This is a genomic window from Chryseosolibacter histidinae (assembly GCF_018598225.1).
In the GTDB taxonomy this organism is placed as follows: domain Bacteria; phylum Bacteroidota; class Bacteroidia; order Cytophagales; family Cyclobacteriaceae; genus Chryseosolibacter; species Chryseosolibacter histidini.
This window is the reverse complement of sequence record NZ_JAHESF010000020.1, coordinates 57,672-115,342: the sequence shown is the minus strand read 5'-3', so window position 1 is coordinate 115,342 and position 57,671 is coordinate 57,672. Positions and strand designations below refer to the sequence as shown.

The window sequence follows — 57,671 nt, the reverse complement described above, 5'->3', positions numbered from 1 at the left end:
GTCACCTGTATATCCCGATCGCTCCAGCAACGAAGGCAGGAACGGCGCAATGAGCACAAGGCCCGCGTTGCTGATGTAGATCTCGCTTTCGCGACGCTGTGCTGAAGATCCGGGTCGTTGATCAGCGCGGGCACGTCCCGCCAATGCATCCAGCTTTCGGTTGATGACATCAACAGTCTTCGGCTGCGGGTCGTTGGCACATTCGCGGAGCAGCGCCAGCAGCTGGTGATAGGCGCCATGATCTCCTGTGCGCAACGCCGGAAAAGAAATTTCTGTAAGGTAGTCGTTCAGATGCCGGCAGATCTCCGCCGTGTCTTTTGCTGATGCCTGTTGGGTCCATGCCGGCGAAATGGCTTCCAGCGAAGAGAGCAGTGAAAAAAGGTCCGCTTGCAAGGCCTCCATGCTTTCCGTGTGCTCGTATTGCTCATCCAGGGTACGGCGCAACTGATCGGCTAATTGCTGAAGCTGCAACACCTCGGCCCCTGCCTGTTCCTTGAGCATAAAATCCAGTTTTACTAAAAAAGCGTTCGCCTGCCCCAGCGAGGCAACCGGGTATTTTTCGATCAGCCCGCGGAGCTTGTGCTGAAGCGCCGGATCCAGTTCCAGCATTTGGATCTCCCGCATAGTCGCCTTCGCCTGCAAGAACAGCGTTTCCCGCATGCCGCTCAGCTGGCTTGTCCGTAGCTGCACATCGATGATCTGTTCCCGGAGCCGTTCCGGAAGTGAATCGATCTCCAGGTGTGAAAAAAAGATCTTCAGGTGGCGGGCCGCCTTCTGCCGCAGCCACTGACGCGATGGTTCTGCAAAACGCCACATCATCCTGATCAGTTTCAGGTGCAGGCCGATCACCTGTTTCAGCGGTTCATCTCCCCCGAGCGCTGCCAGCTGTTTGAACCCTAACACGAACTGGGCATCCAGTAGCTGCCGGTCAGGGTCTTCTTCCTGCGTGAGGCGGAAAACGGTTTGACGCAGCTCGTCATTCCGCAGTGTATCATACCCTTCTATTCTGAAATACTCCCGCAGGCACACCTTCAATTTCAGTACGTCGATTTGTGCGGTGGCAGCCCAATGTGCTAAAAATACGTTTAGCAATTGGCGAACCGAAATACTGCCGTGTGCGTGGATGAGCCTGCCAATGATATACCAGAAATCGGCCCGACTCAATTTCTTGCCAGGAACGATACAACGGTCCCACATCACCTTCAGATCGGTGACAACAGCCCGCCACGATAACGGCACCAGCAATTTATCGAAAACCCGGGTGAGCACATCGTCGGCAATGTGGTACACCAGTCGCTGAAGGCATGTGTCGTCTTTCAATCGCGTCCGGAGCATGTCACCCAGTGCAAGCGGTGTCAGCTCCAGCAAATCGTTCACCATGGCTGACGGATCGTGTTTGTGACCGTTGCGCGCAGCCCGCCATGATATCAGGCTTGTATCCAGAAAATCAATCAGCATATCCAGGTCTGTGCCACCAGCATCCGGCGTCACCAACGGTGTGGATATCTCCTGGGGCTTTCCGTTCTTCCACAGGCGAATCTCCAGCTTTTTAGCGATATCGTGCTTTAAACTTTCAGTGGAGATACGTCCCAGGTCCAGCTCCAGCTTGTCAATGTGCAATACCGCGCCGGGTTTGTCGATGGCGTCACAATACCGTTCCAGGTAGTGCGTCACGGTTTCATGGACCATCTCACGCAACGCTGCATCGAGGCTGTCTATATTTTCGCCGGAGGTGGTGTGCAGCTCGAGCACTATTTTTTGAATGATATGGTTTCTCTTCTTTTCCATCATTATCATTATGCTACCCAAAATGAAACCTTGATCCTGATGACATTACTAATGAGGCTGATACCCGTGTAAAACCGTGTAGCCCTGATCACGAATTGCGATTCGACCTGCAGCGGGGGTGTCATCAGTACCACCTCATCTATGCCGTTTACCACGAAGTCAACGCCGATTCTTCCCGCTTCAATGGGTTTGTTCTTATGGAAATGAACGGGAACACCGGCTGCCGACGCACCTGTAGGGTCAACAAGCTGATAAGTAACGCCTCGTTGTGGATTGGTGATCCGGATGGTAGCCACCTCTCCCTTTGATACTTGTGGGGGCGCATACCAGGTCACGGTCCGCGGCATTCGCAATATCACAGGCTTCTCTCTGAGCCGCAGGCTATCTGCCCCGGTACCGCGAACTTTCGTTGCTGTGATAAACACGATCTGATCATCCTGTGACGCTGGTATCGTGATATTAAGGTCGCCGCCTGTCCCCTGCACGCTGGCAATTTCAGTAAAAGGAAGATGGGCCGGGTCGCGCACGATAATCTGCCTGCGGCCCATTACACCATCGTTATAGGACAAGTTCCAGAGATCATCGCCTGTGGGCCGGTCTTCATATACAATATCGTTCTCATCAAAAGCCTTGATATATACTTTATAGGAGACGGAGCGCTGGGTGTTCTTCAGCGAGATCATCGGTTCCAGGATGGTCGTCGTCAATCCGGTACTATAAGGCGTCTCATTGGTGGTCACAACGGCGATGGCGGCATCCGGGTGCACAGTGACCGGAAGCTCTTTGATCGTGACGATCGTCGACTTCGTATCGCTGAAAGTTTTCGAGGCCTTCAGCACGAGCACCACATCCTCGCGTAACGGTGAAGAAGTAGTGAGCGATATCTTCCCCCCAGTGCCCATGATCTCCGTTGACAACCCGTTCCCCCCGGTATCAAAAAGTTTATAGCCCACCTTCTGCTGACTGTCGTTAATCACCAGGGTGGCCGTTGTGTTACAGACCAACGGTGTTTTTTCGAGCAGGACAATATCGAGCTCACGATCGATACCTACCTTGAAAAACAATTTTGTGCGAAGGGCTGTGCTTAAAAGACTGCCGGTCTTTTCGGCCATCACCGTGAATTCGGTATCTTCCTGAAGGTCTTCCGTATACAGCGTAAGAGGCCCATTATTGCCTTTTACCTTTGGTCCTTTGTAAGTGTCATTGACCAGCTGATAAGTAACATCCGGTTCGGCGTACGGAAGCAATGCTTCACCTTTGGTCCCATGACGAACAATCCTCGGGGGCGGCAATAGCAGGTCGGAAATCGGATACGTTTTGCCAAGCTCGAGGAAATCGATCAGCCAGTTGCGCAGCGCCCGGAGCTTAATGGGATCCGTCATCTCTTCCATTTCAAGCCGCCAACGGGTATACATCGATGTAAACATACTGGCGAGCGTAGCATAACTTTCCGTAAGCCAGACAACACCAGCCTGGATATGCGCAGGTGTCTCCTCCCGCAGCACAAGCTCGATCACATCTTGGGCGATCTTTACCGCAGCGGGTGACGGGAAAACATAAGTGATCTGCAGCGAGAATGGGTCGATCTCATTGGCCGCAGGCAGGTCGCCCGCTGTTGCCAGCTTCATGAACGCGGGACTCTGGAACCGGTCATTCGCGGTTGGCCGGAGTAAAATATGCTCCACTATATAAAAGTAACGCGGGCCGTCCGGAGTCAGTCCGAGCTTAAGCAGGATCCGCTTCTCGAGGCCCCCCAGGTCAACGGCCTGCATACTGTTCGACGCCCTTGCCCTGTCGCCGCTGATACCCGGGTAATCTTTCAGCAGGTTCACTTTACAGTGGTTTTCAAAATCCTTTCGCTGCCGCGTATCCTGAACCAGCATCGAAAACTGTGTAAAGTCTTCAGCGAAGCGCGCCATCAGGTGGTTGAGCGACCTGCTTCGTTGTTTGTTCTTTTCTCCATCGGCGCGGAATAATGCTGACAGCGTATCCTGATATGATCCCAGCTCCGGAATAACCGATGACAACGCAGGAACGTCGCCTGGCACCTGTTCCGCGTAAGCGTTGCCCGTGCTGAAAGCGAACAGATCGTGCAGGTGTCCCAGCTGCGAATGATAGTTGGCAAGCGCCTGGTCGAAGAACAACAGGTATGCCCGCAGTTGCGTCTGCTGGGCCTGCCGTTGCGGGCTTGCGTTAGCGGAAAGGCTTCCTTCGGCAAGCGCATAGATCTCCGGAAAATGATGCTGTATGGAATGATATAGATCGATGTGCCGGGTTGTTTTTTTACCCGGGATGATGTCACGCTGATCACGCGACAGGATCTTTTTTCTATTCCTGGCCTTGATCTCGTTGAATCGCTTTGCCACCAGATCGTTATCGAGGGGCAGCCTGACACCATTGCGAAAGAGTTCGATGTGTTGTCCTTCACCAAAATTCATGGAGAGCTTCGGTATACGGTCCGGGTCGATGTCAAGCTTCCAGTCCTTAACCTGGTTGCGCGAGATGAGCTGGAAACTTTTTACCGCCGTCAGTCCGGGCATGGAATGGAGCACACGGATCAGGTCTGAGGTAAAGATCGCCGGCTTCCGGTTTACGCCGGCATCTTCATCCTTCAAAAAACCGTGGATCAGCCTGGGCCCATTCATGATGTCTTCCGCCGCATATCCCTGCCGTAGCATTTCTTGCAGTGTGAAGAATCTCGGCGTTGGCGAGAGTGTTTCATTGATGGCGTCGTAAATGCCCGCCAGAAATCCTTCGGGATCTTCAACTTGCCCGATCTCCAGCGCAGCTTTGACGGTGATGGGTTGTTCTTTCAGGATAATGAAGTCTACAAAGTCTTCACCAATGGGCCGACAGGCTTGCGTACGCATCCTGACGAGCTCTTTGACCGACGAGCCCAGGTTCTCTTCAAAGACCTCTACGGCCACATGATAGAGACCCCTGATGTCTCTGATCATCGTATCAGGTCGTGCTGCATCCCCCAGGCTTTGATCCTCGCGCCGGTAACTGATCTTGAATGACTGAGGCTCGATCCAGGCATTCCTGACGCCGGGTACATCGAGCACAATTTTCCGCAGGTCGGCCAGCGTCACCGGATTGCCCGTGAGCACTTCGTAGGGTGTATGCAGCCCGTTCAGACCCTCCGGGCTGTTGGCAAGAATATCAGGAACATCGAAAGAGATGCGATAGCAGAGATCGGAAATGGCGTAGCACAACTGTTCCAGGATGGTGATGCCGGGATCGTGCCGATTGTGATCCGTCCATGCTTCTCCGCCCAGCGCCTGGAGTATTTTGATGCCCTCCTGCCGCAGGAAATCAAAATCCGCGTTGCCACTGTTCTGGTCTGTAGAAATGGTGATCGCCTCTTTCATGGCTTACGCTTTGCCTGCCCGAAGCTCGTTCACCTGTGCCGCGAGCTGTTTGATGCCTTCCACGAGCACGGGAATGAGGCTGTTATAGTTGATAAAGTACCGGTCATCGTTGGCTTCATATCGCACACTCTCCGGCAGCACCTGCTCCACTTCCTGCGCTACAAGGCCCAGGTTATTTTTGCGGTCATCGCCCTTAACAAACGTTTCTTTGAGATCGTACCGGTATCCTGTGAGGCGACCGATCTTGTCAAGCGCATCGTGAATGGGCGTCAGGTTTTCTTTGAGCCTTCCGTCTGATGCCTGGTATTCGTAATTGCGGTAGATGTCATGGCAGTAGATGTTGCGCCAGAGCTTTGTCGGCGATCCCAGCGACCCGTTATAGCTGGCGTGAGGTGAAAATGCATAGGTTGTGCCGATGTTGGCAATGTTGGTTTCGATCTGAAAGGTGGCACTGCCCTGTGCGCCATTATTGACATAAAAGCGCAATAGCCCGGATTGTCCCCTGGCAACAAACTCAAGATCCTGATTGGTGTTCGAGCCAACAGCAGCCATCCTGTTACCACTGATGCCTATACCTTGCGTTCCATCCTTCAAATATATCGCTACGATATCGGCCTTCGTGGAATCGTTGTGCGATGCCTGCACCCGGAATTCTCCGTCTTTAACGTGCAGTCGTGCCGAGGGATTCGTGATACCGATGCCCACATTATTACCGATCGGATTAATGGCCAGTGACTTTCCCCCATGAGACTGGATCCACGAGTACTCATCGTGGTATCCCAGCCGCAGATTGGAGGTTCCATCATAGCCGAGCACCAGCGCAGACCCGTTAGCATCCTCGCTCCTGTTGATGATGTGAAGCTTGCCCAATGGACTCGTAATACCGATCCCTACTTTACCCGTGCCATCCTGGATAAAAAAACGGTTGCTTCCCCCCGATGCAATGCTGAATCCCTTCTGAACGTTGCCATCGCCACCCTTGTCATTGAGATTAAAGGACCACGCGGGCTGCGTATCGGAAAAATCGTTGTAAAAATTGAGCAGGCCCTTTACCCCGTCTTTTTCGCCAAAACCCTTAATGCTCAGCGGGTCACCCGGTAATTTCACAAGGCCATCTTCTCCCTGGTTGATAGAGGCCTCGATGAACTCACGAAAATTCTCTTCACTGGGTATTTGATTTTTTTTGAAATAGTTCTTCAGCTGAACCCTGTCTGTGAACTTGATCTCCATATGCTTTCAGGTTTAAAATTTATCTTATTGAATTCCAAAGTCCAGTTCTATTTTCATGTAACCGATACCACGCAGGTCGTCGATATCGGTATGCTCATCCGATACGGTATCGATAACATGCGCAGGGGCAGAAACAAGAATGCATTCCGGCCGCGGAGGTTTTACAATGTTTACGTTTCCTTCTTCCAGCGGTACTGCGTGATAATCATCGCCGTTTGTGCTGGTAAAGAATCTCAGCCCCAGCACATAGTCTACATATTCGTACGCATCGATCAGGCTCACCACTGAATTGGCATAGACCGTGCCGCCGAAGCTGATCTCGCCGGCCTGCTCAAATGCCCACGGTGACAAAAACCGCTGCAGTGCTATGTCGAGTTGCTGCTGACAATAAAGCGCACTGAATCCCGGCTTGATCCTGACGGAAACACGGATCTTGACCTTCAGATATTCCGGGTTCAGCACCTGGATGATGGCATGGCCCGGGCTGTGCGCTTGCAGGTATTGTGCGATGTTGCTCCTGTAAGCCTGCGAGAACCTTGGCTCGAACGGATCCATTCCTGCTTTATTTCTCAGGTCAGGTATCACGATCAGCTTCACAACGCCGTCGCCAGTGGCTGGCAGTGCCCTGACCCGGCATACACCCGGAAATTGCTGAAGCACCAGGCGCTCGTAGTCCCACACGGTCAGAGCGCGTTGCTTATGTCTTAACCGCTCGCTGATGCGCGTATAAAACACGTTAGCCGCTTCGGTTTGTCTCCCGCCAAACGATGCATAAGGCTGCTGGATGGATTTAATGGCGGGAAGGTCTTCCACGGCAGCGGTAATGGTCTCCGCAGGCAGCTTCGCATAGTGCAGGGCACGCTCATCCATGACCACCTCAATGGCACCGGCGCAAACCTTCAGCAGGTCGCTGATCCCTTCTTCGTTTTCCATAACCGACAACCTGATCCAGTGTTTACCACGGGGAGCGATCGTTGACTCGCTAGTCGCGTCAACCGGGATCGCCAGCTGCAAGATGCCCGACTGCGAAAGATTTCCCGTGGTGTCCACGATCACACCCGCATCGTCCAGCAACGCCCAGCCGTTGACAGTGAGGTAATGGAACAATACTTTCGGCTTCGGACTTTCAGGATGCGCGCTGCCATCTTCCATCTGAAAGAGCAATGACAGTACATCGGGTGGATTAAAATTCTCTACACCCAACAGCAAAGCGCCTCTCTCTTCATACTGCGGCAAAAAGAATGATGAAGTATCTGACAAAGGCTGAACACCGAACGGATGCAGGTGAAAAATGGAATTGTATGCGATCTGCTCTCCCGATTCGTACGCCAGGGTGAAGTTTTTGAGCTTCGGCGTGTAGGGCGGGTTGACCTGATATTGTTCCGGAGAAGGTGTTGAGGTGGTGGCGGTGAGCGTTTTAGCATGCTCGCTGGATTTCTTCATTGCCACAGCAGCATAGTTGTTGTGTTGGAAATCCGGAGCCATCAGCTCCAGTGAGAAATATCTCGAGGCCAGCGAAACGTCGTTGTCCACGTCTGCTTCGGGCACAGGACGAGCGCGGTAAGAGATCGGCTGCGCTGCCAGCTTGCTGATGACGGAGATAGGTTGCGCGTCGAACAGCTTCACGTCATCAATGTCGTAGCCCCTGTTGTTTTCGAACATGAGGAGCCTGGCCATAAACGGTTTATTCGCTACCTCCGGATAATCGGCATAATACTTCCTGAGATCGGCTGGCGCACCCATCCATTGAAATGAAAGCCAGAGTGTGCCAAGCTTCTTTCCTGCGATCTCCTCATCCCAGAAAAGCAACGACGAACCTTCCATCGGCTGCGAGCCAAAGGGTTCAAAAGGTTTTTTATTGTTGATGGCGCCCGAGTCATTCTCCAGCCTGGGCTTTATGCCAACTGCTTTCACCTCCAGCGACGCGCTCATCAGTTTGAAATTCTTGAAAAGCGTATATGGCACCCGTACCTTTGAGTCTTCTGTTGTTTCGCGCAAAACCATTTTGAGCACCGGGTCTGCCACAGTCACTCCGAAAAGGGCTGGGTCCGGGGCAACGATGGCGGGGTCGCTCTCCTGGAGGGTGATGACAACGGCTATGTTCGAGGTTACCGTTCTTGCGCCTTCCTTCGATCCTTCTTTGACCGTGATGGCTACCGCTGAATTCGCCACGGTAAAAAATCCTTTGGCCGTGCTCAATGAAAAAGAGAACGGAGGATCTTTCGCCTCGAGATGGCTTTTGACCTGCTCCCACTGCGTTGCTGTGTGCCAAAAAATAAAACCGAGCCGGATGGTTCTCACGCCGGCCTTCAGCTTCAGCAACGGCGAAACGATGGCAATACCGATCCCGGCATCATTGCCTTTCACGGCGCCGCCAAAAGGTCTCCATCCCTCGCCTGTCACAGAAGCGGTATTCCCGGTGGCATCGTTGCTTTTGTAGACCTGGTACCATTCGCGCAGAAAAGGCTTTTCATCCGCCCACTGCGTTTTTGGTCGCAATACCCGTTCAAGGTACAGGAGCCCTTCCTGGCTTCCATCCATAGCGGCATTGAACTCTTCCCTGGTGAGGTAAAGCTTTTCCTTCAGGTAAGCCAGGTGTTCGGGGTGGTCAGGCTGCTTCTTCAGATCATTGAATATTTCCGTCAGCGTGTACGGGTAGAATGGCACACTGTCGCCAGGTTTGGGATAGCCCGCAACGTACCTGACTGTTGGCTCTACACCCTTTTCCAGCATCATCATGTGCAGCCTGTTTATCCGGCGGCCCGTACCCCCTCGCACAAACGCGCTCTGCAGCAACTCGCATAACAGGTCTGTCTCACGTGCTTCAGGATCCTGCCGGCTGCGCAACTTACGTCTTACTTTTAACAGGAAGTTGATCTCATCCACCGATAGCGACAAACGCTCCTCGATATTACTGGTGTTTATCTCAGCCTCGCCAAAGCCTGTAAGCTCGAACTGATTCAGCATGGCGTAAAGGTTTTCCATATATACCGGATCGGTATCCCAGAGGGATTCTCCCGGTTCCAGCGCGCAGTAGACGAGGCCCAGCACCGGGCGGAAGCCGAAGTCATGCTCAGGAGAGTCTTTGTAACGCATCAGCACATCTTTGATCGACAACGTTTCTCCATCAACGAACCATGACCGCAGCTCGGCAACGGCAGCGTTGTTCAGCAGTGTATTGCGTGTCGCCTGGAAATGAATGTCTGCCCCTGACGAGTCTTTCCCCGCCTGGAATAACGTGCCCATCTCCAGGAGGAATTGCCCGGCATCTTTCTCAAGATGAATGACGAGATGCGTCTTGTCAGCAATGAATTTTCGTGGCTCGAACCGGAGCACCTCTCTGTAATAAAAGTCGAGGTGACGACGCGTAAAGTTGTTGATCTGGTCTTTCGGAAATTGCAGGAGCCTGAGAAAAACAACCAGCAATACAAAATGAGGCCTTGAGAGCCACATCATTTTTTCGGGTGACAGGTCCGTGGCAAGGTTGCCGTTCAGATACTTCACCACCTCCTCCCACGCAAGGCCTGCACGCTGCCAGTCGAGAAACGGCTCCCATGTGCGGCCTTCCGTGTTGTACCCATCAGCAAAACGCATGAGCTTCGACAGCTCCTGCGCATACAGCAGCCAGTCTTCCGGCGCACGGTCTTCGGGCAGGAAATATGAAGGCTCCAGTGCCTTGAGCGTCCTCAGGTGCTGGCTTGCGCCATCCTTCTTCAACGTATCGTATAGTGGTTTCCGTTTTTTCATGTAACAACTGCTGCAAGCCTGTGCCTGCACAGGAACATCATGTGCCCTTCGTTTTTTGATTGGTCGATACAAAGCTCCCGGTGCCTATATATTTTTTCATTGGGTCCTGCTGCGGCGGACTCGTACCCGGAGGCTGAAATTTGGCTGGCGACTGCACTTCAAAAACAGCGATGAACTTCGCGCCCTTCAGCAGCACCTTTTTTCCGCCGGTAGCAGTCTTCATCGCTTTCTGATTCGGCGCCAGGCTGTTGATCTTGAGGGTGCCCGTGCCCGGGATGGAAAAAATAGGCGTGGTATACATACACCCTGCAACGCTGACATTTTTCTCGTCACCTTCCACACACATTTTTTTGCCATTGACCGTAGCCTCGCCTTTAGCTGACAGCTTACCGGGTTTCACCACCACGCTGCCGGGTGGGAACGCCGCATCAAAGTTCACCGTATCTCCGTCGATCAAAATGGTATCTGGCATACTATTACTGATTTACTGATTTACTGATTTACTGATTTACTGATTTACTGATTTACTGATTACTGATTACTGATCACCGATCACTGACTCACCGCTTCCCTGATGTAGAACGGGTACACCATATTGTACCGCGAGTTCACCGCCCTGATGATGTAGTGGAGCGATACGAGCAGCACCGATCCGCTGTGCTCAGACTGCAGCACCTCCACCTGCTCGAGGCTGATCCGGGGCTCGTACTGCAAGATCACGTCAGAGATCGTATCGGTGAGGCGATTCATCAGCTGCTGGTCCACTTCCTCGAAAAGGGAATGGTAGAGGTCGCTCCCGAAATCCGCCAGCATGGTACGCTCGCCGGCCTGCGTGGAGAGAATGATCTCCAGGCTCTGCCGAACATCTTCCTCGTCGCTGACCATGGTCACCTCGCGGCCACCCTCCGTAAAAGCCGGAGGAAAGCTCCATCCCCTGCCCAGAAATGTTTCAGCCATTGCCTACACGTTTGAGGTTCTGATCACTGTTGTCTTTCGATGCAGACCGTATCTGCCCGCTGGCACTCTCATGGATCTGCGCGATCAGCCGGTGCACCTGCGCAAACGGCATTTGTGCCAACGCTTCCAGGATCTTGTTCACGTCCTCGACGTTAAAAGTTAAATTGATCTTCTCGTTCATAGGGTTCTGTATTTATGTTTGTTTAAATGCATTTAACCGCAGAGGGCGCGGAGAAAAACGCAGAGGGCGCAGGGGGCGCTTCGTTTCACCGTCATCCTGAATGGGGGTTCGAGCGTTGTTATGCGCGAATGAAGGATCCCCATTTGACAACGTGCCTTCGAAAGTGCCTGCTCACGAAGTAAGTGCGCAGTAAGCGACCTGGGGATCCTTCGCCCCCACAGGCCAACACACATGCATCGCTCAGGATTACGGGTTTCAAAAGAAAGGCCCCGTTGCGTTCGCTGCGTTTTGCATTTATGCATTTTGCCTTTCATTTCACATCCACCTTTGCTCCCTTAATCGTGACGTTACCACTCGCTTCGATAGACAGGTCTTTTGCGCTTTTGATGGTGATGCCTTTGTCGCTGAGCTCGATGGTGTTCTTTTGCGCGTCAACCAGTGTTACCGTTTTCTTCTCGTCATCCATGGAGATCTTGTTCTTGCCGGGGGTTTCGATCTCGATCGTTGATTTTTTGCCGTCCTTCAGGTAGATGCGTGTGCCGTTCTTCAGCACGATGCCCTTGTCAAAATTCTCCTTGCCAGCCGCAAATCCCTTGGGGATGGTATTGGTGGTGCTGTGAAGCGATCCCAGAATGATGACCTGTCGTGGATCATCGTTCAGGAAACCCAGCACTACTTCGTCGCCTTCTTCCGGGAAAAAATAGAAGCCGCGTTCCTTGCCTGCATACGGCCCCGACAACCGCGCCCACACGACACCTTCTTTGGCCGATTTAAAAGCCGGCACTTTCACCCGCGCGCGGAAATTCTTATCGGGGTCTTCTTCAAATTTTTCGATCACGCCGATCTGCAATCCCTGAATGGCCGGAAGCAATCCCATCGCTCCCTTCTCCGGGATGTTGTCGTTTTCAGAGAACCATGCTGCGGGAAGTCCGAGCTGCAGGTCGGTGGTCCATCCCTGGTGATCTACCTGGTGGCGGATGGCGCTGATCAAGGCCTTGCCTTTGAAACGTTTGCCCAGTCCTTCGATCTCGATGGTATCACCCGCCACAAGGTCGGCACGCCCTCTCATCCGGAGCCGGCCCTGGAACATGGCTATGCGCGATTTGGCAAGCCGTGCATTCGCCCATGCCTCCACTTCCTGTTTATCGATGTCAATGGCGTTGATCATGAGGTACTCACCGGCACCGGTTTTTTTACTCACACTCCCACCCTTCAGATCACCCAACCCAGCATCAAAAGCAGCGGCTGCCTTGGGCGGGAGCAGCGCCTGGTCTTTAACGCTCCACGCGGTGGCGTTGATCGCAGGCAACTGGTCTTCTGCGCTTGCTTCGAGTTCGAAGGAATAGATTGTGTCGATCCCGAAAATCACCTTCGCTTTTTTGGGTTTCCCATCCAGCGCTTTTACTGAACCAATGGCCACGCCGTTGATTCCCGGTATCAGCACACCGCCATTGGCCTCTGCGCGCGACAAAATAAAATCCCAGGGCGTGCTGGCGTACTGAACGATCTGTTTGTGCTTGTAGGAAACATCGAGAGCGCCGTCTGCCTTTAATCCTGCTTCCCTGATCACGGCAGAAATAATTTCGTTGTCACTCTTGTCAGTGTATACTGCGCTCTTTCTTGCTGTGGTGAGCGCGAAGGCCTTATGCCGCAATTCCACTGTGAGCAGAAAACCATCTTCGTTCGCCTGGAGCGATTGTTTGAGCACCACCCCCTTAAATACAGTGACGTCACCTCCAGGTTCAGCTTCGTAGCGGAGCCTGATCTCGAGCTCGCCACCGGGCTGAAAGTACTCGGAATCCGTGAGCTCAAATTTTTGCTTCGACAGATCGCCGTCGATGAACGAGATGCGCGCATCCGGGATCCGGTTGGCCTCCTGCGTAACATCCACCAGCACCACCTGGTACATGGCGTCAATCTTTTTTCCATTGCAGAATATGGTGACGGTTACAGCAGACATGGCTATTTATCCAGTGGCGGGAAAAAAATGCGTTGACCGGGATTGAGAACCCGAAAATGGTCGAGCCGGTTTACCCGTGCCACCTCGAGGTATAAGTTCTTGTATTCGGAACCGTATACTTTTTCCGTCAGCAGCGGCAATGTATCGCCGGCCTTTACGGTGATGATGTGTGTGAGGTCGGGCGATGATTTTCCCTCGAGCTTGGCGATCTTGTCTTTGGGAATGTCCTCGATAAAGATCACGTCGAGCTCCGCCTTCCGCGCCCGGCCATCGCTTTCAAAAGAAGTGTATTTGATGTCGAGGGTTTTGAGCTTGCAGTCGAAGTTCACGTCTCCCCACTTGATGTTGAGAAAGTTGGGCTCGTGAATATCGCCGTTCATGGTATAGCAAGTGCCGATAAACTCCTTGATCTGGTCAGGAACACTTTTGCTTTCGCCGCTCAGGGCCGACAGCCCGTAGTCTTGCACACTGCCATCGACAAACAGCAGTTTCAGGTTCAGCTCTTCGCTGAGGCTATACGCGTACAGGGCCGTATTCTTGCTGCTGTTGATGCCGCGGTACCCGCCATAGCGATGCTCATGACGCCGGGAGAAACCCTGGGGATTGATGTTCACCTTGATGGTCCTGATGCCCATGCCGCTGCGTTTGGCGGTGGTGAATGCCGTAATGGTAAGCTTCTCGTCTTTCGCAAGATTGACAGGCATGGCTATCGTTGTTTCGATCGTTTTAAAATTCTCATCACCTCATTGACGCAGGCCTGCACGATCATCTCCTTGTCGTTCAGGTGTTTGTCGGGCTGCTGTGCGCCCTCCTCTGTATTGCCCGGGGAATTCAGCACAGCGCGGATAATTATTTCTCTGATCTCTACTGGCATAGCTGCGGCTTATAGGCGAATGGGTTTGAACTGTGAATAAGCAAGCTCCATAGACTCCACAACGATCTGGCTGGCGTTGGCATCAAAGTCGGAAAGGGACCATTTCACAGGATAAGCCTTTCTGAAAAGCCAGGCCGAGAACGGCAGATTCGATTCGTCGAACAGGATCACCAGCACATCAGAGGGATAGAGCTTCAGCTGCGTCATGGCCTTGTCGAGCTCGATATTGAGCGGCGAGAGCAACGTCAGTCCCCGCTCGAGGCGAAGGTTCTCGTAGGTCACTTTCTCCGGAAAGCGATAACCTGCTGAAAGGTTGGCTTTCCCCTCATCGGTAGACGATGTTTCGATAGCTGCCGAAAGTCCCGAAACTTTCTGAAACCGGATGTCGATCGGGTTGGGAATAATACCCTTGAAGAAAAAGAAGACCCCGAACCTGAACGCCATGGGTGGGTCTTGCAGCTTCAGAGCACCTTGCAGTCTTTCGAGCATATTTCGGGTTTATAAATTAAAACTCACTTTCAGGCTATGCGCCACTACCTCCAGGGTCTCTATGGCCACCTCGTTGTCGTTGGAATTGAACTCGGGCATTTCCATACGCACTGGTACAGCGCCCTTCACCAGCCACCTCACCACAGCCGCTCCTGCTTCGTCGCACAGGTCTATGATAATGTCTTTGGTCAGCGAATTGGCAAAAAGAAACTTGTCTTCGCTCTTCAGCCAACGGTACAGGAAATCTTTGTGCTTGTTGCGGATCATTCCTTTTTTCATCGTCACCTTCACGGGATTGGCCATGCCACGCACGATATTGAAGCCCGACAAAAAGCTGAGGCCATTCTTGTAGGTAACATGCTCATACTCGATGTTCAATCCCGTTACCTGCGAAAAACCGATAAAGGTTGCCTCCTTGCCCTGCGCAAAATCGCCCTCGAAAAAACCAACGCGGTAGTTGTACGCCGGCAGCGGGTAAGATTTTTTGATCTCATCTTTTGACAATGGCATGGGTACTGCGGTTCGTAGTCCTGTTATTTTGTTAGCGGCCGATCAGCTTTCTTCCATTACTACGCGGGAAGCCTGCAGCTCCATGGATTCAATGGCCGCGTCGTTGGAGTTGGCATCGAATGTGGGCGCGTCGAGCTTTGTCGGGAAGGCGTTGATCGCTTTCCAGGTCACAACGGCGTCGCCATTCTCATTGCACAGCTTGATGGCCACATCTTTTTTATCGATCTGGTTGATGGATACCTGCCTGATCCAGGCGTAGAGCTTGTTGATGCTGTTGGCCCTCACATATCCTTTTTTCAACGTGATGGTCACCTGCGACCGCTGCGATGGCATGTGCATCACATTGGGGCCGGGGCCGGGTTCGCTGGTCTTGCTCTCTTTGTAGGTGGTGGTCTCGAAGGAGATGGACAGTCCTGAGACCTCCGAGAACGCAATGGTCTCGGTGCTGTCGCCAATGAGGTCTACCCGGTAGTTGTACACTGGCAACGGGTAGCTCTTGGCAATGTCTGCTGCTTTTAAAGCCATGGTTATGAAATTTTAGATGAAACGATAAATAGTTTTTACGGTCCTTTGCGTGAACCTGCATTCCAACCCGTCAGGCCTGCTGCAGCTTGTGCATGAACCTGATCACGATAAATTCCGCCGGCCTTACAGCAGCCACGCCGATGTCTACGATCATCCTTCCTTCGAGCACGTCTTGTGTGGTCATGGTCTTGCCGAGGCCAACATTCACGTAGTAGGCCATTTCTGCCGTAGCGCCGGCGAGCGCACCTTGCTGCCAGAGCCCATAGAGGTAGCTGTCGATCATGGCCTTTACTTTCAGCCAGGTAGTGGCATCGTTGGGTTCGAACACGGCAAACGCCGTTGCCTTTTTGGTGGATTCTTCAATGAGATTGAAGAGCCTTCGCACGGATATGTACCGCCATTCATTATCGTTGCCCGCCAGCGTACGTGCGCCCCACACCAGGGTGCCTTTGCCCGTGAAGCTCCTGATCACGTTGATAGATTTACCTGCTTCCGGGTCGATGTTCAGGTTTTCCTGCTCCTGGTCACTGATCTTGACAACCGGTGCCAGCACACTGATGAGGCTCACATTGGCAGGCGCTTTCCATACACCGCGTTCACGATCGGTCCTGGCATAAATACCGGCGATGGCCGCGCTCGGCGGAAGCGTGACGCGTTGTTTGGCAAGCTCAGTTTTGATCTTGTTGTATTGGGCCGTGGAGCTATCGCGTTTCGCCTGAAGTGATATCACACCTTTCAGCGTCGTAGCGGCTATTGCAACTACTTCAGCGCTGCCTCCGGGGAGGGCTTTGATGCCAAACCCGCCTGGCACGTTCGTGCTAACGGCTTTCCACTCCTCCCATTTTCCGGCGAGTGCAGTGCCTGTCATACCTTTGCCCGTGATGGTGATCTCAAGGGCTGTCTCCGTAACTTTGAATTGTACAGTCGGTGCGGCGGGGGCTGGCGTAGTCCCACCCTCTGTGGTGGTAGCTGCCGTTGTTGATTTTTTTGTTGCGGCAGGCGTGTTGACGATGTCGACCTTTACGGTGGACTTCGTAGCGTCTTTGCCTTTGCAGGTGACCTCAAAAACATCTGCCTGTTTATAGGAGCTTGTAGGAGAGTCGCCACCCGGTATGGTCACCGTTTCTTCGGTATAATAATAGGGTATCAGCGTCTGAAGGTACGGCGTATACGCAGCACCATACCGGAGATAGTTGGTGCCGATGCCGTTCCTGAAGTCTTGTATATCGTCTTTTTTTGCGTCAGGTTTTTTCTCGTCACCCGTCTTACTGTCTGACGTAGTCGCTTCTTCTTTTTTGCCCGCATCTGCGTCCTCGTCCTGCGCTTCGGTAATAACGTCGGCAATGAGAAAACGATCACCTAGCTCGGCGCATTGCTTGAGCGCAAGCCCGCAAAGGTTATAATACTCGGACTTGTCCAGGCTCACCGCATCGGTCAGCACGATCAGCGTAGGCTCATCTTCCTTTCTCAGGTTGTCCAGCGCTTTTTCGAAATCATCGCTGTCAGGATCGTCGACTGAAAAATCACCTGTAGAGACCACGTAGCAGGCACCTCCGCCGTTGTCAAAATAAAGTTTGAGGCTGTAGTAAAGCAGAAAGTTGTCGCCGTCTTTTCGTGTCACAGCGGTGATCTGCTCGTTGGCGTCAAGCGTCACCTCGAATGCGGCGGGGTATGCCTTTCCGAAAGTTTGCTCGAACTCGAGCATGGTGTTGATTCTGACAGGCTTGCCCTGGAGATCACCCGACTTTTCTGTATAGCCGATAAAGACAGGAATAGCGGTTGATACTTCAGCCACGGAAGGTGGAAGGGTCGAGACCTCTTCAACGTAAACACCTGGGGTTTTGTAAGTAGCCATAGTTAGTTCTTTTGGTTTTTCAAATATTTAATCACTTTAAGCCCGTTGTCGTCCGGCTGCGGATTCGCCAGGTGCTCCACCAATACCAGGTCACCTTTCCTGAGCCGGATATTTTTCCGGGCGTGCTCACAGGCAGGCACATCCTCTTTCGACTGTATCAGCAATTTGCTGGTCTTTGGAAAATCCAACAGCACCTGGGGACAGAGTTGCCGGACCTTGTCTTCCTGGAGATTTACCGGGGCGAGGAACTCGATCTTTTTCTCTCCCGGCAAGGCCCGGTCATGCTGCACTGCGAAGGCATCCGGCGGCTCATCGTCGGTTATCACAACATAACGCCAGCGGTATTGCTTGGCTTTGAAACGATACCTGAACGTGTTGTCTCTGGCGCCGCCCGTCAACCGTATGAGCCCGAATACACCGGGGACATTTTTTTCCCACCGCTTCAGCGAGAGCTCGCCGTTCTTTCCAGGCTCGAACACAGGAACTCCTTTCTGCGCATAGGTATCGACATCCGCCGTCCGGGAGTAGAACCGGTCGTTGTGCAGCAGCATGCGGAAAGTCAGGATCGCACCCGGGTCAAGGGGGATCATCACTTTTTTGTCCTTCATTGGCGCCAGCACCGTAATGCCATGCGAAAACGCTTTCACCAGCAACTTGTGCGCCCTGATGATCTTTTGCGTATCCTCATCCGGCACGATCACAAAATCCGGACATTGACCATTGGCGTAATACGCATGCTCGAGCGCAATATGAAGGAACTGCTGATAGCTCACCGTCTAAAACATTTTGGCCTGATGTATTTATCCTGTAAATCCTTTAATCCTTAAATCCAGGTCGCTCACAGTAGCCAGAGACTCCGGTTCCTCATCTTCGAAGATCACCATCTTCACTTTGTACAGCGCCGAAGGCTCATACCCTGCTTTCAAACCATTCCATATCTCGTTCTGAGCGGCGAAGGGCAACGTGACCAGCTCCATCACAAGGCGGTCGACGTTTTCCGATAACCCGGGAAACGTATCGTGTGTGAATACCCGGTTGCTTTGAAAGAACCTGATAATGCACGACAGGTATTTCAGCGACTCCCCGTAATCGCTGAAACGGGCCACGAACAGGATGTACAGGTTGAGCCTGATCTCGGGGTTTACGCTCACCCGGGTGCCATCTTTCCTGGTTTGCAGGTAAGGTGCATCGGGCCGCAGCGTATTCTCTTCTTCGATGTTGATCAGCAACAACGTGACCGCGTTATTGGCGAAGCTCAGCTCTGCTTTGTCCTTCTCACGGAACACAACACGGTCTTCCTGGAGCACATCATGCTGCCGCAGGTATTGACCGAGCTGGTCTTTCAGGAAGCTGAAAACTTCATGTATCATGCTAAAGTGGTAAATGGTAATCGGTATTCAGTAATCGGTTTTGGGTGTTACACTGGTCTGCGTGTACTGATTACTGATTACCGGTCACCGGTTACTGATTACCGGTTGCTGATTACCGAATTGAATGTATACCGGTATTACTTACGGGTTAAAACATTTGAGCCAATGCATGAAAACTGTTAGCCAGCAGGCTATAGCCATGAGCCAGAAAAAGCAGCACCGGTGTCTAATCTTCGATTACCTGTTTACCGATTACCGATCACCGATTACCCGATAACCGATCACCGGTCACCCGATTACCGATTACCTTTCTAGTCTAAGCAATATTTTTTGACTAACTTGATAGCTACTTCCCACTAACCCTTTGAGGGATCAGAACCCTTAACAGGTTATCAGCACGCAAACCCTACTGCTATATGGATAAAGTCAAAATACTTGTTGTTGAGGACGAACCCCTCGTTGCCAAAGACCTTGCACAAAGGCTTACGGGCATGGGTTACGAAGTTGCCAGCATCGCTGTTACTGCCAAGGAGGCGTTAAGTACACTCTCTGTGCTGAGGATCGACCTTTGCCTGATGGATATCAGGCTCGAAGGCCCCGTAGATGGTATAGACCTCGCCATGATGATCAAGGATTCATACACGATCCCGGTCATTTTCCTGACCTCTCACAGCGGACGCCACACTTTTGAACGCGCCAAGGAAGCAAGGCCCGCAGCCTATCTTACCAAACCCTGCAGCGATCCCGATCTACAGATTGCCATAGACCTGGCGATCTCGAACTTCGCCAGTGGTAAAACCGCTACCACAGCCCCTGCGTTGCCCGAAGTGAAGGAGAACGATATCTTCAGTCTTAAGGAAAGTATTTTTCTGCGGAAGAAAGACCGCTTCGAACGCGTTGATTTCAAGGACATCCTCTGGGCAGAAGCCGAAAGCAACTACAGCACCATTGTGACCACCCACGGAAGTTTTGTGCTGGCGCTCACACTGCAAACCATGGAACAATACCTCAACGCTCCCTACTTCGTGCGCATCCACCGCTCCTACCTCATCAACATCTACCACGTAGAATCCATCGAAGGAAACATGCTCTACATTCGTAATGCATCGTTTCAGGTGAGCAAGAGTAAAAGGACGGAGGTTTTCAGTCGATTTAAGATGGTTTAAAGGATGCCAGAATTCAGGGATCAGTTTTAACTAGGAGCCAGGAGTCAGGAGCCAGGAGTCACGAGACCTTCGAACGAAGCTCCTGTATGAAACAAGGTTTAGCAATGCATTGGGTGTAAGTTGAAGTAGGCAGTAGGCAAAAGCAGTAAGCAATCGTCAACCCTACTCCTCCTCTTCTGACTTCTGGCTTCCTTGCCGTTGTTGGTGTTCTTCACCAACAACACTTGATCATAGCAGGGTTCCTGAAGATCAACGCCCGTACTTTGCCTACTGCCATTGCCTACTGCCTACCGCCTGCTACTTAATTTTTTTCTTCTGCTTAATAATCATCCTCGAAACAAAATCAGCTGAAGTATTCGCCGACTGGATCTCGCCGTAGGTCACTTTCGTAGCTTCGGCTTTCCTGATCTTCTCGCTGCTGGCACCTTTGTCTTTGAAATATTCGGATGCCGCGAGCGTCTGCCGCTGATCGCGTGTTTCGGTGCGCTGCAGGTAAAAATGTGAGATCATGTGATATACAGTACCCTTACCGTGATCGAACGATACCACTACCGCCTCTTCGCCATACTTTTGTTTCAGCTCCGCAGACCTGATCAGTACTTTCACCCGCTCTTTGTCAAGCACTTTGATGGGGTATGACGATGATTCCAGCCACCACACCGGCGCTGCCTTCTCGTCAAGGAATCCTGATAACAGGGAATCTTTCCTGTCCGTTACCTCTATGCGTACTACATCGTCACCTGTTGGCACCCTGTTGTAGGCAATGGTATTGGGGAACGCTGCTTCGATCACGTGGGTGAGCGCCCAGTCTGTAGTGATGAGCATACCTCCGGCGGCAACAAAGGCTGCCAGCTTGCGGGCCGCGCCATTCGGAAAGGAGGCCGAGCAGTTTACAAAAACAGTTTGATGCGGCTCCAGCTTCGCTTTAAGAAGGTCATGCTGGCCAATGCGGGCGAAAGGTATTTTCAGGCTTTCCAGCACATTGTGAATATGATCGTAGCTGCCATCCACGACGATCACATCGCTCGTCTTGAGTCCATCCAGTATGCGGATGTTCGCCGTATCCTCACGGGCAAGCTTTTCCCTCACCATTTCATTGGCAAGTCTGTACGCTTCGTCCATCTGGGCCTGGCAAGGCAGTGCAAACCATACCGATAACACGATGCAAAGTATTGTAACTGATCTCATAAGTATGTTTTTTCCGAAACCTAGTGAAGGCGGGGAAGGAAAGCTGCCGGAATGTAGTGAAGGTGGGGTTTGACTGGGTGAAGGTGCCAGCGCGTTTAGGAAAAAGGAAGTGAGTTTTAACAAGAAGCCAGAAGTCAGGAGCCAGGAGTCAGGAGCGCTTCGAACAGAGGTTGGTGTTTGAAACGATGTCTGTGTCTTGAATCGGAGATACGGTGAAGCAGGCAGTAGGCAATCGTGAACCCTACTCCTCCTCTTCTGGCTCCTGACTTCTAGTCTTTACCCCTATTATATTTTAAAATCACTCGCATAAGTCACCGGCTTCGCTCGTTGTGAATCAAATGGCAGAATAGTCACATCAACACTCACACCCGTTCCAAAGATCGTACTGAGTTTCTCATGCACCAGCGGTTTTATCGAGGCGTCGGAGCTCCAGCCTTTGAACGTCACAGACTTATCGGTATGCTGATGCACCGAGAATCCTGCGAGGGGAAGCTCCGTCATGGTGCGGGAGATATCGACGTAATTAACAAAAGTATGGTCGGCGCGATAGTACGCTACCGGGGCGCGGGCTTCCAGGTCGATAAGGTAAGGGATACTGTTGTCAATGCTGATGGAACAAAAATCACCGGTGCGGTAACGGATCAGGGGAAGGAATGGATTGTTCCCACCTGTGATCACCAGCTCCCCACGCTCACCGGGTTTCAGCGGGATATCATGAACAGGATCGAATATTTCAAGGAAGAGCTCCGGACGGATGGCCCTGTGCCGGTGCGTGCCCTCGGCTACCGCGATCATGCGGCACTCCGTAAGCGAATAGATGTCCAGCACGGGGCAACGAAAAAAAGATTCGAGCTTGTTGCGCACACCTTCCGTCAGCTTCATGGCGGAAGACACCAGCGCTTTGGGCGATAGCCGTGGTGCAAGCGCCAGCAGTGAAAGAAATGCGAATGGATCGCCCGTCAGGATCTCCGGGTTGAGCTTCTCCAGGTATTGTTTGCGATGATCAGGGTCTTTCCACTCGAGTGGGTTCAGGTTCACTTTGATCACACCCGCTCCTCCGAGATACGCGCTCAGCGATGCATAGGTAAGTGTGCTCTGCTGATCGCAGATCAACGCAATGGCTGTATGCCCTGTGCCTCGCGAAAGGCGAATACCATAGCGGTTAAGCACAGACTCCAGCTGCGGGATCCAACAGGCCTGAGAAACCGGATCGAAGATCACATCCATCGGTGCGCCGGTAGTGCCCGAGGTCTGATATACCAGCAGGTCGTCCAGGTTGCTGTCAGACGACACAAACTGCCACGGCGTTGTCTGGAGATCGCTCCGGCTGATGGTCGGCTGTGCCGAAAGCGTTGTGGCTCTTCCTTTGTAAAACGGAACAGTGCGTGCACACCAGTCGAGGTAACTTTCCATCCATGTGGGTTGAGTGTCATCGTTCCAGAAAGGTTGTTTGCCGATCGTCGCGGCGTAACGTGTCACTTGCTGCAGGTGGTGCGATTGCAGGCGATCGCCGCTCCTGAAATTGAAGCTGGGCGCGCAGGCATCCTGCTGCAGGCTTCTGAGGTGTGAGAGATCCTGGATCAGCGGAAAACGCTCCGCATCCGACAAAGCCATGACCGGTTTTTTATTCGCGTCCATAAACATTGGCAGCCTCACGGGCCTTTTTCTCTGCCATGGCCTGGCGGATGGCTTTCATACGCGCCAGCGACTCATTGGTTTGCTCCAGCACCTGTTGCCGTTTAACGGAGCTCAGGCCATCAAGCCTGTCCTGCGCCTCATGCTCTGTTTCGCCATCGATCAGCATATTGCAGCACCGCAGCGCCTCACGTACAAACTCTTCGGCACGGTCTTCGTCTTCAAGCCATGCCAGTGATTTCACATAGGGTGTAAGCTCGGGCAGGCGCTCGAAAAGAAAAGCGCGGATGCCTTTGATCAGCGAAGCGTTGCCTTCGAAAAGCTGATGATGAAAGAACCATACACCGATGTGGATGGCGCGGTATTCTTCATCGCCCAGCTGCCACACCAGCTTGCCCACGTCGGGCAGGCCTTCACGGCTTACGTTGAAATTCCCCACCACCTTCCTGAAAAGATCGTACACCAGCGCCTCGGTAACAGGTTTCGTTCCAGGCTGGTGATTGAATTCCAGGAAATCCTGCGGACAACTTCGCAGGTGTTTGATCAACGCATAGATCTCCTTCTGATCCTTCATCATCACTTCTTCTTATGATAGTTCTTTTTGGAAAACTCCGCGGCAAAGTCCAGCATGGAGCTTTCATCGGTCACATAATGTACATGCCAGCCCATTCGTTGCAGCCGTACCCCCCCCTCGTTGTGCCACCCGGGTCGCGAATGCAGCACAATGGTGCCCGTACCGCCAGCGTTGGCAAGCGACGTTTCAATGATCTTCCAGTGATCCGCCTCTTTGGCATCGAGCATGCTGAAAATATCGTCGTCGCTCACAATGACCACATGAGATTTCTTTTTCAACTGTTTGTGAAAAGGCGTGCTGAGCCGTGACACCCCAAAGGCATAGCCGGTTCCCAGGTAGGAAGTGAGCACGGTGAGCAGATCCTTCTCGCCGGAGATAAAACCTTTCGTCTCCATGAAGCTCCCGGGCTCGCCGGAGAGACATCCCATCACTTTTGCGCCGGCACGCAGCGCAGAGAGCCCGATCACGGTGGCGGCAAGCACAGGCCATGAGAAGCTCACCCGTGGGTTAGACATGGACCCGGAGCAGTCGATGCCGATGTAAACGTCGAGTGGTCGCAAGCTGGTCTCACTGTCCTGGTCTTCGCCATAGGTCCGCCTGCGGGTGGTATAACCGGGGAAGATCTGCGGTGAGGTGATGGCGGATTCCAGCCAGTCGATCTCTTCCATGGGATCGCCCGGCTCCCACACATCCGTTCCTTCGGGTGTGAGCTCGCCTGAGGTCTTTGACACCTCCACGGGAAAAGCAATGAGGTGTGGCAGCGCGATCTCCTTATAATACTGGTTGATGAGCAATTGTTCGTCGGCATGAGGGTTCACCTGCCGGCACAGGTCGATGTACATACCCGGGTTGAGGTATCTTTGCTTCGGTCCCGTTCCTCCTTTCTCTGATCTTTCAAACGTTGTCCCCGCTTCCCGCGTTGCTGCATCCCCCGTGGCCTCCTGCCTGGGATCGACAGCACCTTCTTCCGCTTGCGGGTCGAGCTCCGCCAGACCGGAAAGCATACCTCCGCCCTCACCTGCTTTTTCCGTATCCAGGTAGATGGCAAGACTCTGTTTACCTTTCTGCAGTTCTTTTTCTTCAATCAGGTATGGATACAGGAGCGCTGCAAAACGCCCGCCGCCTTCCATCCAGTTTTTGCTATAACTTCTCACCAGTGAGGCCATCAGTGATGCGTCGGCATCAATGCTTTCGTTGTGAAATGCAGGCGCCGTGGCAAGCGTTCCCCTTTTCAGCTTCCAGAGGTACTCATAGGTGCGCATTACCAGTGACCACAGCTTTGAGAACGTAACGTCTTTATTGAGCTTCTGGTACACGATCACCATATCGAGCTCTTTCGAACGCTGAAGAAAATCGTTGATGATGAAGTCGGTATAGATATTGGCAACAAAACCGGCCTGGTCTTCCACACCGGCCAGCGCCCACCGGATGCGGCCCTGCAACACGGCGTTGTCGCGCAGGTTGGCGGGCGTGTAGATGTGGTGACCGATCTCATGGGCCAGCACCTGCACGGCGTGATCGTCCACATCGTACTTCATTACTTTTTCAAGGTCTATCACAATGCGGTGGTCGGTAAGCCGGATCATGGCAAAACTTCCCGTCAATCCTTCCTTTACGGCTTCATTCGTTGTAAGACACCAGTGCGGCTCACGCAACCGGATGAAGGCGTTCCACATCTCACGCGCCCGGGGCCATGCAGCGCGCCAGCGTTCGCACAATGCTTCTACCGTATGGTCACGCGTGCCATCCATAGATATAAAGATAGAATGAGCTTTCGCGGGTCATCACCAGCGTATTCATCACCATTACCGCAGACGTCACGTCATCGAACGGAACAAGCCTCCCCCCATGGCGCGACTGAAATTCCAGGAAGGGCTGCCGTGAGGCCTGCCGCGTGATCTCCGAAGCCACAAACGGCGTATCGGTGATCAAGATCGATCCGAAGGAATCGGCAAACAATGCGCAGGTGTTTTGGTCATCGGTGGCAACGATCTGCTTCCCGACCAGCGCAACTTTCGGAGGAAGGCGGAAAGGACCTTCCAGCCCCTTGAATCCTCCGGCAACGCCGGCAAATGTGGGCTCATCGCCCAGGTACCAGTGACGCCCGATGACATCATACAACGATGTGCCTGAAGCGCGCTCCATCAACGTCTTGAGCTCCGGCGCCGTGGCTACGATATCATCCATCGCCCGCTGCCGGAACTGGGCCATGCCGCAGAGCCACGCGTAGATCCGGCCACAGCGAAGAAGATCATCGACTGTTTTACACTGGGCAATGGTCTGTTCCATCAGGCTGATCCACCGCAGCACATTGCCGGGCTGATAAATGCGCAGGGTCACCAGGGCGTTGTTCACGGCATTAACGATCTTGGCGGGTGACTCCTGCATTAACGCCGCATTCTTTGCCAGCATCGACCATGCCTGCTGATATTCACGTTCATAAGTGATGGCAAGCTGGTTTCCCAGCAGCGGCAGCAACGACCTGTAAAAACAACTGAAGACCTTTCCTGCCTGCAACTCATCCGTGGCAGAAGCAATCACCACGGGTTCGATCACCCGCACGATCCAGGAAGTGAGCAGTTGCCGGCTGAGCGAGCCGTATCGCAGCTCATGCGCATGGTAGAGCTGATTGTAATGCTCGCCCGACTTGCCGAGGTGGTCGATCAGTGGCCTGAACGTTATTTTTTCCATTGCAGCCAACGCTTGTAATTGCTGTATCGCTGATAAAAATACTTAAGCTTCAAAATGTCGTCAGCGCGATAGCCGTAGAGCTTCTTGTCCAGCGACCAGCGGTGCAGTTGTTTTTCGATCTCCAGCAACCGTTTGTCGATCTCACGCAACGGCACGTTCTCAAGTCCTTTTTTGAACTGCTCTTCGAACCGTTCCACGGGATCATCACTGTCGAGGTTCTGGCCGATGTATTCCTCGCAGGAGAGATCGAATAATTTCCTGATCCAGATGATGCGGTCCACACGGTATTTCTCGTTGCCGGGTTGATCGAAGAAAGGCGACTCCAGGTGTGGTGTGAACGTATCATGCAGCACGAAGGGCATGATCTGGCGGATGTCTTCCAATGCCACCACCTTGTTGCCACGGAAATAAGCAAGCGCCTTGGCGAAGATGAGCAACGTCTGGATCTTGCGTACTGAGATTCCATTGACGGTTTGAGAGCCGAGATCTTTAACCTGGTCTTTTCCGTTGTCGAGCATGAACAGGGTATGGAAATCCATACCTGAAAGCTTGGCGGTATCTTTCGTCATGTATTCGATGCGGTCTGACGCCGGCTCGAAGAACTCGAAGTTCCGGCAGAAGAACTCGATGCGTTTGCGCAGCGGTGCAGGGATCTCCACGGCACGGATCTGTTTATTGATGGCATCCAATTCCTGTTCGCTGAAGATGATCTCTTCCGGGATCATCGCCTCCGGTTTGAAGTTGAGCTCGATGCGCTTCTGCAGGTCTTCAATAAAACGGGTGTTGAAGTGAAAGGCGCGGATCACGATGTCAATCCTGTCTTTGAGGGCTTCGATCACCTGGTAGGTTCCACCACCCGCATCATCGTTGGCCGTGAGGTACCACGCTGACGGCGGGCACTCGTAGATCTGGTCGAAGATCTCCGCGTAGTTGTCAGCCAGCACCGTCAGCAGCGCCGATTGCGTGCGGGTAGGGATACGGTTATACTCGTCGATGATCTTCACGCGCATGCCGAGCCACTTTCGCCAGGCGATGCGGATGTCGGAGGTCTTTTCGGCTTTCACCATGTCGGCGGGCAGCGGATGGCCCAGCAGATCGCTGATGGTCATCTGGGGCTGGCCATGCTGGATGGCACGCAACACATCGGTCTTGGAATAGCCCGCGAGCAATCCCAACAGGACCGAGGTAGCCGTCTTACCCCTGCCCGGCCCGCCCACGATCAGGCACTTGCCCTGCACCACCAGGTTCAGCAGCGGGATGAGCACAAAGCTGGAGTAGCTCTGATCGTTCGGCAGCGACAATTTTACTTTGCTATCGCCGAAGGCAAATTCCTTCGCATTGCCGTCGTCGTATTCAATGTCATAGTATGGGCTGATGATGGCTGTGTTGGTGATCCAGAAGTAGGCCTGCCGCAGCTTTTCGTCCAGTGCCGTGGCTTGTTGTGACTCGCCCACAGTTTCCTGTGACTGCCCTGTGCGATCTTCATCGGCATACAGGTCGCGGATCTCGAACTTTCCCACCGGTGGCTCGGCATGCGGGTTGGTAGGCGCTTGTGCTATTTTTTGAAAGAATCCTTTCGCTTGGTTGAACAGGTCACTCATCGGTTGAATATCGTTTGAAGTTTGTCAGTGCTTCCTCCACGGCGCGCACGCGTTCGTCCACGGTGCCGCTCAATAATTTAAAGGGAATATTCCGCTTTTCAAGATCCGCCCTGATCTGCTGCTGAAACTCTTTCCTGTTCGCATCACCGGATCTGTCCCAGGTATCGTCGTAGGGAATGTCGGTGTCACAGAGGAACACGAGCTGATACCTGCTTTCTGCCACCCTGGCAAGGTCGGCCAGTGCCGGCAGCGCATGACCATGATAGTAATGCGAGAACATAAAAGTTGTAATGGCATTGGTATCGGTAAAGAGATAACGACTCGCCTCGATCAGCTTCCGGTCTTCCCTTTCAATGTGGCCACGGGCAAGGTCTACAAGCTGTTCGGCAGTAAGCCTGCGATCCACGTTGTGCTGCTCCCAATACTCACGGCCATACTCGGGCATCCACGTGGTATTGAAATGACGGGCACAGGCTTCAGTGATCGTGGATTTTCCGGTGGACGGTGCCCCGAGAAATACGATGTTTGTGATCAGGTCCTTATAGACCTCGGGATTCAGAAAGGCTGTGTGTTTCTCCGGCGCATTCCGGATGGCCGTTCCAGACACGGGAAACGTTACCCGGTGCTGATCAACCACGCGGTTCACAGCGCCCAGCGCCTGGCTCATGTGCTCGCCGTAAGGTTCGCTGCTGTAGAAATGGGTGATCTTCCTGCCGCGCAGCAATCCGAGCATGTACTGTTCCTGGGCCTTTTTGATCTCGTCTGTGTATCCAACTTCAGCGGGGCCATTCCTTGCCAGGATCACTTCAACGGAAGGGTATAATTTGCTGATCCACTGTGCGCGAACCGACAACGGCACCGGCGTTACTTCTTTTGCGTCATAGATGACCACCACCACTTCGTTCATTTCCTGAAGAGCGGTTTCAATGAGATGCTGATGACCGCGGTGAAGCGGTGCGAATTTCCCGAGGGTGAGACCGGTCGTTTTCATGTGGTGATAACGCTGTCAGCAAGTTGTTTTCGTGTACGCAGGTCTTTCCGCCAGGCAGCATATCCGATCACTGCCAGGATCAGGAAAACAAAATAAAGCGCCGTGGTCATATAGAGCGCTTTATAACCGTAAACACCTATCGCTACAATGTCGGCCATGATCCAGAAGTACCACGATTCCAGTTTCTTACGCGCCATCAGCCATTGTGCCACGAGGCTTGCCATCACCACGAAAGAATCAAAGTACGGAACAGACGCATCCGTGAACGTTGTAAGCGCATAACCCCACAGACCGGTGCCCGCCACCACCACTATCATCCACAGCGGCAGGTGCCTGACAGCCGTAACGGCCAGCTGGGAACGATCGGGTTTACTCCAGTTGATCCAGCCATACATGCTGAGGATCACATAGATAATGTGCAGCACCACATCGGCGTACAGCTTGGCGTCGTAAAAGATAAAGATGAATAAGAGCACCTGCACAAGTCCTGCAGGCCAGCAGAATACATGTTGTCTGATCGTGAGCCACACACAGAGCAGTCCGAAGAAGGTGGCTATCGCTTCCATCCAGGTCATGCACAATAATAAACAATAAGGGGGATCATTCCCGGGCCCTTACATATTTTTCAATATTCACTCTTTCAATGCCCAGGTTCTCGAGCTTTTCGGTGCCGGACTGAATGAGTGTGTCGTTTTTCAGGCTAACGGTAAAAGCGAATTCATGACCTTCCCAACCGCGGTCGTTGCAGTATTCCAGAAATTCGGTGTAGCGGTCGCCCTCCAGGGTGTAGCGCCCTCCTCCTGCCGAAAATAATTTCACGCTGTCTTTTCCCTGCTTGAGGTCGTGGTTTAAAAATGAAAAATGCGTGGCGTTGATGATCTTGATCATGCGCCGGTCCTGTGTGTAGTCGGTCACAGTAGTATCTCCTTTTTCGATCAGGGTGCCTGACAACAGCTGCCAGGTTCCTTCGATGGGCATGCGCTGAACATCTTCTGATTGACGGCCGGTACAGGATAGCAACAAGGTAACTACGGCAGCACGGGCTACCATTTTCATAAGCGGGTTGCGTTGATTCATTGGAGATCTTTTAGGAAATCGTCCGACGGAATTGTTGCCGTTGCGGGAATGGTGTCATAATAAAGCTTCAGTCCTTTGTCAGGTGTCATGTGCCCGAACTGGTATACGATCTTTGTTCCGCCATCGATCATTATAGGCGATCCTGCCATAAGCGGTTCCCGGTGAGAATCATCGCCCGCGATCCTGTCCAGCACTTCGCGGTTGGTGCACAAAGCAAAGATCAGCATACAAGCCAGCAATGAAATGAGCTTTTTCATGGAGTAGTGATGTATCCTAAAGATAGTAAAAATTTGAATAACGAATGTGAAATACAGGTTACGCAAAGACCGCAAAAGAATATCGGAAAGAGCACGAAGTGGGATCCTTCGCTCCCACAAGGCCAACGCACTGACACCGCTCCAGACGGCTTTCAAAAGAAGAGCCGTTCGCTAAAGATTCATTGCGGGCTTTGCACTTCTTTGCGCCTTCGCGTGAACTGCATTTCTGCGTGTCCGATCTCGGATCAGGAGGGCAGTTTCGGGATCTTATTCAGATCATCCATCCTTTCCAGGCACCACAAATGACCGAAAGGATCGGCGATGGTTCCTTGCCGGAATCCGTATTCATAGTCACGCATCGGGCTTACTTCCTTGGCTCCGGCGGCAATGGCCTGGGCTGCCAGCCTATCGGGATCAGGCACCAGCAGGTTGATGATCACTGTGGTTCCTTTCAACGTCGGCGGACTCAGTGCTCCGTCACGCGAAACCTCCTCATGCATGCGAAAGCTCGCCGGTGGAATATCCATCTCGGCAACATGCACGCTGCCGTCAGCATTGGAGACACGCCACCGCTCTGTGGCACCAAAAGCTTTCTTGTAAAAAGTGATGGCCGCTGCCAGGTCTTTCAGGTACAACATCGGCACAAACGCCGCTGCCGGATTTTCCTGCGAGTGCATTTTCATAGGGCGATGGTTTTGCTTCCTGCAATTTAAAATACAAAACGCAAAGAACGCAAAAGGTATTTTCTCCGCGGCCCTCTGCGCCCTCTCAGCGTCCTCCGCGGTTAAACCTCGATACACACCCCTACTCCGACCGAAGCACCTTCGCGGGATTCGTACCCGCACCTTTCAACACCTGCACACTCACCGTAAGCAACGTGATCAGCGCCAGCGCCGTCACGGGCAGCGCAAAGAGGTCCCACTCCATGCCTATGCGGAAGGCGAAACCACGCAGCCAGGTATCCATGCCGTACCATGCCAGTGGTATACCGAGTGCCGAAGCGATGAGCACCAGCCTGAGAAACTGCCCGGTGAGCAGGTAGACGATGCTACTGACGGAGGCACCGAGCACTTTGCGCACGCCGATCTCTTTCAGCTTCTGCGAAGTGGTGAACGACGCGAGCCCCCACAGCCCCAGGCACGAGATGGTCACGGCCAGGATGGCAAACAACCCGAAGATGTTGCCGAAGCGCACATCGCTCTTATACTGGGCATTGAAAGTGTCGTCGAGGAAATGATACTCGAACGGATCGGCGGGCAGAAGCTCTTTGTACAGTTTGCCGATATCGTTCAACGCAGGACTGATAGCTCCCTGTTTGAGGTGAAGGGATAACGTTGCAGGCACGATGTCATCCGCCAGGAAAATAAAAGGTGTGACTTCTGCCTTCAGTGAATTCCAGTTGTAGTTTTTGAGCACGCCGATGATGGCTACCGTATCTTTATCAAGAACGAGCTGTTCGTTGAGCGCCTGCTCCGCAGTGCCGAGACCATAGGTCGCCAGCGATGCTTCGTTGATGATGGCAGACTTCATTGTTGACCGCACCTGCGGATCGAAGTTGGTGCCGGCAACAAACGGGATCTTGTAGGTGGGAATAAAGTCCGGATCGATCCAGACCACACTTCCCAGCTTGAACTCTGTCAGCGGCGCGCCACTCCTCCGTACATCAGCGCCCCAGTTGTGCTCACGCCCGGGTGTAGAGCCCGATGTGGCCACCGCTTCCACCCCCGCGATCTTGAGGGCCTCTTCCTTGAAGGCTGTGAGTCTTTGCTTCGCCTCGTTCCAATTCATGGTGCCCGGTCCGGAGACCACCAGCATCTGGTCCATCTGCAATCCTTTCTCCTGCTTTTGCATGAAGCTGATCTGGCGGTATACCACGAAGGTGCCTGCAATGAGCACCAGGGAGGCGGCGAACTGGAACACCACCAGTGCCTTGCGCAACGAGAAGCCCTGCCCATCGCTCTGCCGTGCTTTCAGGGCCCGGGTAATGCGGAATGATGACAGTACAAAGGCCGGATAAATTCCCGATGCCAGTGTTCCTGTAGCAAAGAGCACCGCGAGCGTGAGCCAGAGGCGCAGGTCGCTGAAATTGAATGCCAGCGCCTTGCCGATGATGTTGCCCAGCACCGGAAGCAATGCCGCCGCGATACCCACGGCCAGGACGATGGCAATGAAATTGAGCAGCATGGACTCCAGCAGAAATTGCATGATGAGCTCACCCCGCACAGCGCCGATGGTCTTCTTGATGCCCACTTCGCGCGCCCGCTCAACGGCCCTTGCGGTGGAGAGGTTGATGTAGTTGATCCAGGCGATGATGAGGATGAAGGCGGCGATGAGGCCGAAGAAATACAGGGTGCTGCGGCTCACGGTCTCTACGTCGAGGCGCATGCCCGGATGCAGGTGTATATCGCGTACGGGCTGAAGGTGCAGCTCCATGTGGCCATTCAGGTGTGCCCACTTAGGGTCCAGCCTGCGCTTGCTGAGGTCCGGAAGCTTCTGCTCGGCAGCCAGGAAGCTCGCGCCGTCGTGCAACTGAACGTAGGTGATGAAGTTGTTCCAGCCCCAGCCATCATCTTCGCGGTACTGCCTGCTTTGAAAGGCGTTGTGGATGGGCAGAATGATCTCGAAAGCAAAGTGTGAGTTCGCGGGCACGTCTTCGATCACGGCAGAGACAGTATAGGTGCCATTCATACGGCCACCGGTAAGCGTCACGATCCTGCCCAGCGGGTCAGCGGTGCCAAAGTATTTTTGAGCTGCCGTACGGGTAAGCACGATGTTATTCGGGTCGTTAAGGGCTGCGGTCAGGTTTCCTGCCAGTGCTTTGAAAGTGAAAGCGTGAAAGAAGGTTGAATCCACCACCAGGATATTATCCTCATGAAAGGCCTTCGCATCTCCTGCTTCGGGCTGGTAGGTAAGCACGCCGCTCTCCCCTGTTGTGCGAATATAACGTTTCACTTCCGGCAGGTCCGTGAGCAGTGCAGGCCCCAGGCCGTAAGTAGTTACCACGATCGGAGGTTTTCTTTCACCATTGAAGATCGACGTGCGGTTAACACGATACAACGTAGCGGCGTTGCTATGGAAATCGTCATAGCTGGTCTCGAAGTCGATGTAATTGAGGATCACCAGGCAGGTGCTGATGCCGATGGCCAGGCCAAAGATGTTAATAAATGAAAATGCCGCTTTCTTACGAAGGTTGCGGATAGCGATGAGGATAAAGTTTTTCAACATGAGTCTGATCGTTACGGGGCAGATCAGAAGGGTAACTCAGGGGGATGAAGATTGTTACAACATAGCGCGGAAGTTTCTTCCGTGCGCCTTTAAAATCTTGTTCGATAGCAAAGCCTCGCCTGGGAACTTAGTTCCCACACACCCCCAACTAACTTACTGTAATCTCCACCGGATCACAGTATGCCACCAGTACTTTGTCATTCGCAGCGAGCTTTGCTTCGCAGGCCCGCAAGGCATCGAGCTGGTCGTGGGTCAGCTCGGCGCTGCGGATCGTTCTGCAGAGGTGCGCGCCATGGGCTGTATAGTGTTTTTTGTAGATGACCACCGGATTTTTCAGCAAAGCCGAGAGCTCTGATAACGTGGATCGTTCTTGTTCTGTTGGAATGTACAGGCTGTTCAGGTCCAAGGTATCCAGGAGATCGGGAGGGATCTGTTCCAGAAAAGGATAAGCGTCAATGATTTTGTTGTGCATTCGACATTAAGTTCCGGAAAACGAATCTCTTCAAAAAAAAGGATTTCCTTACGCATTTCTTACCAGGCAACCTGCTAAATAAACGAATCTGTAAAAAAGTTTAATTTTTTTTCTGCACGCCCACAGCCTCTGTACAAGCCTTCCTGTTTTTCCAACCGGCGCTCTTACAACGGATGCCGCTTTTTTTGATAGCCTTCTTCGTCTGTAAAAGCACTGTTTACGGATCGCCATGGCGTTTTCAAAACGGTGCCGTGTTCGGGCACAAACCCTGGAAATGATCCTGGCACGAATATATTACGTTAATTCACATAAACATCGCCACCATGGGCGATATGGTTAAGGATGTGAACGCAAGAAGATAAAGTTATGAATGCCGGATCTTTTAATGAGCTTTCGATGTACAACAAGATACTGCTGGTGGATGACCTCGCTGCGCCGGTTTGCTCCATCGAGTATTATGATCACCGCATCTATCTCTATTCACTGAACGCGCTGTTCATAGAATCGTACCACAATATCGACACCGGTGAGATCGAAAAGATCTGCACGGTAGATTACGCCGACCTTGATAAGTATTTGTCACGCATTACGCTCTATCAAGGGCTTCGCAAAAAGCAGACGCACAATTAGTAGAGATACCGTGCATTGATCACATACACCGCGTTATGTGCCAAAAAATGCACCTCCAGATTGGGATTACCTGTGGCACATGAAAATACCAATACACAATAGCCACGGGTTAAAACCCGTGGCTATTGATATTAAGGCCCTTCAGGCCTTTAGTGACAATCAAACAATTTCCTATTCACTGACCTGATGTTATCTTCCTAACAACTTCTCACGTCCAACAAAATTGAACTCAGCTCCCGTACTTCACTCCTCTCCTTCTGACTCCTGGCTCCTGACTTCTGGCTTCTCCTCCTTACTCCTTACTCCTTACTCCTTACTCCTTACTCCTTACTCCTTAATTCTTCTAACTCAAAACCTCCTTCGTCACCGGAATCTTCCTAATCCGCTTCCCCGTCGCCGCGAAGATCGCATTTAACACTGCTGGCACTCCTAACGGACTGGAGATCTCGCCGATGCCCCAGGGCCGTTCATCGCGGCTCTCGATGAAGTGAACTTCGATCGGCGGGCATTCGTCCATGCGCATGAGCTTGTTCTGGTGAAAATTGGTATGGAGGGCGCGGCCGTTTTTGATAGGCAGTCCGCCGTATAGCAGGGCCGTGAGACTCCAGACAAGGCCGCCTACGATCTGGTTGTCGGCGCCGGAGGGGTTGATCACCCTGCCGCAGTCGACGGCAACGGTAAGTTTGTCTATCGTGAGCTTGCCTTCGCGAACCGTTACTGCTGCCACTACTGCGCAATAGCTGTTCCCGTATGGACTTGCCGCTACACCCATGCCTTGCCCGGGCTCAAGGGTTTTTCCCCAGCCCGCCTTCTCCGCCGCCAGCGACAGCACCTTCCGGAGGCGGCTTCCGGAGACGGGGTGCTCGCCACCGACATAAACGTCTTTTTCTTCCTTCAGCAGCGCCATGCGAAAAGTATAGGGATCTACCTTCAGCTCTGCCGCGATCTCATCCACAAAACATTCGCTGAAGAACCTGCCATGCCCCACCACGCCCCGCCATGCCGAAGAGTGAACGAGCTCATCAGGGATCATGTCTTCGAAATCATATCGCACGTTGGGGATGTTGTACGCCATGGCGGGCAGCTCCGGGTTGGCATACTTCGCTCCCCATGTATAGGTCCTGATCTCTTTCTCGCACCAGGCGTACAGGTTATTGTCCTTGTCAAGGGCGGCCTGGTACTCCATGTGCTGGAAGAGGTGTGCAAGGTTGTGCTGGTGATCGTCTTCACGGGTCCAGATCATTTTCACGGGCATGGTACCGGTTTCGCGCGCGATGAAAACTGCTTCAATGGCCATATCGGGATAATACCTGCGACCGAAGCCGCCACCCGAGGGAAAGAGGTGCACTTTTACCTGCTCTTCACGAAAATGAAATACACGCTGGATCTCAGTCACAATGAGGTTTGGTGCCTGTGAGCCCATCCACACCTCACAACCATCTGGCGTGACACGGGCTGTACAATTCAACGGTTCCATGCAGGCATGAAGCTGGTGCGGAAAGACGTATGAGGCCCGCAACGTTTTGCGTACACGGGAAATGTCTGCCACCGCGTTCTCATCACCTACGTAACCGGTAGGCGCCGTGCGTTGCTGTGCGCGGCGGGCAGCGAGCTTTTCAAAGTCTTCGGAGCTGGCATGGGCATTCACACCTTCATCCCATTCGATCTTCAGGGCTTCCCTGCCTTGTTTGGCAGCCCAGAACGAGTCGGCCACCACCACTACCCCTTCGCGGATATCGTGGGGCATAAAAGGAGTTTCTGTCTGAAGGCCAGCGATGGGCTTTGTGGTGAACACTTTTTTCACACCCTTTACCTTCATCGCCTGCGTGGCATCGAAACGTTTCAGCTTTCCTTTGAATACCGGGCACCGTGCGATCACGGCATACAGCATGCCGGGAACCTGCACATCGAGCCCATACTGGAGCGCACCGGTAACCATGGCGGGAATGAGCCTCGCTGCTTTCGGTTTGCCGATGAGGTCAAAGGTCTTCTGGTCTTTCAACGTTACGTCTGTGGGCACAGGCTGCCGGGCTGCAACGTTTGCCAGCTCGCCGAACGAAAGCCGGCGCGACGAAGGCCTATGGATCACGTAATGTTTTTCGGCGTAACAATCGCCCACGGCAACCTTCCACTGTGCTGCCGCAGCGTGAACGAGCATTTGCCGGGCGGTAGCGCCTGCTTTGCGCAAGAGGTCCCACTGGTAAATGATAGTGCAGCTGCCTCCCGTATCGTGCCCGCCGTTCCTGTCGTTCTGGTATTTCTTCATGTCGGCGAGCGGGAAAACGACCTTCACTTTCTCCCAGTCGGCACACAGCTCCTCTGAAATGATCTGTGCCATCGAGGTGGAAATGCCCTGCCCCATTTCATGTTTCACAAACTGGAACAACACTTCGCCCGAAGGTGAGATCTGGAGAAAGTCGCCCAGGGCTGCTGTTTCAGTTTCAGTTTCAGCAACAAGTGCGGGGTGCGCTGTTATGTGGAACGATAGCATAAAACCACCGCCTGTCAGCGCGGATGAACGAATAAAGTCCCTTCTGTTCATACGATGTGATGATTAAGGTTTTACAGTGAGCGATCTGCGGATAGCCTTATGGATGCGCTGATAGGTGCCACAACGGCAGAGGTTACCTGTCATGGCCCGCGTGATCTCCTCGTCGGTAGGCGACGGGTTTTGCTTCAGGAATGCCGCAGCGTTCATGATCTGGCCCGACTGGCAATAACCACATTGGGGCACATCTTCTTCCTGCCACGCCAGCTGCAGCGGATGACGGCCGTCGGGTGAAAGTCCTTCAATCGTTGTGACAGCCTTGCTGCCCACAGCAGACAGCGGAACAGAGCACGAGCGGGTGGCCTTGCCATCGAGGTGCACCGTACACGCACCACATTGTGCTATGCCGCAACCGTACTTGGTACCCGTGAGGCCGATCAAGTCGCGAAGCGCCCAAAGCAACGGCATCTGCGGATCAGCGTCAACCACGTACGCCTTTCCGTTAACATTCAGCTGAACCTGTGCCATCAATCATTTTTAAGTTAATCAACATTAAAAAATGATCACTTGCCAGGATTTTAGACCAACGCACCGGAGCCTTAGACGTACGCAGCTGCCTCACCGCGAACGGCGTTGGTGGGGAAATAAGAAGTCAGAAGCCAGGAGTCAGTAGGAGGAGTATGGGAGGAGAAGTAAGGAGTAAGAATTAAGGAGTAAGTAGGTGTTGAAGCCGCGAGAAAGACTGGGTGACTTTCCCGCAGCTTTGATTAAGGACACAGAACGTAAATGCAACACTGTGCTGCCATGGACCATCGACTATGGACCATGGACTACTTTTACCTTTTCAGTACCAGGTATCCCGTTTTGGCCGGATGGCCAGAGAATACGATCTTATAAAAATAAGTGCCTGAGGGAAGCTCGTTGCCGTTTTTGCCGATGCCGGTGAATACAGTGGTAACGTTGTTGTAGTTGGTGGCCCGGTATACTTCGTCGCCCCAGCGGTTGTAGAGGGTCACGGTGTTGTTGCGGGTTTCGGGCAGCGCGTCGATATTTTTGATCTGCCAGGTAGCATTGTATTGATCTCCGCCGGGCGATATCCCATTGTAAATGATGAGCGCGTTCGCCTGCGTAGCCTCCACCTCGATGGTGAGCTGTTGCTGGATGCAATGATCCTGCAAGTCGCAGATGCCGATGGTAATCGATTCCGTTCCTGAGAAGGTGATGTTTTCGTAGCTGACGGTAAGGGTGGTGCCGGAGATCGTGGCCAGCGCACCACTGCCGGGCTGCTGTACTACCTCCAGCGAGCTGAGATCGAGGTCGTTGTCGGCGTCGCTGATCATGGGCAGCAGGTTCAATGTAATAATTTTTCCTGCCATCGCGCTGAGGAGGGTCGTTGTGATCACAGGGGGCTGACCGTTGTTGCCACAGGCATTTACGGTTACGGTAACAGAATTGCTGGTAACGGTGCCACACGTGTTGGTCAGCGACACTGTATAAGACCCGGCATCCGTTGCCGCCGCAGCCGCAATGCTGTATGAAGCGCTGGTGGCGCCTGAGATATTGGAGCTACCCTTCTTCCACTGGTAGCTGATGGTGCCGGTGCCCGAAGCAGTGACAGACAACGTCACGGGTGACCCCGCGCAGACTGTAGTGGCGGAGCTGAGTGCGCTTACCGATGGCGGCGTACAGGTAGATGTATTGTTGATCATCACGGCCAGGTAATCTTCATAGATATTATACGAAGTTGTGATGATGTCCATCTTTCCGTCTCCGTTCACATCGTGCGTTACGAGGCTGCTTCCGCCCGAGTAATCCTTCGTGTAGATCAGCGTGCCAAAAGTGCCTGAAGCAGAACCTTTGTAAATGCGGTGCAGGCCCGAGCTTGAGCTGATGGAATTCTGACTGCCCACCACCAGATCTTTGATGCCGTCGCCATCCATATCGGCATAACCAAGCCCGCGCAATGACAGCGGTGGACTGAACACAGAAGCCGTAAAGTTGCCGGTGCCATCGTTGATCATGATGTCCTTTCCCGTGGTACCGCCGGAATGGATGATAGCATCAGGCTTTGAATCATTGTTAAGGTCATGCACTTCGATCAGCTCACGGAACGCATTGTACTTCGGCCCTTCCGTAAAAGCTCCTGCCCCATTGCCAAACAGTATGCCGAATTTGTTGTCGTTGGTAAAAGTAGCGGCCACATCCTGGTTGCCGTTGCCGTCGAAGTCGGCTGCCTTCACGTCGTAGATCTTAGCAGACATGTTGATCGTCACCGGCGCGTTGAAGCCGGAGCCGGTGCCTGTGATCAGGGAGATGACATTCGCCGCTGTGCCGCCTGAAACAACGAGGTCGGTATGCGTATCGTTATTGAAATCCGCGGCGGTAATGCGTCCGAAGTTAGCGGTAACACCAAAGCTGGTCAGCAATGTGAACTGTCCCGCGCCATTACCTGTGAAAATGGATATGGCAGCAGAGGTTCCCTCGTTGAGCGTCACCAGATCAGCGTGTGTATCCTTGTTGTAATCCAGGGTTATGATCTGGCGGGGAAACTGGCTCGCGGCATAAGTGGCCGGCTTGCCGAACCTGCCCTGCCCCTGCCCAAGATAGACAGACACGTTGCTGCCACCGGCATAATGACACAGGGCCACATCGATCTTTCCGTCTTCGTTGAAGTCGCCTTTCACCATATCGACGGGATTGGCTGCCGTGGGATATTTGATCACTGAATCGAAATACCCGGTACCATCGCCGATGAGGATATCCGCGCGCCGGAGCGACCCATCCGTTCCAACACCCACAATGTCCATTTTACCATCGTTGTTCACGTCCAGCACCTGAAGGCCCAGCGCATAGATATAAGTTTCGAATTTGGCGAGCATGGTAAACGTGCCCGTGCCATCACCCAGGTAGATGCGCGTGTTCGGATAATGCGCATTGTAATCCGTTTGCACCAGGTCTAGGTTGCCATCGTTGTTCACATCGCCGGTAGTCATTTCTTCCCCGGGAGGGTTGATCAAAGCAACAGGAGTGGTGAATGTTCCCGTGCCGTTGTTCATAATATAGGTGGAGCTTGTATGGATGTCCATAGCCCCGTCGTTGTTGAGGTCAGCAACATCGATATCATCGTCGGAGCCGGCGGAAGTAATGGTCTGGGTCAGGGTGAACGTGGTTCCCGAGCCATTGCCGGACCATACCTGCACATTGCCGTTCACAAAAACAGCAAAGTCGGGGTTGGAGTCTTTGTTGAAATCCGCCACGGTAACATCGCCGATGTTGGTGATCGGTATTACAGTGGGCGCAGCAAATCCTCCCGCACCGTTGCCTGCATAGATCCTCAGGTCTGCAGGTGTTCCGCGGTTAGACACCAGCACGTCGAGGTTGTTGTCTTTATTCATATCCCCTATGGCGATGCCTTCGGGTACATCACCTGCCGCGAAGCTTACCGGTGCCGCCAGGTTACCCGTGCCGTCGCCCGTGAGCAGTGAGAAGTTGACGTTGCTCTGGCTGCAGACAACAACATCGAGGTTGCCGTCTTTATTGAAGTCGCCGAGCGCTATATCGTTCACGTTGGTGCCCGCTGCAAAATTTTTGAAGGCCGCTCCCGTAAAGGTACCCGAGCCGGTGTTGAGCACCACCGTGATCTGCTGCCCTGCATTGCTGTTGAAGTTACACGAGACTACGTCGGGCCGGCCATCGTTGTTGAGGTCTCCTTTCGCCAGCTCGAACGGCGTGTTGGGCATGTTGATGGAAGTAACAGCCCTGAACGAAAGCTGTGCTGAAACCATCAGCGGAAGCAGGAAAAAACCGGCTACTGCCAGTCCACGCAAAAATAGACGGATCATATCATGGTGATTTAAAAGGTTGTTATTCCTACGCTGTTGTGAAAACGCAAAACGTTCAGGGAAACGCCGAGGGTGATCTCATGTGTGGAGAACCGCGATCCTACCGATCTGCCTGTGGGAATTTCCATGGCATATCCAAGCCGGAATGAATCCTTTACGAGCGCCTGCATAAAAACTCCATACGCTGAAAGATTGCGGGTAACGATGCCGGCGGTATACTTCTCATGGAGGATCAGCGCCGCATTAACGTCGAACGATGCCGGCGCGCCCTGCACCATTTTGGCCAGCACAGAAGGTTTGAACCGGATGCGCTCGTTGAGAAAAAACACGGCGGAGCCCATGGCGTAAACGTGCTGCGTGTAATGCGTGAAGTCAGTCTTTCCCACGGCTGTGCGGGTACTGAGCATCCGGGGCACCGACAGCCCGATCAGGAACCTGTCTGCGGTCAACAACACACCAACTCCAATGCTGGGTTTGCTTTCGCTGGTCTCCGAAGCGAACGCGGGGTCAGCGGGATCCTGTAAAGTGAGGCTGCCATTTTTCGTTCTGAAGTTGATGATACCACCCTGCAATCCGAACGAAAGTTCTTTCGCTTCGCCAACACTGATGCGGTAGGCATAGCTGCCATAGACCTCGTGGGTGGAAGTGACTCCGATCTTGTCGGAGACGATCATCAGTCCCGCGCCCATGGTATTGTCTTGCAGGGAGAGATGGCCGTTGGCATTGATCGTGGTCGGGCTTCCTTCAAAACCCGCCCACTGCTTCCGGTAGCTCAGCGAGGCGTTGAGATTGCTGGTAATGCCAGCATACGCGGGATTCAGCACAAAAGGATTGTTGATATACTGGGTGTACAGCGGGTCTTGCTGCCCCAGCGCCACCGTTGCAACGAGGCACATGCCAAGCAGGGTCAGAATGGTCTTCATTGTTTTTTCTTTGAACCAAAGTTGGGGAGTCTTGAGGAAGGGCGGTATTACATAATCGTGTGAGAATGGTCCACAGTCCACAGACCACGGCATTCTCCCCTTCGAAAACCGTCATCCAGAGCGATGCAGGTGTGATGGCCCGCGAGAGCGAAGGATCCCCCGAACGGTTACTGCGTACTTAATTCGAGCGTTTGTCTTTCCTTGAGCACTTCGCTTGATGGGGATTCTTCACTCCCTCAGCCAACCACACATGCCTCGTTCAGAATGACGGGTCTAGGAGGGACTGTGGACCGTGGACCAACTACACAAGCCTTTCTCTTAACGCTTTAGAGACCGCCTCGGTCTGCGAGTGCACCTGCAGCTTTCCGTAGATGTTTTTGATGTGGGCACGCACGGTGTCGATGGTGATGGAATATTCGGCGGCCATGAGCTTGTAGCTGTTGCCCCGGGCCAGGGAAGACAGGATCTCTTTTTCGCGTGCGGTAAGCTGATAAGGGTCGCTGACCGGTTTTTGCATGGCGGTGATCACCATGTGGGCAATGGAGGGTGACATATGCGCACCGCCGCCCAGCACCTCGCCGATGGCATCGAAAAGTTTTGCAGAAAGATGTTTCTTGAGCAGGTAACCCGAAGCACCGGCGCAGATGGCGTCGAACACGCTGCGGGTGTCGTCAAATACGGTGAGCATGAGAATGGGGATCCTGCCACCCGCTGCCCTGATGAGCCGCACGGCTTCGATACCGTTGCGTCCCGGCATATCGATGTCCATGAGCACAATATCCGGATGGATCTCCTTCACCTGCTGCTCCACGCCCATTACGTTGTTGAACGAGCCTGCTACCTGGTAACGGCCATCGAGCTGCATCATGGCACAGATGCCTTCCCGCAGGGGGTCGTTATCTTCGTAGATCAGCACTGATAAAGCCATGGGCTAACAAGGTATCAAAAAACAGCTTAAGCCGCCATACCCCGATCATGTGATGGGCATATCAAGCGAAATGCGGGTGCCCTGGCTCACCGCCGATGTGAGCGTGAATTGTGCGCCCAGCGCTTTTGCCCGGACCTCCATGTTGTGCAGGCCATTGCCATGCCGCACCTGCTCTGTATCGAAGCCATTGCCATTGTCTGCGATCTGAAGCATCAGCGTTTTTTTATCCGATTGTTTCAGCGTGATCTCCACCTCGCTGGCACCGCTGTATTTGGCGGCGTTGTTGATGGCTTCTTTGAAGATGAGGAACAGGTTTTTCCTTTTGTCGGCATCCAGCACCACACCGTTGAGCGACTCCTCTCCCACAAACCTGTACCGGATGTTTCTCGGCTCCAGGATCTCGCCGGTGAAGACCTTCATCTTCACCACCACTTTTGCCAGCGAGTCGTTACCGGGGTTGATAGACCACACCATGTCGGTCATGTTCTCCATCATCTGTGACGACTGTTCGGCAATGCGGCCGAGATAGGCACTGCTGCGGGTCTCTTCGCGCATGGCCAGCTGGCTGATGATGTTGATGGTCGATAGTGTTGAACCGATGTCGTCGTGCAGGTCGCGGGCGATGGCGTTGCGCATACGCTCGATCTCCGCGAGGCGTTTCACCTCGTTGCTGATGCGGTAGCGGTTCACTAACAGCGCGGCGATGATGATCACCAAGAACGCGGCGATCACGGCGCCGGCCTGTACTGTGCGGTGTGCTTCGAGCGCAAGGGACGTCAGCGCCTGGTCTTTCTCCAGCAGCGCGATCTGGGCCTCTTTTTTCTCCAGCTCATATTTGGCCTGGGTCTCTTCTGCCAGCGCGCGGTTCTCTGATTGTGTTATACTGTCTTTGATCTCGGCATACCGGTGATGCATGGCGAGGGCTTTTTTGTAATCACCTTTGGCTTCGTACACTTCGCTCATAGCCCCATAGTTGTCCATGAGCAGGTACCCGTTACCCATGACGCTGGCTGCCACACGCGACGAATCCAGGTAACGCAATGCGGCATCATACTTTTTGAGCACCAGGTAAGCCTGGCCGATGCAGGAATAGTCGCCTGCGATGAGCGGTTTGCTGGAAGTACTTTTCGCCAGCCTTAACGACTCCAGGTAATTCACAAGCGCATCGCGATGCTGCTCTTTATCGAAATAGATGTTACCGATATTCTGAAGCACTTCCGATTCGCTGCGTCTGTCGTTCATGGTGATGAAGAGCTTCTGCGCCTGCCTGTATTCTTCCAACGCGGCATCGAACTTTCCCTGCTTGCGGTAGATGCGGCCCAGCAACTTGTGCGCATAACCGATGGAGGGTTTGAACGACCTGCGCCGGGCAATGGCCATGCTTTGGCCTGCATAATCCAGCGCCTGATCATAATGGCCCAGGCGATACTGGATGTTGCCGATGTTCGATAGCGCCAGGCACTGCCCGTAATCGTCATTGAGCGGATGTTCATACAACCTGGCGGCCTGCACAAAGTAGTCGAGCGCTTTCTGGTAATTGCTTTCTTCGAGCAAGATGTTTCCGTAGTTGTTATAGATGCCTGCCTCAATCTTAAAATCGCCGGCCTTTTTAGCCAGTGCCAATCCTTTGTCGAGATAATGACGGGCGGAGTCGTGCTCGGACTTGCGCATAAAACAATGCCCCAGGCTGGAGCAGGCGTCGGCCTGGGCCCGGAGGTCGTTACGGGATAGGGCAACCGTGTAGGCACGATGAAAATGGAGCACTGCAGAATCGAACAACGCCTGGCCACGGAACGACGATGCCAGTGAATAATGATTTTCGAAGATGCCTTTGGCAAACCCGATGCGCCGGGCCAGTGCAAGTCCCTGCCTTGCCTTTTCCAGCGATCGCGCCGGATCTGACACGGTAAGCTGATCGGCCAGCAGGCTTAACAGGATGGTTCTGGTGGTGTCTGCGGTGGTGTTCAGCAGCACACGCTCAAGGCTATCCGTTTTTTGCGCATAACCTGTGATACCCGCACAGAGCAAGAGAAGGGAACAGAGGGAGGTCTTCATATTTCGCCTGTCGAAACGGAATAAGATAGCGATAATTCAGGTGTGTGCCGCAGTCGGGTTCTGTGAAATACACCGGTTGTTCGCTGGACAGGAGTCCACGGTCCACAGTCGACAGTCCACGGCATTTCTCCCTCGAAGGGAATGCAGAGGCATTTCCCATGACGCCTTGACAGCGTTAGGGATAGTAGCGGAAAGCCCGGACCGCGAGGGGTTGTGCGCGGGAGGAGGACTTGCAGCGGATAGCCCGGGCCGAGGCACGAGGCAACGCCATCATTCCATTCTCATTTATCGCCCCGTTCCCGCTCTACTGTGGACCGTGGTCTGTTGACCGTCGACTATCTACTCATTCCCCCGCAAGGTTTGCGTTGGGTTGGTTGAAATGACGCGTACGCCCTGGGCCCAGATGATCAGTGCGATCAATGTTGCTACGCCCACAAACGTGGCACCGAAGATCCACCAGGGAATATCGATGTGATATGCAAAGCCCTCCAGCCAGCGATGCCCGATGTACCAGGCTACGGGACCGGCAATTGCCATGGAGATCACCAGCACCCATGAGAAATGGTTGAACAGCATGGAAAGCACCTGCGCTTTCGACGCACCGAACACCCTGCGAATACCGATCTCTTTGTGCTTGCGCATGGTATTGAAAGTAGACAGGCCCACGATGCCAATGATCGCTATCACCAATGCCGCCCAGGTGAACATTTGCGCCAGGTGTGAAGCAATGATCTCGGTCTTGTATAAGCCATCAAAGGTCTCATCCTGGAACCAGTATCTCATGGTGCGTGCAGGCTCCAGCTCCTTATGCACTTTGCTCAGCGTCTCCATGGCCCGTTGCGCCTCGCCGGCACGATACCGGATGTAGACCGCACTGGTATGTTCATGGCGCGTGCGGCACAAAATGGCCGGCAGCCGCTGCTGGTGAAGCGAGCCGGTATGAAAATTGTTGACCACACCGACGATCACACAGGGTGAGTTCCCGATCCTGATCTCCGTTCCTTCCGGTTCTGTAAGCCCCATTATTTTTACAGCGTCTTCGGATACAAGCACTTCTGTACGCGCGGAGTCTAACGGCTGCGGTTGAAAATGACGACCTTCCACGAGGCGCAGCCCCAGCATTTCAGGAAATTCATAACTGCAGGAGAAGGTGGTGAACATAACATCCTGGTCGGCAGCCTTACCCGGCCAGGTCACGCCCGAATTTCCGCCACCGGCACTGAGCGGATTGACCGACGACGCTCCCACCGCCGTGATGGAAGGATCTCTCTTCAGCATGTCACTGAAGCGGTCAAACTTCTGGAGCAACTGATAGGTGGGCTCCAGGCGGATCATATTGCCGCGATCGAAACCGAGGTTCTTCTCCGAAACATAGTTCAGCTGCAGGTAGAGTACGCCGCTGAAGATGATGATGCCTGCTGACACTGTGAGCTGCACCACCAGCAACGCTTTTCTGAACAACGTCGAGCCGGAGGCATTGCCTGCGATCTGGCCTTTCAACACCTGCGCGGGAAGGAAAGATGACATGATGAAAGCCGGGTAGATGCCTGCCAGCACAGACACCCCTGCCAGGAAGAGAAACAGATAACCAGGAATATCGCCTGTAAGGATGTTGAAGCCGATGGGTTCATCCAGCAACGTGTTGAAGAACGGAAGCAGCAACTGGGTGGCCAGTACAGAAAATGCAAAGGCCATCAGCACAATAAGGAACGACTCGCCCATGAACTGTGCCACAATGGTGCTGCGGAATGCGCCCGTCACCTTCCGGATGCCGATCTCCCGGGCACGCAGGGCAGCACGCGCCGTAGACATGTTCACAAAATTGATCACCGCCATCACCACAATGAGCACCCCGATGATGATGAACAGGATCACATACTCGATACGCCCGCCGGTATTTTTGCCATCTTCGAATTTTGCTTTCAACCTCCAGTCCACCAGCGGATGCGCCTGGTAGCTCAGGTGTTGTTCCCTGAATGGCGCCGTAAGCACGCGCACATCGTTCAGCTTTGCCGTGAGCTGCGCTGGTGCGATCGGTTTGTTGGTCTTGAGATATATGTTGAAGAACTGGCCCGCGAACTGCTGATCGTTCATGCCCCATTGCTTTTTCAGGATGTCGAACGTGAGCGCGAAATCGAACTTCAAAGATGAGTTCAGCGGAATGTCGCGGAAGACGGAAGCGATGACAACTTCACGGCGATCGTCGATCCGGATGGTTTTACCGATGGGATCATCGGCACCGTAAAGTTTTTTCGCCATGCTTTCAGAGATGGCAATGCTGGCAGTTCCCTTCAGGGGATCAGGCGCTCCCTTCAGGATAGGAAAGTTGAAGACCGAAAATAAATGCTCGCTGGCATAGACGCCATTCAAGTAGATACACTCGTCGGGCTTGCCATCCGGGCGAAAACAAAGCTCATGCGGCCACCGGGTGCCGGACGATACACTCACCAGGGTTTCGACCTCGGGAATGGAGGATACATCAATGGCACTGGCGGCTACGTTGTACGTCTGAAATGTACCGCCGGCTTCGGCATGTGTCATCACCCTGAAGATCCGGTCAGGGTCAGCGTGAAATTTATCGAAGCTGTATTCGTGCGTTACCCAGAGCAGGATGAGAAAAGCGCACGTAAAACCGGCGGACAGACCGAACACATTGAGAAACGAATTTCCGGGCTGACGTACCAGTTGCCGGAACCAAACAAGGAGTATATTTTTTAGCATAGACCTAGTCATAAACGTTGTGGATTGATGGGCAGGTGTCCGGCGGATATTCTTCCAGCGGAAGTAACGGAACACGTTCCAGATGAAATACAGTTTCGCCTTTCTGCGGCCCGTTTTTACACTGCGGTAAAACAGCTCGTAAACATCGCCCTGGATATCTTCCAGCAGGTCGGGACGGCAATACCATTCCAAAAATTTGTCGGCCCACTTCGGCGGCATATCTTTCATTGCAGTGCTATTTTGGGTATCTGGTTGAACAATTGCACACGAAGCTCCATAGCCTCCTCCAGCACACGTTTGCCGGCCGCGGTGAACATGAAGATCCGCTTCCTGCGGCCACCGCGTTCTTCTGTAGGCGTGCTCATTTTCGATTTCAGAAATCCTTTCTCTTCCAGCCGCGTCAGCACCGAGTGCACGGCGCTGATGTTGAGGGTGCGACCGGTTTGCCGCGCGATCTCATCCATCACGGTTACCGCGTAAGCATTCGGGTGGAGAATGCCCACGTGCAAAAGCACCAGCTCTTCAAGTTCTCCCAGATAGGTTCCTTTCATAAATCGGGCAGTGTATTAGTCCTGCAAACGTGAAAGTAATGAATATGTTTCATATTTGCAGGATAAATGTGAAAAGAGTCCACAGTCCACGGTCCACAGTCCACAGCCTTCGAGGTCTACCGTTATCCTGAACGGTGATGGCATGGTGCTTGGCGTAAGTGAAGGATCTCCATTTGACAATGTGCTTCGAATGTGGTATACGCTCCAATTAAGTATGCAGTAACCGTTCGACGGATCTTTCGCTCGCACTCTCGATAGCATCAGGACCATCACACTGACGCCCAGGATGACGGTCTTCGAAGGGGAAATGCCGTGGACTGTGGACCGTGGACTGTGGACTATTTCCCTGAGCAGCGAATTATTTTAACCGCTGCCGCGTTAAGCCATAAAACATTTACCATCGATCAGGAATTATGGAATTAGGTCTTAGCACATTTGTAGAACTCACCCCCGACCCTGTCACCAAAAAAACCATCAGCCCTTATGAGCGCATGCAGAACCTGCTGGAAGAGATCGAGCTTGCGGAGCAGGTAGGCCTCGACGTTTTTGCCATCGGCGAGCACCACCGGCCGGATTTTGTGGTGTCATCTCCCACTGTTGTGCTTGGCGCCGCTGCGGCCAGGACCAGGACCATCAAACTTTCCAGCGCCGTTACCGTGCTGAGCTCAGACGATCCTGTGAGGGTGTTTCAGCAATTCTCCACCATCGACCTGCTGTCAGGCGGACGTGCCGAGATCATGGCAGGGCGTGGCTCGTTCATCGAGTCGTTCCCGCTGTTCGGCTACGACCTGAAAGACTACGATTCGCTCTTCGCTGAAAAGCTCGACCTGCTGCTGCGGATCAACGAAAGTGAAAAAGTGACCTGGAGCGGCAAGCATAGACCTGCCATCAAAAACCTAGGCGTATATCCGCGTCCCCATCAGCCCAAGCTTCCCATCTGGGTGGCCATTGGAGGTACACCTGAGTCGGTTGAGCGTGCGGCAACGTTAGGCCTTCACATGGCGCTGGCCATCATCGGCGGAACACCCGATCGCTTTGCTCCCTATGTAAAATATTATCGCGATGTAGCGCGTGCGGCGGGACACAACGTTGAGAGCCTCGGCGTTGGTATCCATTCTCACAGCTTTATTGCAGACACATCGCAAAAGGCCGCAGATGATTTTTATCCCAGCTATGCCTACATGATGTCACGCATCGGAAAAGAGCGCGGATGGCCTCCCATGGAACGTGCACAGTATGAAGAGATGCGTTCACCTCATGGCTCCCTCCTCGTGGGCAGTCCCCAGCAGGTGATCGACAAAATTCTTTATGAATATGAGCTGTTCAAAAACACACGGTTCCTGGCCCACATGACCGTAGGAAGCATGCCTCACGCACAGGTCATGCGCTCCATCGAGCTGTTTGGAACACAGGTGGCGCCGGCAGTGAGGAAAGCTGTAAAACAGTAGGCAGTAGGCAAATCATGATCGCAGGCGATCATGGCAGTAGGCAAAGCACGAGCATTGAAACATACAGATCGTGCTACGATTTACTGTATAGAGCACACCTTCCAATGAATATCAGGGATACCTTTGCCTACTGCCGATAGCGAAGCTATCGGGACTGCCTACTGCCTACTGGCTTACCTACTATCTAAATTAAAAGCGCCCGACCCGAGCTGACATTTCTTAAATTATCCGAAATTCAAAGGACTCTTTGTTCCGACAGCATCTGCCGGCACCCGGACTAACTTTTAATTTCAAACTTCAAACCTTTAACCTCTATGACCTCTCGCAGACACTTTCTCCAAAAGATCACCGCTTCAGGACTGGCGCTTCCTTTTCTTCCTTCGCTGAAGGCGGAAGCAGAGCACCTCCATACTTTCAATGGCGAACCTTACCAGGGGCCGGTGCTGCGGGTGGCGATCATGGGGCTGGGCAGTTACGGCACGCGTGTAGCCGAGGCGATGCGCGACTGCAAGATGGCGAAGCTCACCGGTGTGATCAGCGGCACGCCCTCCAAGGTCAAAGACTGGCAAAGCAAATACGGCATCCCTGAAAAGAACTGCTACAACTACGAGAACTTCGATAACATCAAAAACAATCCTGACATCGACGCTGTTTATGTGATCACACCCAATGGCCTTCATAAAGACCAGGTGATCCGCGTGGCGAAGGCTGGCAAACACGCCATCTGCGAAAAGCCCATGGCCATCAACGCTGCCGAAGGCCAGGAGATGGTGGATGCCTGCAAAAAAGCGAATGTAAAACTACTGGTGGGCTACCGGATGCACTTTGAACCGAAAACACTGGAGATCATCCGCATGAGAAAGGCCGGCGAGTTCGGCAAAGTATTATTCTTCCAGGGACTCTCCGGTTTCACGATCGGTGACCCGCGTCAGTGGCGCCTCAACAAAAAGCTCGCGGGTGGTGGCGCCATGATGGATATCGGCATCTACTCTATCAACGGTGCGCGTTATATGGTGGGAGAAGAACCGGTATGGGTTACGGCACAGGAGACGAAGACCAACCCTGAGAAATTCAAGGAAGGCGTGGATGAGACCATCCAGTTCCAGCTAGGCTTCCCGTCAGGCGCCGTGGCCTCCTGCCTCTCTACCTACACCATGAACAACCTCGACAGGTTCTTCCTGAATGGCGAGAAGGGATTCGCCGAGATGCAACCTTCCACCGGTTATGGCCCTATCAAGGGACGCACGCATGCCGGCGAGCTCACGCATCCGCACGTCACACACCAGACCGTACAAATGGATGAAATGGCGGGCATTATACTCCAAGGCAAACAACCCGTTGTGCCGGTAGATGGCGAAGAAGGACTCAAAGACCTGAAGATCATCGATGCTATTTTTCTGGCGGTGAAGAGTGGGAAGAAAGTAGATCTGAAGCTGTAGAAGAGTCCACGGTCCACAGTCGACGGTCCACGGCATTCCCCCTTCGAAGACCGTCATTCTGAACGGTGGTTGGGCGGTGGGCATTGAGCGAGCGAAGGATCCCCCCGAAGGTCACTGCGAACCTATTGCGAACCTCTGCTTCATGCGTTCACACGCTGTTACAAGGGGATCCTTCACTCCCGCAAGCCTTCGCACTTCCGCCGTTCAGGATGACGGATTAGAGGAATTGTGGACTATTTAACTATTCATACTTCAATTTGTCAACAGGATTCGCATTCGCAGTGCGCATGGATTTTGAGATCACTACCAGCAGCGCGATGGTGAGCACGAGCAATCCTGGCACGGCAAACAGCCACCACTGCAGCGTGATGTGATTCGCGAAATTACTGAGCCAGCTGTTCACCGCATAATAGGCCACGGGCACTGCAATGAGGAACGACAGCACAATCAGCTGAACATATTCTCTCGAGAACATCAGCAGGATGTTTGATACCGTGGCGCCGAGCACTTTTCGCAGGGCCACTTCCTTGCCTTTCCGGTTCACTACAAACGTGATCAATCCATAGAGGCCCAGGCAACCTATCAGCAGAAAGATCAACGAGAACAGCTGAAAAAGCTGCGCATATTTTTCTTCCTGGACGTAAAATGCCCTGATATTTTCGTCGAAGAACTCATAACTGAAGATGTGCTCCGGGTAGGCCGCGGTCCAGATCTTCTCCATCTGTTTCACCGCCTCCTGCATGGATCCTTGTCCTTCACCGATCGCAAGCTTTACGCTGACATAATCGAACTTTCCCGGATCGGTGACCAGCAACATGTTGTCCGCTCCTTCTTTCATGGAGTTGGAGTAAAAATCGTCAATGACACCCACCACGGTAAATTGTTTTCCCCAGCTCGCCTTGAGCACTTCTCCTACCGCTTCCTCAGGGGTTCCGAGACGGAGTCTTTGGGCGAGCTTCTTATTGATCAACACATTTTCTCCCGCTGAATCCTGCAGGCCAATACCTCTTCCGGCCAGCAGGCGGATCTTGTAGAGGTCAATGTATGACGGATCGATGGACTGATATTCGTAGACTACATAGTCTTTGGAGGTTGTTGCATCTTCTCTTCCCACATCCGTAGCCGATCGGTTACGGCGCACACCCGAGGGAAGTGTAGAGCTGAAGGCCACATCGGCCACAAACGCCTGCGACCTGAGCTGGTCTTCCATTACCTGGAACTTGTGCGGATCGGCTTTGCCGGGCAGGGGCATGGTAACGACGGCTTCCTTGTCAAAACCCATGTCGGCGTTTTGAAAGTAACGCATCTGCGCCACCACCAGGAACGTTCCGACCACCAGCATCTGCGTGATGGTAAACTGCGCCACCACCAGCACCTTGCGCAGGCTAAATCCTCCGATCTTCTCTGTAGCAAACCTGTTCTTCATGGCCACCACCGGGTTGAATCCCGACATGACCATCGAAGGATAAATGCCCGCGAAGAGCGTGACCACCAGCACAATGGCCAGCAGCGATAGAAGTGTAAACGGATCCGTGAAATTGAACCCCCTGAGCGTGACGTTGAGCAACGACTGAAAGTTGATCAGCATCAGCTCGGCGATTACCAGTGCAATCACGCCCGCTATGAGCACCACCACAAAGGTTTCGGTGAACAGCTGAAGCACCAGGGTCTTCCGGGTGCTGCCCATCACTTTGCGCAGCCCGATCTCTTTGGCCCGCATCACCGATTGTGCGGTAGCCAGGTTAATATAGTTGATGGCGGCCGTGAGCAGCAGGAACAATCCCACCAGTGTAATGGCCAGGATGGTCTCGCGGCTGATGGTCCGGCCGTTGTAATTGTTGAAGCGTGTATCGAAATGAAGGTCGCGCAGGGGCTGCAGCAGGTAGTGACGCCCCTCGTAAAGGTCTTTCGGTGTATGCGACTGATGTACCCTGGCAATACGCTTTTCCATTTCGCGTGGGGTAATGCCGGGTGCAAGCTTCACGTAGGTGTGGTGCTCATCGTTCACGCCACCCCAGTCGTTGTTCATGCGGTCTCCCCTGCCCATGCGCAAGGTGGCATACGATACAAGCACGGTAAAGGGAAGGTCGGTGTTCGGCGGCAGGTCTTCAATGATGCCTGTTACCTTGCAGTCCGCTTCTCTCTCCATCTTCAGGATCATGCCCATGGCGTTGCCACCGGGAAAATATTTTTCGGCCAGCGATCGCGTCAGCACCACGCTGAGGGGCTCTTCTAATGCTTTGTCAGGATTACCGGCGATCCAGCGGAAGCCAGTGCCTTTAAAATCGAAGATCTTGAAAAACGATGGCTCCACCATCACGCAACCGCGCTCTTCCCTGAACCTGCTGACGATGTTGCCCGATTTATCGGGCACCTCCACGAATACATCTTCGAAGTATTGCATGGAGACGATTTCCACCAGTCCCGTGGTCTCCGCTTTGACCGCATCAGGAACGGGATATGAAATACCGGTGCGGCAATTGGAACGTTTGTTGGCGGCCAGCTCGGGCAGGCTGCACCGCACCATTCTGTAAATGCGGTCGGCGTCGCTGTGAAAGGAGTCGAAGCTCAGCTCGTACCGGATCACGGTGGCGATCACGAGCGCCGACGCGATGCCAACAACAAGTCCGAGTACATTGATCACGGTGTTGCCCTTGTAAGCCATCAGGCTTCTGCGGGCCATCTTAAAATAACTGCTCAGCATGGTGAAAGGATTGGTGTGGTGGCGTGGTTGCCTTTTCCAGAAAAAACTCTTGGCCAGGAATCCCAGGCCATTAAAAACATATCTTCTCCTGGCAGCGCTTATACCTTTCTGGTCCAGGTCGCTGCAAAAAAGCTCATACAGGTCTCCCCTGATCTCTTCTGCAAATTCATCAGGGGCCAAACGGTCGATAAGGGAGTCGATCCAGCCGGGAGGTGTGGCATTTTTTTTCATGTTGCCTGAGTTTTGGTGATAAGGCCCCAGATGAGATCACGCGTATCGCGCAGCTCCTCCAGTGCGTGGCGTCCGTGGGCCGTGATGCTGAACAACCGTTTCCTTCGTCCACCGCGCTCTGCCGATGCCCCTCCCATCTTTGACTTCACAAATCCCTTTTCCTCGAGCCGGTGCAGCACGGCATGAATGGCACTGATGCTGATGTCCCTGGAAGCGTTTTTCCGAAGCTCCTCAGCGATGGAAACACCATAGGCCTCCTTATTAAGGAGCGCCACCATGAGCAAAATTAATTCTTCCAGTTCTCCTAAGTAGATGCGCGACATGCGTGATTATTTCAACTTTAGTAGAACAAATATATAAAATAATTGACAGTAGACAAATGGCAGTTGACAAAGGGCGGGCGTTGAGATTCAAGGCCCTGCTACGATTCGTGGTGTTGTTGGCGGGTTGTTGGTGAAGAACACCAACAACGGCGGCTCGAAAAATAATTGACAGTAGGCAAATGGCAGTTGACAAAGGGCGGGCGTTGATATATGGATCGTCGTGCTACGATTCACTGTAATAAGTACACCTCCGACGAATGTAGGGACACCTTTGTCTACTGCCATGATCGCTTGCGATCATGATTTGTCAACTGCCTACTGTCATCTCCCGGTTTTCTCTAACACCGATAAGATATTCCCCGCCGGATCTTTGAACCAGGCGATATTCGGGCCGCCATTGCCGCGGCTGATACCTTTGGAGTCTGTTTTGATGTTGCCTTCGTACTGTTCAAACACGATGCCTTTTACGATCAGGGCGTCTACCGCGTTTTCAATGTCGGGCACCGGAAAATTAAGGATGGTAAAAGTAGCAGGAACGTGATCGGGCTTGGGGTAAATGATGATGGGATTGTTACCCTCGATGTGCAATTCGAGGACCCCCATTGGGGTATCTTTTACGGTAAGCCCCAGCGTATTCTGGTAGAACGCTTTGGCTTTTTTGATATCATTAACAGAAAATCCGCTGAATGCTTTTGTCTGCCCGAACATAATGCTGCTGGTTGATTCGAAGCAAGGAGCAAAAAAATGGTGCCAGTGTGCGTGGAAACGGATAGATTTGTACCCGTTAAAATTGTCACCAGCCGCATGATTGAGCTTTACGATGTTCTCGCCCTCTGTTTCTTCTCGTTTTTAGCGGGTTTCATCGATGCCATCATCGGCGGAGGCGGCCTTGTGCAAACACCGGCGTCGTTGTTCATTCTTCCGCAGTATCCCGTTCCTGTGATCCTGGCTACCACAAAGATCCCCTCTATGGCCGGGAGCATCATGAGTGGCTATCAGTACAGCCGCAAAGTGAAGCTCATCGCCCGGGTCCTGCTTCCGGTTTGTGCCATTGCTTTTGCTGCAGCCATGGCCGGCTCGTATACCGTGAGTGTGGTACCCAACTATTTTATGAAGCCCCTGGCGTTCGGCATCCTGGTGATCGTGGCGATCTACACGTACCGGAAAAAAGATTTCGGCACCCAGAACAGCGAGGAACCGATGCCTGTTTCAAGGCAGCTGGCGTATGGTGCGCTGATGGGATTACTGCTCGGTTTTTACGATGGCTTCTTCGGTCCGGGCACCGGCAGCTTTCTCGTGCTGGGCTTCATCACACTGATCGGATTCGATTTTCTCAGGGCCAGCGCTCATGCCAAGCTGGTGAACATCGCCACCAATGTAGGCAGCGTTCTTTTTTTCTCCCTCAAAAGTCTCATCCTCATTAAAATTGCCATTCCCATGGCGGTGTGCAATGCCTCCGGCGCTTTTTTCGGAGCGCGGTTAGCCATTCTGAAAGGCAACAAATTTATCAGGGTGTTCTTTTTGATGGTGGTTGTTGCCATCATCCTTCGCTTCGGTTATGATCTTTTTGTGAAGTAGCCAAGCCTACAGTCTGTTTTACTCCTTAGCATCGTTGATCTCGAGCCAGTAGCCGTCGGGGTCTTGTAACCAGATCTGTTTGACGCCATCCACACGGTTGGAGATGGTATTCTTCTTACCCGACACATCTTCGAATGGAATGTTATTCTTTTTGAGCACTGCGGTAAATGCTTCCACAGAAGGCACGCTGAAGCAAGTGTGCTGATTCTTATAATACGTTTTCTTTTCGGTGGCTCCCTGGATCACGTGCATGGCCACACCTCCACCCAAACTATACCAGGCATGCTTGCCATCATGAAACGGCTCGGGGATGGTATCCAGTCCGATGATGTTCTCATAAAACGCTTTGGTTACTTTCAGGTCAACAACGAAGATGGCGGTGTGGTTGATCCTGACCTTCGGTTTTACCTGGGCTTTTGCGAGTTGTGGGGATATGACGAGCAGAAGTATGAGAGCGAGCAGGCGATTCATGGGTTGTTTATGTTTTATTGGAACCGTAAGATAGGGAAAAGAGCTAGAAGTCAGAAGTCAGGAGTAAGGAGTAAGAATTAAGGAGTAAGGAGGCTCTGACGACTTGTGGTGTATCGGTCGAAAAGTAGATCTGGAAGAAAAGAAAAAGACGGAAAATGATAATGAAGTGCGTTCATAACCCCATGGGGCCGTTATGGGGGGAAATAGTCCGCAGGAGGAAAAATGGGGCGTTGCGGGAGAGAAGATAGGTAGTTTCAGTATTTTACCCTTTGGAAAATTTATCATCATGAATATTGTCAGGTTTATAACGATCTGTGTTCTTTGTTTCTTTCAGGTTTTATTTTGTTATGCCCAGCCCGCGTTGAGTACGTATGCTACGGAGGTTGCACCGCTGATGACGGCGTTTGCGGCGGATGAGGGAAGCCTGACCCGTTTCTATGTTGTTCAGAATTCGCCGGAAAGGCGCGAACGGCTCACAAAGTTTTACCAGGATTACCTGGGCCAGCTGAAGTCGATCTCCTTCAACAACCTGTCGGCTGGCGGAAGGGCGGACTACATTCTCTTTAAAAGAGATCTCGAGAACAGATTGTTCCTGCTTTCGCAGGAGGGAAAAGAGTATAACGCGGTGCAAAAGTTTGTATCGTACGGAGACCCCATCTATGAGCTGGAGAAACTTCGCCGCCGCGGTACACATCTTGAAAGCCCTAAAGTTGCCGCCACACTGAGCGACCTCCGGACAACCGTAAACCAAAAGATCGTAGCGCTGATCCAGGAGCCGAACCTAACGCCTGCCCTGGCGGCACGAGCGTCTGACATCGTAGCCGCCCACCAGGGTGCGCTGAGAAGTGTATTCGAATTCTACCACGGTTATGATCCTGATTTCACCTGGTGGGTGAAGAAACCTTTACAGGAATTGGATAGCACACTCGCCAAATATTCGCGCCTGTTAAAGAACAAGATCGACAAAACCGTTCTGCCGAAAGACGATGGCAGCGGCATCATCGGGAGTCCCATCGGCAGAGAAGAGCTGTTGCGCCTGCTGAAATATGAGCTGATCCCCTACTCGCCCGAAGAGCTCATCGAGATCGCCAATAAGGAATTTGCGTGGTGCGATGCCGAGCTCCTCAAAGCGTCAAAAGAAATGGGCTTCGGCAACGACTGGAAAAAAGCGCAGGAGAAAGTGAAGCAGACCTATGTGCCCGCAGGCCACCAACCCGAAGCCATGCTCAAGCTGTATGACGAGTCGGTTGCGTTCCTCAAAGAAAAGGACCTCATCACCATTCCACCGCTGGCTGAAGAAACCTGGCGGATGCTGATGTTGTCTCCCAAAGCGCAATTGGTCAGTCCCTTTTTTCTGGGGGGCGAAGTACTCAGGATCTCCTATCCTACCGACGACATGTCGCACGAAGACAAGATGATGAGTTTCCGGGGGAACAACCCGCACTTTGCCAGGGCCGTGGTGCATCATGAGCTCATCGCCGGCCATCACCTGCAGGGCTTCATGAACAACAGGAATAAGGTGTACCGGAATTTCCGCACACCCTTCTGGACCGAAGGCTGGGCTTTGTACTGGGAATTTGTGCTCTGGGATATGAACTTTCCCCG

46 protein-coding genes and 2 pseudogenes (2 of these 48 cut by a window edge) are annotated in these 57,671 nt (G+C 53.0%); 6 read left to right on the top strand and 42 right to left on the bottom strand.

From position 1 onward, the window contains the following. The 16 genes from KK083_RS19385 to KK083_RS19310 form a co-directional block, all read right to left on the bottom strand. A protein-coding gene (locus tag KK083_RS19385; RefSeq protein WP_254166467.1) for a contractile injection system tape measure protein crosses the window boundary here: on the bottom strand, positions 1–1,788 show its 5' portion. 414 nt of this gene lie to the left of the window's left edge; 1,788 of the gene's 2,202 nt are visible here — the first part of the coding sequence; the start codon lies at positions 1,786–1,788; its stop codon lies off the left edge, out of view. An 8-nt stretch (positions 1,789–1,796) separates the two neighbouring features. Next, positions 1,797–5,159 carry a baseplate wedge protein gene (locus KK083_RS19380; protein WP_254166457.1) on the bottom strand — a complete coding sequence of 1,121 codons (3,363 nt, stop codon included), beginning with the start codon at positions 5,157–5,159 and terminating at the stop codon, positions 1,797–1,799. A gap of 3 nt (positions 5,160–5,162) precedes the next feature. Next, positions 5,163–6,389, bottom strand: coding sequence for a tail fiber domain-containing protein (locus KK083_RS19375; protein ID WP_254166455.1), 1,227 nt, complete (start codon positions 6,387–6,389; stop codon positions 5,163–5,165). A gap of 24 nt (positions 6,390–6,413) precedes the next feature. Continuing rightward, the gene (locus tag KK083_RS19370) at positions 6,414–10,136 is read right to left on the bottom strand and encodes a baseplate J/gp47 family protein (RefSeq protein WP_254166453.1); all 3,723 of its coding nucleotides are present in this window, start codon (positions 10,134–10,136) and stop codon (positions 6,414–6,416) included. Positions 10,137–10,173: 37 nt separating this feature from the next. After that, positions 10,174–10,608, bottom strand: coding sequence for a contractile injection system spike tip protein (locus tag KK083_RS19365; protein WP_254166451.1), 435 nt, complete (start codon positions 10,606–10,608; stop codon positions 10,174–10,176). Between the two features lie 80 nt (positions 10,609–10,688). Then, complete coding sequence (locus KK083_RS19360; protein ID WP_254166449.1) at positions 10,689–11,093, bottom strand: GPW/gp25 family protein; 405 nt, start codon at positions 11,091–11,093, stop codon at positions 10,689–10,691. Next, on the bottom strand, positions 11,086–11,274 hold the full coding sequence (locus KK083_RS19355) for a hypothetical protein (RefSeq protein ID WP_254166447.1): 189 nt from the start codon (positions 11,272–11,274) through the stop codon (positions 11,086–11,088). The genes KK083_RS19360 and KK083_RS19355 overlap by 8 nt, the downstream gene beginning before the upstream one ends. Before the next feature lie 310 nt (positions 11,275–11,584). After that, the gene (vgrG, locus tag KK083_RS19350; RefSeq protein WP_254166445.1) at positions 11,585–13,234 is read right to left on the bottom strand and encodes a type VI secretion system tip protein VgrG; all 1,650 of its coding nucleotides are present in this window, start codon (positions 13,232–13,234) and stop codon (positions 11,585–11,587) included. Positions 13,235–13,236: 2 nt separating this feature from the next. Beyond that, positions 13,237–13,938: a CIS tube protein gene (locus tag KK083_RS19345; protein ID WP_254166443.1), complete on the bottom strand. Its 702-nt coding sequence runs from the start codon at positions 13,936–13,938 to the stop codon at positions 13,237–13,239. A gap of 2 nt (positions 13,939–13,940) precedes the next feature. Beyond that, entirely contained in the window at positions 13,941–14,108 is a 168-nt protein-coding gene (locus tag KK083_RS19340) for a DUF5908 family protein (RefSeq protein WP_254166441.1), read from the bottom strand. Positions 14,109–14,117: 9 nt separating this feature from the next. Continuing rightward, complete coding sequence (locus tag KK083_RS19335) at positions 14,118–14,597, bottom strand: phage tail protein (protein ID WP_254166435.1); 480 nt, start codon at positions 14,595–14,597, stop codon at positions 14,118–14,120. Positions 14,598–14,606: 9 nt separating this feature from the next. Further along, positions 14,607–15,107 carry a phage tail protein gene (locus tag KK083_RS19330; protein ID WP_254166433.1) on the bottom strand — a complete coding sequence of 167 codons (501 nt, stop codon included), beginning with the start codon at positions 15,105–15,107 and terminating at the stop codon, positions 14,607–14,609. Positions 15,108–15,149: 42 nt separating this feature from the next. Further along, entirely contained in the window at positions 15,150–15,632 is a 483-nt protein-coding gene (locus KK083_RS19325) for a phage tail protein (RefSeq protein WP_254166422.1), read from the bottom strand. A 70-nt stretch (positions 15,633–15,702) separates the two neighbouring features. Continuing rightward, positions 15,703–17,487 (bottom strand): phage tail sheath family protein, encoded by a 1,785-nt coding sequence (locus KK083_RS19320; RefSeq protein ID WP_254166420.1) that lies wholly within the window; start codon positions 17,485–17,487, stop codon positions 15,703–15,705. A gap of 2 nt (positions 17,488–17,489) precedes the next feature. Next, the gene (locus KK083_RS19315) at positions 17,490–18,260 is read right to left on the bottom strand and encodes a hypothetical protein (protein ID WP_254166416.1); all 771 of its coding nucleotides are present in this window, start codon (positions 18,258–18,260) and stop codon (positions 17,490–17,492) included. A gap of 27 nt (positions 18,261–18,287) precedes the next feature. Next, positions 18,288–18,857 (bottom strand): Pvc16 family protein, encoded by a 570-nt coding sequence (locus tag KK083_RS19310; RefSeq protein WP_254166414.1) that lies wholly within the window; start codon positions 18,855–18,857, stop codon positions 18,288–18,290. Between the two features lie 416 nt (positions 18,858–19,273). Between KK083_RS19310 and KK083_RS19305 the strand changes: the two genes are divergently transcribed. Then, on the top strand, positions 19,274–20,023 hold the full coding sequence (locus tag KK083_RS19305; RefSeq protein ID WP_254166412.1) for a LytR/AlgR family response regulator transcription factor: 750 nt from the start codon (positions 19,274–19,276) through the stop codon (positions 20,021–20,023). 297 nt (positions 20,024–20,320) lie between these two features. Here the strand turns inward: KK083_RS19305 and KK083_RS19300 are convergent, their stop codons facing one another. From KK083_RS19300 to KK083_RS19240, 13 genes are all read right to left on the bottom strand, one after another. Further along, a complete protein-coding gene (locus tag KK083_RS19300) occupies positions 20,321–21,211 on the bottom strand; it encodes a hypothetical protein (RefSeq protein WP_254166410.1) in 891 nt (296 codons plus the stop codon). A 285-nt stretch (positions 21,212–21,496) separates the two neighbouring features. Continuing rightward, entirely contained in the window at positions 21,497–22,825 is a 1,329-nt protein-coding gene (locus KK083_RS19295; protein ID WP_254166408.1) for an AMP-binding protein, read from the bottom strand. Between the two features lie 10 nt (positions 22,826–22,835). Beyond that, positions 22,836–23,423, bottom strand: a complete 588-nt coding sequence (locus KK083_RS19290; protein ID WP_254166406.1) for a hypothetical protein — start codon at positions 23,421–23,423, stop codon at positions 22,836–22,838. Then, positions 23,423–25,171 (bottom strand): DUF58 domain-containing protein, encoded by a 1,749-nt coding sequence (locus KK083_RS19285; protein WP_254166404.1) that lies wholly within the window; start codon positions 25,169–25,171, stop codon positions 23,423–23,425. Before KK083_RS19285 ends, KK083_RS19290 begins: the two co-directional genes overlap by 1 nt. Then, positions 25,155–26,111, bottom strand: a complete 957-nt coding sequence (locus tag KK083_RS19280) for a hypothetical protein (RefSeq protein WP_254166402.1) — start codon at positions 26,109–26,111, stop codon at positions 25,155–25,157. The genes KK083_RS19285 and KK083_RS19280 overlap by 17 nt, the downstream gene beginning before the upstream one ends. Further along, on the bottom strand, positions 26,099–27,712 hold the full coding sequence (locus tag KK083_RS19275) for an AAA family ATPase (protein ID WP_254166400.1): 1,614 nt from the start codon (positions 27,710–27,712) through the stop codon (positions 26,099–26,101). The genes KK083_RS19280 and KK083_RS19275 overlap by 13 nt, the downstream gene beginning before the upstream one ends. Beyond that, the gene (locus KK083_RS19270) at positions 27,705–28,703 is read right to left on the bottom strand and encodes an AAA family ATPase (RefSeq protein WP_254166391.1); all 999 of its coding nucleotides are present in this window, start codon (positions 28,701–28,703) and stop codon (positions 27,705–27,707) included. Before KK083_RS19270 ends, KK083_RS19275 begins: the two co-directional genes overlap by 8 nt. After that, positions 28,700–29,278 carry a nicotinamide riboside transporter PnuC gene (gene pnuC / locus KK083_RS19265; RefSeq protein ID WP_254166389.1) on the bottom strand — a complete coding sequence of 193 codons (579 nt, stop codon included), beginning with the start codon at positions 29,276–29,278 and terminating at the stop codon, positions 28,700–28,702. The genes KK083_RS19270 and pnuC overlap by 4 nt, the downstream gene beginning before the upstream one ends. A 25-nt stretch (positions 29,279–29,303) precedes the next feature. Beyond that, a complete protein-coding gene (locus tag KK083_RS19260; protein ID WP_254166387.1) occupies positions 29,304–29,780 on the bottom strand; it encodes a hypothetical protein in 477 nt (158 codons plus the stop codon). Continuing rightward, positions 29,777–30,037 (bottom strand): hypothetical protein, encoded by a 261-nt coding sequence (locus KK083_RS19255; RefSeq protein WP_254166385.1) that lies wholly within the window; start codon positions 30,035–30,037, stop codon positions 29,777–29,779. The genes KK083_RS19260 and KK083_RS19255 overlap by 4 nt, the downstream gene beginning before the upstream one ends. A gap of 245 nt (positions 30,038–30,282) precedes the next feature. Next, positions 30,283–30,720 (bottom strand): VOC family protein, encoded by a 438-nt coding sequence (locus KK083_RS19250; RefSeq protein ID WP_254166383.1) that lies wholly within the window; start codon positions 30,718–30,720, stop codon positions 30,283–30,285. A 121-nt stretch (positions 30,721–30,841) separates the two neighbouring features. After that, the gene (locus KK083_RS19245) at positions 30,842–33,262 is read right to left on the bottom strand and encodes an ABC transporter permease (protein ID WP_254166373.1); all 2,421 of its coding nucleotides are present in this window, start codon (positions 33,260–33,262) and stop codon (positions 30,842–30,844) included. Between the two features lie 148 nt (positions 33,263–33,410). Continuing rightward, positions 33,411–33,734 carry a hypothetical protein gene (locus KK083_RS19240; protein ID WP_254166371.1) on the bottom strand — a complete coding sequence of 108 codons (324 nt, stop codon included), beginning with the start codon at positions 33,732–33,734 and terminating at the stop codon, positions 33,411–33,413. 366 nt (positions 33,735–34,100) lie between these two features. Between KK083_RS19240 and KK083_RS19235 the strand changes: the two genes are divergently transcribed. After that, the gene (locus KK083_RS19235; protein WP_254166369.1) at positions 34,101–34,364 is read left to right on the top strand and encodes a hypothetical protein; all 264 of its coding nucleotides are present in this window, start codon (positions 34,101–34,103) and stop codon (positions 34,362–34,364) included. 343 nt (positions 34,365–34,707) lie between these two features. On the opposite strand, the gene KK083_RS19230 is transcribed toward KK083_RS19235, so the two are convergent. From KK083_RS19230 to KK083_RS19195, 8 genes are all read right to left on the bottom strand, one after another. Beyond that, positions 34,708–36,906, bottom strand: coding sequence for a xanthine dehydrogenase family protein molybdopterin-binding subunit (locus KK083_RS19230; protein WP_254166367.1), 2,199 nt, complete (start codon positions 36,904–36,906; stop codon positions 34,708–34,710). 12 nt (positions 36,907–36,918) lie between these two features. Further along, positions 36,919–37,380 carry a (2Fe-2S)-binding protein gene (locus KK083_RS19225; protein WP_254166358.1) on the bottom strand — a complete coding sequence of 154 codons (462 nt, stop codon included), beginning with the start codon at positions 37,378–37,380 and terminating at the stop codon, positions 36,919–36,921. 308 nt (positions 37,381–37,688) lie between these two features. Beyond that, the gene (locus KK083_RS19220) at positions 37,689–40,694 is read right to left on the bottom strand and encodes an FG-GAP-like repeat-containing protein (protein WP_254166357.1); all 3,006 of its coding nucleotides are present in this window, start codon (positions 40,692–40,694) and stop codon (positions 37,689–37,691) included. 11 nt (positions 40,695–40,705) lie between these two features. Further along, positions 40,706–41,617 (bottom strand): PorP/SprF family type IX secretion system membrane protein, encoded by a 912-nt coding sequence (locus tag KK083_RS19215; RefSeq protein ID WP_254166355.1) that lies wholly within the window; start codon positions 41,615–41,617, stop codon positions 40,706–40,708. Positions 41,618–41,918: 301 nt separating this feature from the next. After that, positions 41,919–42,545 carry a response regulator gene (locus tag KK083_RS19210; protein WP_254166353.1) on the bottom strand — a complete coding sequence of 209 codons (627 nt, stop codon included), beginning with the start codon at positions 42,543–42,545 and terminating at the stop codon, positions 41,919–41,921. Between the two features lie 45 nt (positions 42,546–42,590). Further along, a complete protein-coding gene (locus KK083_RS19205) occupies positions 42,591–44,600 on the bottom strand; it encodes an ATP-binding protein (protein WP_254166351.1) in 2,010 nt (669 codons plus the stop codon). Positions 44,601–44,939: 339 nt separating this feature from the next. Next, positions 44,940–47,549: an ABC transporter permease gene (locus KK083_RS19200; RefSeq protein ID WP_254166349.1), complete on the bottom strand. Its 2,610-nt coding sequence runs from the start codon at positions 47,547–47,549 to the stop codon at positions 44,940–44,942. Then, a complete protein-coding gene (locus tag KK083_RS19195; RefSeq protein ID WP_254166347.1) occupies positions 47,546–47,872 on the bottom strand; it encodes a PadR family transcriptional regulator in 327 nt (108 codons plus the stop codon). Before KK083_RS19195 ends, KK083_RS19200 begins: the two co-directional genes overlap by 4 nt. A gap of 413 nt (positions 47,873–48,285) precedes the next feature. On the opposite strand from KK083_RS19195, the gene KK083_RS19190 reads away from it, so the two are divergent. After that, positions 48,286–49,320 carry an LLM class flavin-dependent oxidoreductase gene (locus KK083_RS19190; RefSeq protein ID WP_254166345.1) on the top strand — a complete coding sequence of 345 codons (1,035 nt, stop codon included), beginning with the start codon at positions 48,286–48,288 and terminating at the stop codon, positions 49,318–49,320. A gap of 314 nt (positions 49,321–49,634) precedes the next feature. Continuing rightward, the gene (locus tag KK083_RS19185; RefSeq protein WP_254166343.1) at positions 49,635–50,759 is read left to right on the top strand and encodes a Gfo/Idh/MocA family protein; all 1,125 of its coding nucleotides are present in this window, start codon (positions 49,635–49,637) and stop codon (positions 50,757–50,759) included. Between the two features lie 241 nt (positions 50,760–51,000). On the opposite strand, the pseudogene KK083_RS32835 reads toward KK083_RS19185, so the two are convergent. The 4 genes and pseudogenes from KK083_RS32835 to KK083_RS19170 form a co-directional block, all read right to left on the bottom strand. After that, positions 51,001–51,354, bottom strand: a pseudogene (locus KK083_RS32835) (ABC transporter permease); the annotation flags it as partial. A gap of 144 nt (positions 51,355–51,498) precedes the next feature. Next, positions 51,499–53,694 (bottom strand): annotated as a pseudogene (locus tag KK083_RS19180) (ABC transporter permease); the annotation flags it as partial. After that, complete coding sequence (locus KK083_RS19175) at positions 53,691–54,017, bottom strand: PadR family transcriptional regulator (RefSeq protein ID WP_254166339.1); 327 nt, start codon at positions 54,015–54,017, stop codon at positions 53,691–53,693. The pseudogene KK083_RS19180 and the gene KK083_RS19175, both read right to left, overlap by 4 nt. Before the next feature lie 321 nt (positions 54,018–54,338). Next, positions 54,339–54,725, bottom strand: coding sequence for a VOC family protein (locus KK083_RS19170; RefSeq protein ID WP_254166337.1), 387 nt, complete (start codon positions 54,723–54,725; stop codon positions 54,339–54,341). A 96-nt stretch (positions 54,726–54,821) separates the two neighbouring features. Between KK083_RS19170 and KK083_RS19165 the strand changes: the two genes are divergently transcribed. After that, complete coding sequence (locus KK083_RS19165) at positions 54,822–55,595, top strand: sulfite exporter TauE/SafE family protein (RefSeq protein WP_254166335.1); 774 nt, start codon at positions 54,822–54,824, stop codon at positions 55,593–55,595. An 18-nt stretch (positions 55,596–55,613) separates the two neighbouring features. On the opposite strand, the gene KK083_RS19160 is transcribed toward KK083_RS19165, so the two are convergent. Next, positions 55,614–56,066 (bottom strand): VOC family protein, encoded by a 453-nt coding sequence (locus KK083_RS19160; RefSeq protein ID WP_254166326.1) that lies wholly within the window; start codon positions 56,064–56,066, stop codon positions 55,614–55,616. A gap of 286 nt (positions 56,067–56,352) precedes the next feature. Here KK083_RS19160 and KK083_RS19155 point away from each other — a divergent pair, with 286 nt between their 5' ends. Then, a protein-coding gene (locus KK083_RS19155; protein ID WP_254166316.1) for a DUF885 family protein crosses the window boundary here: on the top strand, positions 56,353–57,671 show its 5' portion. Its footprint extends 400 nt past the window's final position; only the first 1,319 of its 1,719 coding nucleotides appear in the window; the start codon lies at positions 56,353–56,355; its stop codon lies beyond the right edge, outside the window.

What these genes read in the sequence shown, in the direction of transcription:
- pnuC (WP_254166389.1), bottom strand. Translation starts at nt 29,278, where the DNA reads ATGACCTGGATGGAAGCGATAGCCACCTTCTTCGGACTGCTCTGTGTG.
- KK083_RS19260 (WP_254166387.1), bottom strand. Translation starts at nt 29,780, where the DNA reads ATGAATCAACGCAACCCGCTTATGAAAATGGTAGCCCGTGCTGCCGTA.
- vgrG (WP_254166445.1), bottom strand. Translation starts at nt 13,234, where the DNA reads ATGTCTGCTGTAACCGTCACCATATTCTGCAATGGAAAAAAGATTGAC.
- KK083_RS19360 (WP_254166449.1), bottom strand. Translation starts at nt 11,093, where the DNA reads ATGGCTGAAACATTTCTGGGCAGGGGATGGAGCTTTCCTCCGGCTTTT.
- KK083_RS19160 (WP_254166326.1), bottom strand. Translation starts at nt 56,066, where the DNA reads ATGAATCGCCTGCTCGCTCTCATACTTCTGCTCGTCATATCCCCACAA.
- KK083_RS19175 (WP_254166339.1), bottom strand. Translation starts at nt 54,017, where the DNA reads ATGTCGCGCATCTACTTAGGAGAACTGGAAGAATTAATTTTGCTCATG.
- KK083_RS19250 (WP_254166383.1), bottom strand. Translation starts at nt 30,720, where the DNA reads ATGAAAATGCACTCGCAGGAAAATCCGGCAGCGGCGTTTGTGCCGATG.
- KK083_RS19200 (WP_254166349.1), bottom strand. Translation starts at nt 47,549, where the DNA reads ATGAAAGATATGCCGCCGAAGTGGGCCGACAAATTTTTGGAATGGTAT.
- KK083_RS19170 (WP_254166337.1), bottom strand. Translation starts at nt 54,725, where the DNA reads ATGTTCGGGCAGACAAAAGCATTCAGCGGATTTTCTGTTAATGATATC.
- KK083_RS19345 (WP_254166443.1), bottom strand. Translation starts at nt 13,938, where the DNA reads ATGCCTGTCAATCTTGCGAAAGACGAGAAGCTTACCATTACGGCATTC.
- KK083_RS19380 (WP_254166457.1), bottom strand. Translation starts at nt 5,159, where the DNA reads ATGAAAGAGGCGATCACCATTTCTACAGACCAGAACAGTGGCAACGCG.
- KK083_RS19375 (WP_254166455.1), bottom strand. Translation starts at nt 6,389, where the DNA reads ATGGAGATCAAGTTCACAGACAGGGTTCAGCTGAAGAACTATTTCAAA.
- KK083_RS19245 (WP_254166373.1), bottom strand. Translation starts at nt 33,262, where the DNA reads ATGTTGAAAAACTTTATCCTCATCGCTATCCGCAACCTTCGTAAGAAA.
- KK083_RS19290 (WP_254166406.1), bottom strand. Translation starts at nt 23,423, where the DNA reads ATGATGAAGGATCAGAAGGAGATCTATGCGTTGATCAAACACCTGCGA.
- KK083_RS19185 (WP_254166343.1), top strand. Translation starts at nt 49,635, where the DNA reads ATGACCTCTCGCAGACACTTTCTCCAAAAGATCACCGCTTCAGGACTG.
- KK083_RS19215 (WP_254166355.1), bottom strand. Translation starts at nt 41,617, where the DNA reads ATGAAGACCATTCTGACCCTGCTTGGCATGTGCCTCGTTGCAACGGTG.
- KK083_RS19305 (WP_254166412.1), top strand. Translation starts at nt 19,274, where the DNA reads ATGGATAAAGTCAAAATACTTGTTGTTGAGGACGAACCCCTCGTTGCC.
- KK083_RS19285 (WP_254166404.1), bottom strand. Translation starts at nt 25,171, where the DNA reads ATGGATGGCACGCGTGACCATACGGTAGAAGCATTGTGCGAACGCTGG.
- KK083_RS19225 (WP_254166358.1), bottom strand. Translation starts at nt 37,380, where the DNA reads ATGGCACAGGTTCAGCTGAATGTTAACGGAAAGGCGTACGTGGTTGAC.
- KK083_RS19235 (WP_254166369.1), top strand. Translation starts at nt 34,101, where the DNA reads ATGAATGCCGGATCTTTTAATGAGCTTTCGATGTACAACAAGATACTG.
- KK083_RS19275 (WP_254166400.1), bottom strand. Translation starts at nt 27,712, where the DNA reads ATGAGTGACCTGTTCAACCAAGCGAAAGGATTCTTTCAAAAAATAGCA.
- KK083_RS19195 (WP_254166347.1), bottom strand. Translation starts at nt 47,872, where the DNA reads ATGAAAGGAACCTATCTGGGAGAACTTGAAGAGCTGGTGCTTTTGCAC.
- KK083_RS19165 (WP_254166335.1), top strand. Translation starts at nt 54,822, where the DNA reads ATGATTGAGCTTTACGATGTTCTCGCCCTCTGTTTCTTCTCGTTTTTA.
- KK083_RS19365 (WP_254166451.1), bottom strand. Translation starts at nt 10,608, where the DNA reads ATGCCAGATACCATTTTGATCGACGGAGATACGGTGAACTTTGATGCG.
- KK083_RS19355 (WP_254166447.1), bottom strand. Translation starts at nt 11,274, where the DNA reads ATGAACGAGAAGATCAATTTAACTTTTAACGTCGAGGACGTGAACAAG.
- KK083_RS19220 (WP_254166357.1), bottom strand. Translation starts at nt 40,694, where the DNA reads ATGATCCGTCTATTTTTGCGTGGACTGGCAGTAGCCGGTTTTTTCCTG.
- KK083_RS19370 (WP_254166453.1), bottom strand. Translation starts at nt 10,136, where the DNA reads ATGAAAAAACGGAAACCACTATACGATACGTTGAAGAAGGATGGCGCA.
- KK083_RS19280 (WP_254166402.1), bottom strand. Translation starts at nt 26,111, where the DNA reads ATGGAAAAAATAACGTTCAGGCCACTGATCGACCACCTCGGCAAGTCG.
- KK083_RS19335 (WP_254166435.1), bottom strand. Translation starts at nt 14,597, where the DNA reads ATGCTCGAAAGACTGCAAGGTGCTCTGAAGCTGCAAGACCCACCCATG.
- KK083_RS19255 (WP_254166385.1), bottom strand. Translation starts at nt 30,037, where the DNA reads ATGAAAAAGCTCATTTCATTGCTGGCTTGTATGCTGATCTTTGCTTTG.
- KK083_RS19210 (WP_254166353.1), bottom strand. Translation starts at nt 42,545, where the DNA reads ATGGCTTTATCAGTGCTGATCTACGAAGATAACGACCCCCTGCGGGAA.
- KK083_RS19190 (WP_254166345.1), top strand. Translation starts at nt 48,286, where the DNA reads ATGGAATTAGGTCTTAGCACATTTGTAGAACTCACCCCCGACCCTGTC.
- KK083_RS19270 (WP_254166391.1), bottom strand. Translation starts at nt 28,703, where the DNA reads ATGAAAACGACCGGTCTCACCCTCGGGAAATTCGCACCGCTTCACCGC.
- KK083_RS19330 (WP_254166433.1), bottom strand. Translation starts at nt 15,107, where the DNA reads ATGCCATTGTCAAAAGATGAGATCAAAAAATCTTACCCGCTGCCGGCG.
- KK083_RS19325 (WP_254166422.1), bottom strand. Translation starts at nt 15,632, where the DNA reads ATGGCTTTAAAAGCAGCAGACATTGCCAAGAGCTACCCGTTGCCAGTG.
- KK083_RS19295 (WP_254166408.1), bottom strand. Translation starts at nt 22,825, where the DNA reads ATGGCTTTGTCGGATGCGGAGCGTTTTCCGCTGATCCAGGATCTCTCA.
- KK083_RS19310 (WP_254166414.1), bottom strand. Translation starts at nt 18,857, where the DNA reads ATGATACATGAAGTTTTCAGCTTCCTGAAAGACCAGCTCGGTCAATAC.
- KK083_RS19230 (WP_254166367.1), bottom strand. Translation starts at nt 36,906, where the DNA reads ATGAACAGAAGGGACTTTATTCGTTCATCCGCGCTGACAGGCGGTGGT.
- KK083_RS19320 (WP_254166420.1), bottom strand. Translation starts at nt 17,487, where the DNA reads ATGGCTACTTACAAAACCCCAGGTGTTTACGTTGAAGAGGTCTCGACC.
- KK083_RS19340 (WP_254166441.1), bottom strand. Translation starts at nt 14,108, where the DNA reads ATGCCAGTAGAGATCAGAGAAATAATTATCCGCGCTGTGCTGAATTCC.
- KK083_RS19205 (WP_254166351.1), bottom strand. Translation starts at nt 44,600, where the DNA reads ATGAAGACCTCCCTCTGTTCCCTTCTCTTGCTCTGTGCGGGTATCACA.
- KK083_RS19240 (WP_254166371.1), bottom strand. Translation starts at nt 33,734, where the DNA reads ATGCACAACAAAATCATTGACGCTTATCCTTTTCTGGAACAGATCCCT.
- KK083_RS19300 (WP_254166410.1), bottom strand. Translation starts at nt 21,211, where the DNA reads ATGAGATCAGTTACAATACTTTGCATCGTGTTATCGGTATGGTTTGCA.